This is a genomic window from Cupriavidus taiwanensis (assembly GCF_900249755.1).
In the GTDB taxonomy this organism is placed as follows: Bacteria; Pseudomonadota; Gammaproteobacteria; order Burkholderiales; family Burkholderiaceae; genus Cupriavidus; species Cupriavidus taiwanensis_D.
In genome coordinates, this window is record NZ_LT976853.1 from 340,201 (window position 1) to 393,738 (window position 53,538).

Sequence of the window (53,538 nt, forward strand, 5' to 3'; positions counted from 1 at the left end):
CTTCCTGCTGGCAATGAGCTGGGGCGGCGACGTCTACGACTGGCTCTCGCCTGAACTGGGCGCCCTGCTGCTGGCCGCGGTGGCGGCGGTGCTGCTGCTGACCTGGCAGGAGCGCCGCGCGGCGGACCCGATGCTGCCGCCGCGCCTGTTCGCCAACCGTGCCTATGTGCTGGGCGTGGCCGCGTCGGCGCTGGCCGCGCTCGACATCTTCCTGTGCATCTTTGCGCTGCCGCTGCACTTCCAGCTGGTGCGCGGCGCCGATGCGTCGACCTCCGGCCTGCTGGTGATGCCGTTCCTGCTGGCAACGGTGGCGGGCAACTTCATCGTGGCGTGGCTGGCGCCGCGCGTGGGCCGCATGCGCGGCATCCTGACCGCCGGCTATATCGCCGGCGCGCTGGGGCTGATCGTGCTGGCGCTGGTGACGCCGGCGGTGCCGCTGGCAGTGGTGCTGGCGGCGATGTCGCTGGCCGGCGTGGGCCTGGGCATCACCATGGTGGCGACGCTGATGAGCGTGCAGAACGCGCTGGAGCGCCGCGATACCGGCGCCGGCACCGGCGCGCTGCTGGTGCTGCGCTCGCTCGGCAGCGCATTGGGCGGAGCGCTGGCCGGCACGCTGCTGACGCTGGAATTCCGCCACGCGCTGGCCGCGTCGGGCGTGACCCAGGCGCTGGACCTGGGCGCGCTGCGCCATGGCAGCGAGGCCTTCGCGCAGCTGTCGCCGTCGGTGCGCGCGGTGCTGGCGGGCGGCGTCGAATCCGGCTTCCACCTGATCTTCGCGGCGGGCGCGGCGGCGGCGGTGCTGGCGCTGCTGATCGTGCGCCGCATGCCGGACGTGGAACTGCGCAGCAGCGTCACCGAACACGCCGCGACGCTGGCGATGGACTGACGCGTGCGGCCGCATCCGGCCGGCCGCCATCGGCGTAAACTACGCTACGCGTACCCGATACCGCGAGCCGACCACCGGAGCCCGTCGCCATGAGCCGTCGCCCCCTGCCTTCCCGCCTGTCCGCCACCCTGGCCGCCGCCGTGACCCTGGCTGCGGCCAGCGCCACGCTGATGCCGGCACCGCTGCACGCGGCCGACAAGCCTGCTGCCCCTGCCGCCGCCGGCGCCTGCCCGGCCTCGCTCAACTTCACCTTCCCGCGCCTGCAGGACGATGCGCCGCAGAACCTGTGCCAGTACGCCGGCAAGGTGGTGCTGGTGGTCAACACCGCCAGCTATTGCGGGTTCACGCCGCAGTACGAAGGGCTGGAGGCGCTGTACGCGAAGTACAACGGGCGCGGGCTGGTGGTGCTGGGCTTCCCGTCCAATGACTTCTCGCAGGAGCCGGGCTCGCAGAAAGAGATCGCGGACTTCTGCTACAACACCTACGGCGTCAAGTTCCCGATGCTCGGCAAGTCGCATGTGCGCGGCAGCGATGCCAACCCGATGTACGCGCTGCTGGCCAGGCAGACCGGCACCGCGCCGAAATGGAATTTCTACAAGTACCTGATCGGCCGCGACGGCAAGGTGGTGGCCAGCTACGGCAGCCGCACCGCGCCGGACGACAAGGAGCTGGTGGCGAAGATCGAATCGCTGCTCGCGGCGCCACGCTGAGCAGCGAAGCGCCGCGCGGCTGCGCTCAGTCGCGCACCAGCCCTTCCGCCCGCATTGCCTCCTGCACCGCGGGCCGCGCGGCAACGCGCGACAGGTATTGCTGCAGCGCCGGGTAGTCATGCAGCGGCAGCTTCAGGATGCGGGCCCAGCCGACGATGGTGAAGCAATACGCATCGGCCACCGTGAAGGTGTCGCCGCCCAGGTACTGGCGGGTTTGCAGGTGCTGGTCCAGTTCGGCAAAGCGGCGCTGCAGCTTCGCCTTGCACTCGTCCTGCGTGCTTGGCGCCGTTTCCTTGTGCCACAGCCACGGGCTGAACACCTTGTGCAATTCGGTCGACACCAGCGTGATCCAGCCGGTGGCTTCGAGCCGCTCGCGCGTGCCGATGGCGGGCAGCAGCTTGCGTTCGGGAACGAGGTCGGCGATGTATTGCAGCAGCGACGCCACCTCGGTATGGCGCGAGCCGTCGTCGAGCTGCAGCAGCGGCACGTAGCCGCGCGGGTTGATGGTGTAGTAGTCGTCGGTCCCGTGTTCGGGCACGGCGAGCTTGTGGGTGTGCAGGTCGACCCTGGCCAGCGTGACCGGCAGGCCGGCTTCGCGCAGGGCGATATGGACGGCCATCGAGCAGACGCCGGGAGTGTAGTAGAGCTTCATCGCGATCCTGAGGTGGTTGCCTGGCCGCCACGCCATGCGGCGGCCGTGCAGGCAGTCTAGGATCGGGGCTGTCATGCAGCAATGCGCGTCCTTGCGGACGCGCATTGCAGATCTGCACAGGGGGGCGGACCCCGCTTACTCGACTTCGCGGAACAGGCGGCCCCAGCCGCGCAGCTCGCGCGTATCGACGCCGCACAGGCGCAGCGACTTCCACACTACCGTGGAGATGGTGTCGTACAGCGGGATGCCGGTCTCGGCTTCCAGTGCTTCCGCCAGGTGCGCGGCGCGCAGGTTGGTGCAGAACGTGGTGATGGCCTGCGGCTGGTGCTGCGCCAGCCCGCGCACCATCTCGCGGATGGTGTCTTCCTCGACCTCGGCGAAGCTGTAGTTCACGTGCAGGTCCAGGTGGCTCTCGGCGACGCAATGGAAGCCGCTGCGCTCATAGTTGGCGATGATGCGCTGCTGCACGTCGTCCAGGTACGGCGTGGCCAGGCCGAAGTTGCGCGCGCCGGTCTTTTCCAGGATTTCGTTGAGCGCCAGCACCGAGGTGGTGGCCGGGATGCCGGTGGCTTCGGTGATCTGCTTGCACAGCGCTTCGTCCTTGTCGAAGCCGAGCCAGCCCGAAGAGGTGCCGTTCCACGCGATGACATCGACGCGTGCATCGGCCAGCAGGCTGGCGGCGGCGAGGATCTTGTCCAGGTTGAACTGCCCCAGCGCCTGGTCGCGCAGCGAGATCTCGGTGACGGTGAAGCGCGAGAAATGCGCGCTGACGTTGGGCAGGCCGGCGACCATCGCGCTGGTGATGGGCTCGAGCGCGGTGTTGGAAGACGGCGTCAGCATGCCGAGTCGGATTTGCTTGGTCATTATGCTTGGGTCTCAGGAGTGAGTGCGGGCGCCGGGACGTTGCCGGCGCCTTGCGCGGGTTTCTTTTTGCTTGCGGAACTCGGTGATCCGACGGGTCTTCAGACGGGAATCTTAGTCTCGTAGTCGATCGCGGTGGAAGCCAGCAGCAGGCCGACGCCGGCCGCGGCGAAGAACATCAGCGCCAGGAAGTACGAGCCGGTGAACTGCACGATCATGCCGACGATGATCGGCACCGAGATGCCGCCGATATTGCCGCCCAGGTTCATCACGCCACCCAGGAAGCCGACCTTGTTCCGCGTGCCCAGCATCGACGGCACGCACCAGAACAGGCCGCACCAGCGCAGGAAGAACAGCGTGGACGACAGCAGCACGACCACCACCACCGGGTCGGTGACATAGGCCACCGAGAAGATCGACGCCGTCGCCACCACCGCGGCGATGCCGAACAGCGTGCGCATCACCACATTGGGCCGCCCGCCGGCTTCCTTCCATTTGTCGGCGATCCAGCCGCCGATCAGCTCGCCGACAAAGCCGCTGAAGAAGATGATGAAGCTGGCGCCGCCCATCTGCTTGATGTCGAAGCCGTGCACCTTGTTCAGGTAGTTGGGCATCCAGGTCAGCAGGCCGTAGAACACGGTGTTGAAGCACATCCAGCCGATCGCCATGCACCACACCGAGCGGTACTTGAAGAAGTCGAGCGAGCGGCCCGACAGGTTGGCCGGCTCGGCGCGGTGTTCGCTGGCCAGCGCTTCCTCGATGTAGCGGGCTTCCAGTTCGTTGACGCCGCGGTGCTCGCGCGGGGAATTGCGCACGTAGTACCAGGCCAGCACGCCGGCCAGCACCGTGCCCACGCCGGCGACGATAAAGGCCAGGCGCCACGAGCCCAGCGAGGCGATCAGCCACGTGATGATGATCGCGCCCAGGGCCGCGCCCAGCGGCGCGCCGCCGTCGAGCAGCGTGGCGCCGCGGCCGCGCTCGTTCTGCGTCATCCAGATCGCATTGAGCTTGCCGCCGGCCGGATAGATGGGGGCCTCGGCCGCGCCCAGCCCGAGGCGTGTCAGCAGCAGCGAGGTGGCGTTGGTGGTGAATGCCGCCACGGCCTGGGCGATGCCCCAGAACACGGTGGCGCAGGCAATGACGATGCGCGGCTTGTACTTGTCGGCCAGCATGCCGCCCGGCACCTGCATCAGCGCGTAGGTCCAGAAGAAGGAGCTGAGGATCAGGCCCTGCATGGCAGGGCTGAGGTCGAACTCCTTGGCGATCAGCGGCATCGCCACTGACAGCGAGGCGCGATCGATGTAGTTGATCGCGATGAGAAACAACATCATCAGGAAAATCTTCCAGCGCACCGAGGTCCTGGCCTCGGTGACCACGGTTGCCCGCGTTGTCGTCTGCATGACGGCGTCTCCTTTTTCGTCCTTTGGGTGAGGCAGTTCTAATGGGTGTCGCGCAACAGGCCGGAGTATAGGATACGTAATCTGTAATTACAACGCGTGTAAGTCTTTGATTTTATGATGTTGCGGATGCACAATTTCGGGGTGTGGTAGCCTTGCTGTGGTGCATTTCCCCATTTTGGTGACGTCTGTGACACAAACGCTTTCCCCTTCCGCGCGCCTGCGCACGCTTGGCATGTCGGCCGAAATCGCCGCGCGGCTGCGCACCATGATCGAAGAGGGCGAACTGCCGCCCGGCGCGCGCATCGACGAACGGGCCTTCTGCGAGACCTTCGATGTCTCCAAGACGCCGCTGCGCGAGGCGCTGAAGGTGCTGGTGTCCGAGGGGCTGGTGCTGCACCGGCAGTACATCGGCTACCGGGTCGCGCCGCTGGACCTGGAAGAGCTGCGCGCCACCTTCGAGACCCTGCACGGGCTGGAGGCGCTGGCGGGCGAACTGGCGGCGCAGCGGCTGGGCGCGGCGGCCATGGCCAAGCTGGAGCGGCGCCACCAGGCCATGATCGACGCCCATGCCGCCGGCCGGCGCACCGACTATTTCCGCATCAACCAGGAGATTCACCAGCTCATCATCGATGGCGCGGCCAACCCGGTGCTGGCCGGCATCTATGCCGCACTGATGAGCAAGGTGCACCGCGCGCGCGGTGCCGCCAACGCCGATACCCTGCGCTGGCAGGAGTCGCACGAGGAACACGAGGCCATCATGGCCGCGCTGCGCGAGCCCGGCCGGCCGCGGCTGGCGCAGGTGCTGCGCAGCCATTCCGAGAACACCGCGCGCGAAGTGCTGAGCGTGGTGGCGCAAACGCTGGCCGAAGGCACGGCGCGCACCGGCGCGCTCAAGCAATCGGCCTGAACCCCTTGCAGGCATTCACTACACAACGACGACGATGAAACTGGTTCGAGTAGGCAACCCCGGCGCCGAGCGCCCCGGCATGATCGATGCGGAAGGCCGCGTGCGCGACCTGTCTGCCGTGATCCACGATGTCGACGCGGCGCAGCTGGCGCCGGCCGCGCTGCAAGCGCTGGCGCAGGTCGACCCGCGCACGCTGCCTGTCATCGAAGGCGCGCGTTTTGGCGTGCCCTGGACCGGTATCGGCAAGATCGTCGCGATCGGCCTGAACTATGCCGACCACGCCGCCGAGGCCGGCATGCCGCTGCCGGCCGAGCCGATCGTGTTCCTGAAGGCCAACAGCTCGCTCAATGGCCCCAACGATGCGGTGATGCTGCCGTTCGGCTCGAACAAGACCGACTGGGAAGTGGAGCTCGGCGTGGTCATCGGCACCACCGCGCGCAACGTCTCGCGCGAGCAGGCGCTGGAGCACGTGGCCGGCTACTGCGTGGTCAACGATGTCTCTGAGCGCGAATTCCAGATCGAGCGCGGCGGCACCTGGGACAAGGGCAAGGGCTGCGACACCTTCTGCCCGGCCGGGCCGTGGCTGGTGACGCGCGACGAAGTGCCGGATGCGCAGGCGCTGGGGCTGTGGCTGGAGGTCAACGGCGAGCGCGTGCAGCAGGGCAGCACCGCCACCATGGTGTTCGACGTGGCCACGCTGGTCAGCTATGTCAGCCGCTTCATGACGCTGCTGCCGGGCGACCTGATCGCAACCGGCACGCCGCCGGGCGTGGGCATGGGCTGCAAGCCGCCGCGCTTCCTGAAGGCCGGCGACACCATGCGCCTGGGCGTGAAAGGACTGGGCGAGCAGATGCAGCGCGTGGTGGCGTACGGCGAGCGCTGATTAAGACCGCCAGAAGGGTTCCCCATCGATACGCTTTCATACAAAGCGTTGGGTTTCCACACAAAGCGTACGATTAGGGCAACAGTTCTGGCGCAGAAAGCAGCCGGATTACATGGTTTTACAGGAAATACCGGGCCTGGCGTGTCGTTCGGGTTTTCTGCGTGAAATACTGGTTATACAGGTTTCGCCAGAGAGCAAAACACCATGTCAGAGCACGCCCCCGAAATCGAGTCTTATCTCGGCACCACGCTCCAGTCCCCCGCGTCATCGCTGAAGCACCGATACTGCGCGCTGGCCGATACGCTGGACAGCCGCGCCGAACTCGAAGCCATCCGGCGCAATATCCACCAGCATCCTGAACTGGCCTTCGACGAGGTCCGCACTTCGGGCCTGGTCGCCACCCTGCTGGAAACGTGGGGCTACGCGGTCACGCGCGGCGTGGGCGGGACCGGCGTGGTGGGCACGCTGCGCAACGGCGAGAGCGGGCACAGCGTGGGCATCCGCGCCGACATGGATGCGTTGCCGATCCACGAGCGCACCGCGCTGCCGTACGCCAGCGTCAATGCCGGCCGCATGCACGCCTGCGGCCACGACGGCCACACCGCGATCCTGCTCGGCGCGGCCCGGCAGCTGGCGCGCACGCGCCATTTCAACGGCACCGTGCACCTGATCTTCCAGCCGGCCGAAGAGATCGGCGCCGGCGGCGGCGCCGAGCGCATGCTGGCCGACGGCCTGTTCGAGCGCTTTCCGTGCGATGCGATCTTCGGGCTGCATAACCATCCGGGCGTGGAGCAGGGCACTTTCCTGTTCCGCCCGGGCCCGTTCATGGCGGCGTGCGACACCGTCACCATCACCATCCGCGGCAAGGGCGGCCACGCCGCGCGCCCGCACCAGTCCGTCGACCCGATCCTGGTGGCGGGCAGCCTGGTGATGGCGCTGCAGTCGGTGGTGTCGCGCTATGTCGACCCGAACGAAACCGCGGTGGTGACGATCGGCACGCTGCATGCCGGCCACGCCCCCAACGTGATTCCGGACCACGCGCGCATGGAGCTCAGCGTGCGCTCGTTCAGCCCCGACGTGCGCGCCTCGCTGGAGCAGCGCATCCGCCAGCTCGCCACCTCGCACGCCGAAGGCTACGGCGCGGTGGCCGAGATCGATTACGTGCGCGGCTACCCGGTGCTCGTCAACAGCGAGCGCGAGACCGAGTTCGCGCGCCAGGTGGCCGAGGAACTGGTCGGCGGCGGCAAGGTGGTGGACAACGCCGCGCGCATCGCCGGCAGCGAGGACTTTGCCTACTTCCTGCAGCAGCGCCCGGGCTGCTTCGTGCGGCTGGGCAACGGCGCCAACCAGCCGCTGCTGCACAACGCCGGCTATGACTTCAACGACGACAACCTGACCGTCGGCGCGGCCTACTGGACGCGGCTGGTCGAGCGCTACCTGGGCAACTGAGCGCGGCTTCCGCGCGCCGGCGCTTAACGGAAGAACGCGCTCGGCGGCACGCCGAACTGCCGCCGGAACATGGTCGCGAACGCGCTCGGGCTGTCGTAGCCCAGGTCCAGTGCCACATCCACCACCTTGCTGCCGGCCGCCAGTTTTTCCAGCGCGGCCAGCAGGCGCGCCTGCTGGCGCCATTGGCCGAAGGTCATGCCGGTCTCGCGCGCAAAGCGGCGCTGGATGGTCTTGGGGTCCAGCGCCAGCCGCGCGCCCCAGTCGGCGAGTGTCAGCGCGGTGTCGGGCGCGGCGGCGATGGCGTCGCAGATCTGCCGCAGGCTGGCATCGGCCGGGCGCGGCAGGTGCAGCGGCAGCGACGGCACCAGCATCACCTCGTCGAGCAGCAGCCGCATCAGCCGCGCGTCGCGCGTGTCGGGCGCGTAGGGCAGGGCGATCTCCACCGCGGCCAGGATCAGCTCGCGCAGCAGCGGCGTGATGCCCAGCACGGTGCAGCGCTGCGGCAGGTCGGGCGCGGCATCGGGGCGGATATAGGCGGTGCGCATCTGCACCCGGCCCACCATGCGGATCCAGTGCGTGGTGCCGCCCGGCATCCACATGCCGCGCGTGGGCGGCACGATCCACTGGCCTTCCGCGGTGGCCACGACCATCACGCCGTGCACGGCGTGGATCAGCTGCGCATGCGGATGCTGGTGCGGCTGGGTCACGTGGCCGGGCAGGTAATCGGCCGCCATCGCGGTGACCGGCAGCGGGCTGCGGTCGAAGCGGAAGTAGGGCGGCGGGTCGGCGTAGGTGTCGCCCAGCGCCAGCGTTTCGGGCGTGGGATCGGGCAGCGGCTGCCGCGTACGGCGGTCGGCGGGGGCCGCAGCAGAAAGAGGGCGGGGGGCGCGCGCCATGTCCTTTTCTCCAAGGTTGCGGACCTATTCTCGCAGGACAGGCGCTGGCGCGCCAGCTAGCATCGTGGCTCAGATCCTTGCTGGCCGGCGCCCCCGCTGGCCGCTTTCCGCTTGTCGAGAGCCGCCAATGAGCACAACCATCGACTCCGCGCCCGCTGGCGCAGCCCCCGCGACCCCGTCGCCATCCTCGTCTTCGTCGCAGAGCCCGCAGGCGGAACGCACCGGTTTCCGCGTGCTGTCGGCAATCAGCTTCGCCCACTTCCTCAACGACATGATCCAGTCGTTGATCCTGGCGATCTATCCGATGCTCAAGGGCGGCTTCAACCTGAGCTTCACCCAGATCGGGCTGCTGACCATGACCTACCAGGTCACCGCGTCGTTGCTGCAGCCGGTGGTGGGGCTCTACACCGACAAGCATCCCAAGCCGCATTCGCTGGCGGTGGCGATGGCCTTTACGCTGGCCGGCCTGCTGCTGCTGTCGGTGGCGCCCAGCTATGGCGTGCTGCTGGCGGCCGCGGCGCTGGTCGGCACCGGCTCGTCGATCTTCCATCCGGAGTCTTCACGCGTGGCGCGCATGGCGTCGGGCGGCCAGCACGGGCTGGCGCAGTCGATCTTCCAGGTGGGCGGCAACGGCGGCAGCGCCATGGGCCCGCTGCTGGCCGCGCTGATCGTGCACCAGCAGGCCAGCCTGGCGTGGTTCTCGCTGGCGGCGCTGGTGGGCATCGTGGTGCTGTGGCGCATCGGCGGCTGGTACGCGCGCCAGCTGGCGCAGGGCGCGCGCAAGCGCAAGGCCGCCGGCGCGGTGGCCAGCCCGGTGGCGACGCGCGTGGTGGTGCGGGCCATGGTGGTGCTGATGGTGCTGGTGTTCTCCAAGTACTTCTACATGGCCAGCCTGACCTCGTACTACACCTTCTACCTGATGGAGCGCTTCGCGCTGGCGCGCCAGGATGCGCAGCTGCACCTGTTCCTGTTCCTGTTCGCGGTCGCGGCCGGCACCATCCTGGGCGGCCCGATCGGCGACCGCATCGGCCGCAAGCGCGTGATCTGGGCGTCGATCCTGGGCGTGGCGCCGTTCACGCTGCTGCTGCCGCACGTGGACCTGTTCTGGACCACGGTGCTGACCTTCATCATCGGCTTTATCCTGGCCTCGGCGTTCTCGGCGATCCTGGTGTTCGCGCAGGAACTGATCCCCGGCAAGGTCGGCATGGTCTCCGGCCTGTTCTTCGGCTTTGCCTTCGGCATGGGAGGCATCGGCGCCGCGGTGCTGGGCGGCATGGCCGATACGCACGGCATCCGCGCGGTGTACGAATACTGTGCCTACCTGCCGCTGCTGGGGCTGCTGACGGTGTTCCTGCCCGACGTGCGCGAGCGTCCGCAGCGCGCCTGAGAAAGTGCGGGTGCCTAGTCGCCCGCCTTGCCGTCGCCGCCACTGTCCGGTGGCGGCTCGAACATGCGCAGCCAGCGGCGCAGCAATGCGGCCAGCTGCGCGCGCTCGGTTGCGGTCAGCCCTTCAAGCAAGCGGTGCTCGTTGGCGACGTGCAGCTTCACCGCGTCATCGACGCGCGCGCGGCCGGCGTCGGTCAGCGCCACCAGCAGCCCGCGCCGGTCCTCCGGATTGGGCTCGCGCCGCACCAGCCCGGCCCGCTCGAGATGGTCGAGCCGGTTGGTCATGGTGCCCGAGGTGATCATCAGCGAACCGATCAGCGCGCCCGGCGACAACGCATAGGGCGGCCCGGCCCGGCGCAGCGTCGCCAGCACATCGAACTCCCACGGCTGCAGGCCGGTGGCGCCCAGCGCGGCTTCGATGGCGCGGCTGGTATGGCGGTTGAGCCGGCCCAGCCGACCGAGGATGCCCATCGGCGAGGCATCGAGGTCAGGGCGTTCGCGCGCCCACTGGGCAAGGATGCCGTCGACATGGTCGGGCGCGTCTTCAGGTTTGCGGCGGGCGGTCATCAGGGCAGGGGGACAGAGGCAAGATAGACCGAAGTATCTTGACATCAACCAATCGCCTTCGTAAAGTGATTTATCTTGACATCAAGAATATCGACATGAAGGCGAACGGCAATTCGACACCCGCGGCGGCCGGCCCCAGCCTCAGGGACATCCTGCTGACCGGGCTGGCCCCCGCGATCTGGGGCAGCACCTACCTGGTGACGAGCCAGTGGCTGCCGCCGGGGCAGCCCTTGCTTTCCGGCGTGATCCGCGCGCTGCCGGCCGGGCTGGCGATGCTGGCCTTCGGCAGGCAGTTGCCGCAGGGCGGCTGGTGGTGGCGCGCGGCGGTGCTGGGCGTGCTCAATATCGGCTTCTTCCAGGCGATGCTGTTCATCGCCGCCTATCGGCTGCCCGGCGGCGTGGCCGCAACGGTCGGCGCGATCCAGCCGCTGATCGTGGTGGTGCTGGCGTGGGCCTGGCTGGGCGCGCGTCCGCGCCCGGCTGCCTGGATGGCGGGCGCCGGCGGGCTGCTGGGCGTGGCGCTGCTGGTGCTCGGGCCGGCCGCCCGGCTCGATGCCGTCGGCGTGGCGGCGGCCGCCGCGGGGGCCGTGTCGATGGCCGTGGGCACGGTGCTGACGCGCCACTGGCGTCCGCCGGTTTCGCCGCTGGTGCTGACGGCATGGCAATTGTGCGCGGGCGGGCTGTTCCTGCTGCCGTTCGCGCTGGTGCTGGAACCGCTGCCGGCGCACTTCACGCTGGCCAACTGGCTTGGCTACGCGTGGCTCAGCATTGTTGGCGCCGGCTTCAGCTACGCGCTGTGGTTCCGCGGCGTGGCGCGGATGCCGTCCGCGGCGGTGGCGGCACTGGGTTTGCTCAGCCCGGTCAGCGCCACGGTGCTTGGTTTCCTGGTGCTGGGACAGGCACTGACGGCGGTCCAGGCCGCCGGTGCGCTGCTGGTGCTGGCCAGCGTGTGGCTTGGCCAGCGCGCGGCGGCGCCAGCCACGGTGGCGCGCGCGCAGGCTGCCTGATGTCATCCGCGAAAGGTGCTGCTGCCGGGCGGAGTTTTGCTGCATCATGGCGGGCACTCAGTCAGACGTGCCCGTTCCCGCCGACGATGCCACCAGCCCCAGCTCCTTCCGCGGCCACTTCGGCCTCTCCCGCCTCTCCCGCCACGCCGCCCTGCGAGCGCTGCCTGGCGCTGGCCGATGACCCGCGCCGGCGCGAGCCGCCGGCGTGCCTGGCGCTGCGCGGCACGGCACCGGTGGTGACGCAGAGTGCCGCCGGGGTGCCGTACAGCATGCTGTCCTTTAGCTGCCGCGACTGCGGCACGGGCTGGCGGCTCTATGACCGCGCCAACGAGCTCTTTGTCTCGTGGGTGCCGGAGCGGCCGCTGGAGCGCTGAGCGCGCCGCATGATCGGCTAAGATAGCGGCTGTTCCGCGCCAGGCCGGCCCGTTGCCGCCGCGTGGCCGCTCCTGTCGAATTTCTCCCGCTTTCCCATCATGGCCTTCCCCTTCCGCTCGTCGCCGCTGGCCGCAGCGTGCGTCTTCAGTGCTGCCGCACTGGCCCCCGCCGCTGCCGCCGCGGCCGACACCTATCCCAGCCGCCCGATCCGCCTGATCGTCGCCTATCCCACCGGCGGCATCAGCGACACCGTGGCGCGCGCGCTCGGCGAGCGCCTGTCGGCGCAGATGGGTACCTCGGTGGTGGTGGAGAACAAGGCCGGCGCCGGCGGCAGCATCGGCATCGATGCGGTGGCCAAGGCCGCGGCGGACGGCTACACGCTCGGCTTCGCCGCGACCAGCCCGCTTACGCTGAATCCGCATGTCGGCCGCGTCAACTACGATCCGCAGAAGGACGTGGCGCCGGTAATGAGCGTGATGTACTCGCCGGTGCTGGTGGTCGCGACGTCCGCCTTCAGCGGCAAGAGCTTTGCCGACGTGGTCGGCCAGGCCAGCGCCAAGCCGGGTTCGGTACGCTGGGCCACGTCGGGCCTGGGCACGGTCGGCCATGTGGTGCTGGAACAGGTCAAGCAGAAGTCGAAGGCCGACATCGTGCTGATTCCGTACAAGGGCGCGGGCCAGCAGATGAACGATGCGCTCGGCGGCCAGTTCGAGGTGATGAGCACCAACGCCAGCCCGGTGCTGAGCCAGCATATGCAGGCCGGCCGCCTGCGCGCGCTGGCGGTAGGCGCGCCGAAGCGCCTGGAGAGCCTGCCGGCGGTGCCGACGCTGGCCGAGCTGGGCTATCCCAAGGCCAACCTGACCTCTACCTTCGGCATCTTCGCGCCGGGCAAGACGCCCGCGGCTATCATCAACCGCCTGAACGCCGAGCTGAACAAGGCGCTGGCGGAGCCGGAAGTCCATGAGCGCCTGCTCAAGGGCGGCGAAGTGCCGACCGGCGGCACGCCGGCGCAGTTTGCCAAGGCCATCCGCGAAGAGTCTGCCGAGAACGCCCGCATCGTCAGGGAAGCCGGCATCAAGGCTGAATGACGGGCCTGGCTGAAGCAGTGGTCCAGCTGCGCTAGGCCGCATCGAGCCGGCTGCCCAGCCCATACACCGACGACAGCCGCACCCCGTTGTGCGGCCACAGCGCCAGCTTGGTGCGCACGCGCGACAGGTGGCTGTCCACCGTGCGCGAGGCCGCGTCCACGTGATAGCGCCACACCTGCTCGACCATGGTTTGGCGCAGCACCAGCGAGCCCAGGTTGCGGAACAACAGCACCGCCAGGTCGAATTCCTTCGGGGCCAGCAGCACCGGCTTGCCCTGCACCCACACCTGCCGCTCGGCGGTGGCAAAGCGGAACGGCCCGTGTTCCAGGTCGCAGTCAGCACTGGCTGGCTGCGCGCGGCGCAGCAGCGCCAGCACGCGCGCGGCCAGTTCCGCGGTGCGCAGCGGCTTGGGCACGTAGCTGTCCGCGCCCTGCGCCAGGCAGGCCGCGACAAAGCCCTCTTCGTTCGACGTGCCGGTCAGCATCACCGGCATGTCATTGCCCAGCGTGCGGCGCACCCACGCCAGCACTTCCAGTGCCGGGATGCCCGGCGTATCGCAATCCAGCATCAGCAGGTCGAACGACCTGGCGCGCAGCGCGCCGATCAGCGCGCGCCCGCTGAGGTAGCGCGTGCACTGGTGGCCGTTCAGGCGCAGGGTCTGTTCGATGCTGACGGCGAGGGTGGGGTCCGCCTGCAGCGCGGCGATCTTCACGGGGTGTGGCTCCTGTGCGCGGGCGCACTGCAATGCGCCGGTGGATTGGACACAGCTCGGTCACTACGGGCGACATTGGGCCCGCGGCGAAGCCCATGGTAGGAGCGGCCTGCTGAGGCGAGAAGTAAAAGATTGTTGAAAGGCGAGATTGAGCCCTTTCCTATTCGTGCGGCCCGCAACACCGGCTTAAATGTCTCGCAAATGGCCAGTTCCGTCGGAGGCAATATGGGAAAGAAAACGGCATCGCGCATTGCATCGCTTGAGGACGCGCCCGCGGATGCGGCGCTGATCCGCCAGGTCGTCGCCGGCGCGGGATTCGAATGCGTGGGCTTCAGCGAAAGCCGGCGCCTGCTGCTGGCGCTGCGCGACGCCGGCTTCGACCTGCTGCTGCTGGACTGGCAGATGCCTGACCTGTCCGGGCGCGAGGTGCTGGCCTGGGTGCGCACCCACCTGGACCGGCGCATCCCGGTCATGTTCCTGACCTGCCGCGATGCCGAGCACGACATCGTCAGCGCGCTCGCCGCGGGCGCCGACGACTACATGGTCAAGCCGATCCGCCCGGCGGAGCTGGCCGCGCGCATCGAATGCCTGCTGCGGCGCGCGTATCCCGCGCAGGCGTCGCCGCACGCGCCGCTGCGGCTGGGCGACTATGCGTTCGACTGCGCGCTGCGCAAGGTCACCTGCAACGGCCAGCCGATCGGCCTGACGCCTAAGGAGTTCGACCTCGCGGTGCTGCTGTTCCGCCACGAGGGCCGCATCGTCACGCGCGACCATATCACCGCCGCGGTCTGGGGCCGCGAGATCTCGCCCATGTCGCGCACCATCGATACCCACGTGTCGCGCGTGCGCAGCAAGCTCGGGCTGCAGGCCGAACACGGCATGCGGCTGACCCCGGTCTATACGCATGGCTACCGGCTGGAGCGCATGGCACACGCCGAGCGGGCCGCGGCATGACGGCGCGCCCGCTGCGCCAGGCGCTGGTTGCCGCAACGTTGTGCCTGGGCGCGTACTGGCTGGCGCGGCGCACCCGCGGCGCCGCAGCCGTGCCGGCGCGGCCAGGCCAGGGCAATGCCGACGTGCGCGACCCGGCCGCCGTGCTCGACATGCTGCTGCATGTGCTGGGCCACGACCTGCGCCAACCCAATGCCTCGCTGCTGGCGTGGCTGGCGCTGCGCGAGACCCGGTCGCAGGCCGATGCCGCACTGCTGGCGCAGGTGGGCGGCCATGCGCGCCGCTCGCTCGCCCATATCGACGACCTGAACCGGCTGCTGCGCGAAACCCGGCATGCCTACCGGATGCGGCGGATCGCCATGGAAACCTTGCTCGATGAAGCGCTGGACCGCGTCTGGACCGAAGCCGGCGAGGCCGGCATCCGGCTGGAGCGCCCGGCCGGACGCCTGCCGCGCATCGGCGGGGACGCGGCGATGCTCGCCGGCACGCTGCAATGGCTGCTGGCCAGCGCCATCGGCGCCGCGGCGCGTGGCACGGCCCTGCGTACCACATGCCGCGGCCATGCCGGTGGCATGGCGCTGTCGATCGTGTTCCAGCCCCCCGACGACGCAAGCGCCGCGCAACTGGCCCGGCCCGGGCCCGCACTGCTGTGCGCGCAGCGCGTGGTGGCGCGCCATGGCGGGCTGCTGGTGCCGCTGCAGCCGCTGCAAGGCGCCGCGGCGCAGGCCGGCTGGTACCTGTGGCTGCGGCGCCGGCCGCGCCCATGAAAAAAGGCACCCGAAGGTGCCTTTTTGCCAGGAACTGCTGATCAGGTATCGATCAGAAGATGTGGCGGATACCGATGGCAGCGCCGGTCTGGTTGTTGCGGCCCGGCATTTCGGTGATGGTGCCGCCCGAAACCTTGTTGAAGTCAACCGTGCCGTAGACCTGGGTGCGCTTGGACAGCGAGTACTCGGCCAGCAGCACGCCGGTGTAGCGACGGCCGTTGTTGTCGTTCACGCCGTTGACGTTTTCGACATAGTCGCCGTAGAACACGCCGGTTAGCGCCAGCGCAGGGGTGGCCTGGTAGGTCACGCCGATGTAGCCGATGGTGTCCTTGCGCGGGTTGGCCGCTGCGTTGCCACCTGCCGGGATCGGGTTCATCGTCGTGGCGCCGGTCGAGGTGTCGAAGTTCAGCGAAGCGTCGACACTGCCGGTGCGGTCCTTGCCACCGATATAACCCACGAAGACCTTTGCCGGGCCGATCGAGTATTTACCCGCAGCGCCCCACATCTGCTGCTTCTCGCCGGTGGTGTTGCGCACTTCCTGGTACACGCCGCCGATGCCGAACGGACCAAAGGTGTAAGCGGCACGCGCGCCCCAGTACTGGTTCTGGCTCATGCTGCCCGGCTGCTCGCCGAAGCCGTAGCTGGCGCCGACGTCCAGGCCGCCGAACTTGCCGCCGTAGCTGACGACGTTGTCGTTACGGAAGTTGGTCAGGAAGAACGGCCAGGCGTTGTTGGTGTAGTTGCCGATGGTCAGCGGATCGTAGTCGCCGAAGAAATTAAAGCCTTCGGTGTACTGGCGGCCCAGCTTGATCGTGCCGAAGTCGCCGCTCAGGCCCACGTAGGCCTGACGACCAAACAGGCGGCCATTCTGGTTGGCGCGACCGGTGTCCGGATCAAAGCCGTTTTCCAGCTGGAAGATCGCCTTCAGGTTGTTGCCCAGGGCTTCGCTGCCCTTGATGCCCCAGCGGCTGTTGGTGACGGCGCCGTTGGTCAGTTCCCACGAGTTGTCATTGTTGGCGTTCGCGTTCGTCTGGAAGCGGATGCTCTGGTCGACGATACCGTACAGGGTGACGGAGGTTTGTGCGAAAGCCGAACCTGCCAACAGGCTGCCGGCTGCGAGGACGATGGCCGATTTCTTCATGGTGCTCCTTTTCTGTCTTGTACTGTGCCCTGCGCCGGATCACGGCGGGGATCAGGTCTACGTTTCGTGTAAACGCCGCGAAAATTTAACAAAACGTAAGGAACAAGGACACAAAACTCCGTGGAGCCGCGCTTTCAAGCAGGAAATTGGTGCAATTCCGTTGTCTGGCCGCTACAGAATTCTGCGTTTGGGGGCAGCGGCAGCGATTCGGCACCGCCTCGAAGCCGGGCTGGCGCGGCGGCGACGCGTTGGCGCGTCAGGGCGGGAAGGCGAAAGAAGGGAGCGGGGCGGGGCGCCCCGAAGGCGCATGGACCCGGCGCTGCCGGGTCCGGTCCTCAGTGCTGCGGGATTTCGATCTTGACCTCGAGCACCTCGAGGTTGTCCTGGCGTTCCAGGCTGACACGCAGGTCCTGGTCGCCGATCTTGACGTATTTGGAGATCACCGCGACCAGCTCGCGCTGCAGCGCGGGCAGGTAGTCGGCGGGGGCGGAATGGCCGGTGCGCTCGTGCGCCAGGATGATCTGCAGCCGCTCCTTGGCGACTGACGCGGACTTCTTCTTCTCTCCCAGCAGGAAGGAAAGGATCGACATGGGGTGAGCCCTCCTTGACCGTTACTTGTTGCCGAAGATGCGCGAGAACAGCCCCGGCTTCTGATAGTCGGTGAAACGCATCGGCTTGTCCTTGCCGAGAAAGCGGTCCACCACGTCGCCATAGGCGTCGGCCACGTCGCTGCCTTCCAGGTGGATGGCGGGCGTGCCCTGGTTCGAGGCGTGCAGCACGGCTTCCGATTCCGGCACCACGCCGATCAGCTTGATGCGCAGGATTTCCTGGATGTCGGTCAGCGACAGCATTTCGCCGCCATGCACGCGCTTGGGGTTGTAGCGGGTGATCAGCAGGTGTTCCTTGATCGGCTCGCCGCCCTCGGTGGCGCGCTTGGTCTTGGATGCCAGGATGCCGAGGATGCGGTCCGAATCGCGCACCGACGACACTTCCGGGTTGGTCACGATCAGCGCCTCGTCGGCGAAGTACATGGCCATCAGCGCGCCCGACTCGATGCCGGCGGGCGAGTCGCAGATGATGAATTCGAAATCCATCTCGATCAGGCCGTTGATGACCTTCTCGACGCCCTCGCGCGTGAGCGCATCCTTGTCGCGCGTCTGCGACGCCGGCAGGATGAACAGGTTCTCGCACTTCTTGTCCTTGATCAGCGCCTGGCGCAGGTTGGCTTCGCCCTGCACCACGTTGATCAGGTCATACACCACGCGGCGTTCGCAACCCATGATCAGGTCGAGGTTGCGCAGGCCGACGTCGAAGTCGATCACGGCAGTCTTGTGGCCGCGCAGGGCCAGGCCGGCGGCAAAGCTGGCGCTGGTGGTGGTCTTGCCGACGCCTCCCTTGCCGGAGGTCACAACGATGATTTTTGCCATGGCTCTTTGGTCCAGTAATAAGTTGAAGCTTGCGCTCTCTGCGATTTCGGTCCCGACAGGTGCCGCGGTTACTTGAGCCGCAGCGCTTCGAGGATCAGTTTTTCATCGGCCAGGCGCACCTGGGCGGTCTTGCCGTGCACATCGGCCGGAAGCGTCTGCTCCGCGGTCCGGTAGATGCCGGCGATGGAAATCAGTTCGGGCTCCATGCACGTGCTGAAGATGCGCGCCGCGGTGTTGCCCTTGACGCCCGCCAGCGCGCGGCCGCGCAGCGGGGCATAGATATGGATGTTGCCTTCGGCGATGACCTCGGCGCCGTAGCTGACCACGTCCATGATCACCACGTCGCCATGCGCGTAGACCTGCTGGCCGGAGCGCAGCGGCTTGTCGATCAGCAGGGTCTGGGTCTGGCGCACGGCGGCGGCCACGGCGGCGTCGGTCGCGGCCTGCGCCGCGGCGCGGGCGGCTTCCTCGCGCGCCGCGTGTTCGGCGGCAGCCTGTTCCGCAGCGGCGGCGGCCCTGGCCTCGGCGGCGCGCTCGGTGGCGCCGCTGCGGCGGGCCTGGCTGTCGAGCAGCGGCAGGCCGAAGCGCTCGGCCCACTCGCGCTGGCCGGCTCGGGCCACCACGCCGATGGCGCGCGCCTTGAGCGTCGCCAGCGTGTCGATCACGGTGCCGAGCGCAACTTCGCTGTCATCGTCGAGCGCGCGCAGGTCCAGCGCGATCACGTCATTGGAGAAGAAGTCGGGGGTGGCTTCGAAGCGGGTCAGGAGGTCATCCCGCAGCGCAGCCATGTCGGCGGTCTGGAGGGCGAGAAGGAGGGCGTCGACGTTGCCACTGCGCAGCTCGAAGCGTGGCGATTTCTTCTGGGACATAGCCGGGTGACCGTGGAAATGCCACATTCTAACGTTGTATCTGTGGCGAACTGTAACAATTGGATCGATATGTACCGCAGGTGGCGCGGGGGCTGCATGTGCGCGCGGGTTGCGCGGCGCAAGTGTGGCCGGCGCGGCTTGCGCGGCCTCGGCAACCGCGCGCCCGGGCCTTCGCGCAAAGCCTTGTTACGATTGCGCCATCTGATCAGCGGAGTTTCCATGGGCGCCATCGTCAATTGCGTGGCTTACCGGCAGGGCAAGCGGCTCGGCACGGTAAGCATGGAAGAAATCCGGACGGTGCTGGCCGTGCCCGGCACCTTCGTCTGGCTGGGCCTGCACGAGCCCGAGCTGGCGCTGCTGCGCCAGGCGCAGCAGGCTTTCGGCCTGCATGACCTTGCGGTCGAAGACGCGACCAACGCGCACCAGCGGCCCAAGCTCGAGGCCTACGGCGATTCCGTGTTCGTGGTGCTCAACACCGCGCAGCTGGTCGAGGACGAAGTCGTGGTCGGCGAGACCCACCTGTTCGTCGGCCCCAACTACGTGGTCTCGGTGCGCCACGGCGCCAGCAGCACCTATGCGCCGGTGCGCGAGCGCTGCGAAAACGACCCGCACGGCCTGGCCAATGGCCCGGGCTATGTGCTGTACGCGCTGATGGACTTTGTCGTCGACCACTACCTGCCCATCGTCACGCGCCTGGAGGACACCTTCGAGGCGCTGGAGCAAAACATCTTCCGCGACGAATTCGACCGCGCCGCGATCGAGCGCCTGTACCAGATCAAGCGCCAGGTGCTGCGCCTGCGCAATGCGGTCAGCCCGGTCGAAGACATGTGCGGCCAGCTGATCCGGCTGCACGAGGAGGTGGTGCCGAAGGAGTTGCGCGCCTATTTCCGCGATATCGAAGACCACGCCAGCCGGCTGGTGCGCACGCTCGACGTGGTGCGCGAAATGCTGACCACGGCGGTGCAGGTCAACCTGGCGCTGGTGACCGTCGGGCAGAACGAGGTGGTCAAGCGGCTGGCCGGCTGGGGCGCGATCCTGGCGATCCCGACGGTGGTGTTCAGCCTGTATGGCATGAACTTCGATTTCATGCCGGAGCTGAAAGTCCACTACGCCTATCCGGCCGTGATCGGCGTGACCGCGCTGGCCTGTGGCGCGCTGTGGCGGCGGCTGCACCGCGCAGGCTGGATCTGAATCCGCTGGGTTTATTGGTGCGATGAATGACGCGGATCGTATCGATGGGTGGTTGATTATTCGCACCAATAATCCTGTCGCTATCGGGCGCCCGCGCGGACTCCTACACTGGAGCCAGGAAGGCGCCGCGCCCGGAGTCCGCCATGTCGAAAGCCCGTTCCCCGCAAGCTGCCGTGCTGGCCGGCATCCTGTACGCATGGTTGTGCCTGCCTCCTGCCGCCGCCGCGCCGCAACCCCCCACGCCCGCACAGGCGCAGACGCGCGACGCCGTCACTGCTTACGAAGCGGGGCGCTTCGCCGAGGCCTTGCAGGGTTTTGCCGGCGCCGCGCGCCAGGGCAACCGCCTTGCGCAATTCAACTACGCGATGATGCTGCTGCGCGGCGAGGGCACCGCCGCGCGGCCGCAAGAGGCGCTGGCGTGGCTGCGCAAGGCGGCCGACAACGGCATGACCCATGCGCAATACACCTGGGGCGACCTGTACGAGCGCGGCGAGCTGGTGCCGAAATCGCTGGAAGAGGCGAACCGCTGGTACGAGCGCGCGGCGCAGGGCGGCCACGTGCAGGCGCAGATGGAACTGGCGACCAACTACTTCACCGGGCGCGGCATGCCGCGTGACTACGCCCAGGCGTTTGCGTGGTACCGGCGCGCGGCGAGCGCTGGCGATGGCGGCGCGCAGTACATCGTCGGCAGCTTCTATGAGCGCGGCGAACCCGGCGTGGTCGACCAGGATATCGAGCAGGCCAAGATCTGGTACGCGCGCTCCGCGGCGCACGGCGATCCGGGGGCGCTGGCGAAGCTGAGGTCGTTGCTGGAGGAGACGGTGAAGGGGAGGGCGGGGATGTAGAAGCAACCCACGCATGGGGAGGCGATCGGTGTTGGGTGCACCCAGGCCGCCCGAGCTGGCCCGGGCAAGGTGTTCTCCCTCTCCCCTCATGGGGAGAGCGCCGGGGTGAGGGGTGGGCTAGCCAGGTACCACGTCAAGCAAGGCCAGCGGTGTTAACCCACGGGCGTCAGCTGTTGATGCTCATGCCCTCACCCCCGGCCCCTCTCCCGCGAGCGGGAGAGGGGAGCAAACCAGCGGGATAGATAAGGACTGCGGCTTACCCCAGCTTCTTCCTCAGCAACTCATTCACCTGCGCCGGATTCGCCTTGCCCCTGGTCGCCTTCATCGCCTGGCCGACCAGCGCGTTGAACGCCTTTTCCTTGCCCGAGCGGAATTCCTCGACCGACTTGGCGTTGGCGGCCAGCACGTCGTCGATAATCTTTTCCAGCTCGCCGCTGTCGGACATCTGCTTCAGTCCCTTGGCCGCGATGATGGCGTCGGCGTCGCCGCCGTGCTCGCCCGCCCACATCGCCGGGAACACGTCCTTCTTGGCGGTGTTGTTCGACACCGTGCCGTCGGCGATGCGCGAGAGCAGCTTCGCCAGTTGCGCCGGCTTGACCGGTGCCGCGTCGATGGCGATGCCTTCGCGGTTCAGTTGCGAGGCGACGTCGCCCATCAGCCAGTTGGCGGCGGGCTTGGCGCTGGCGGCGCCGGCATCGGCGAGCACGGCCTCGTAGTAGGCGGCGAAGGCCTTGGTCGCGGTCAGCGTGGTCGCGTCATACGCCGACAGGCCGTATTGCGAGACGAAGCGCGCCTGCATCGCGGCCGGCAGCTCGGGCAGCGCATTGCGCACGCGCTCGATCCAGGCCGGTTCGATTTCCAGCGGCATCAGGTCCGGGTCGGGGAAGTAGCGGTAGTCGTGCGCGTCTTCCTTGGTGCGCATGGCGCGGGTCTCGCCGGTGTCCGGATCGAACAGCACGGTGGCCTGCTGGATCTTGCGGCCGTCTTCGATCTCGGCGATCTGCCACTGCACTTCGTATTCGATGGCCTGCTGCAGGAAGCGGAACGAGTTCAGGTTCTTGATCTCGCGGCGCGTGCCGAATTCCTTCTGGCCGAGCGGGCGCACCGACACGTTGGCGTCGCAGCGGAAGCTGCCTTCCTGCATGTTGCCGTCGCAGATGCCCAGCCACACCACCAGCGAGTGCAGCGCCTTGGCGTAGGCCACGGCTTCGGCGGCGCTGCGCATGTCGGGCTCGGTGACGATTTCCAGCAGCGGCGTGCCGGCACGGTTCAGGTCGATGCCGGTCATGCCGGCAAAGTCCTCGTGCAGCGACTTGCCAGCGTCTTCTTCCAGGTGTGCGCGGGTCAGGTTGACGGTTTTCTCGTAGAACTCGCCCTTCTTGCCCTCGACCTGGATCGTGATGGTGCCGCCCTGGACCACGGGGATCTCGTACTGGCTGATCTGGTAGCCCTTGGGCAGGTCGGGGTAGAAGTAGTTCTTGCGCGCGAAGACGCTGCGCGGCGCGATGGTGGCGCCGATCGCCAGGCCGAACTGGATCGCGCGCTCGACCGCGCCCTGGTTGAGCACCGGCAGCACGCCGGGCAGCGCCAGGTCCACCGGCGATGCCTGCGTGTTGGCCTCGGCGCCGAAGGCGGTGGAGGTGCCGGAAAAAATCTTGGAGGCCGTCGACAGCTGCGCGTGCGTTTCGAGGCCGATCACCACTTCCCATTGCATGGCGGTATTCCTGTTCGGTTCTTTCGGTGTTGTCTGTTGCGAGGGAGCGGCTGCGCCGCCCCGGTGTTGTGTCTGTCCTGGCGTGGCCGTCAGGGGTCGGGGCTGGCCAGCCAGGAGTCGAGCTGGGCCAGCGCGGCCACGCGCGCCACCGCATCGCCGCCGACGGTGACGCCCTGGCTCTTGCGCATCGCGGCGGCGGGCACGTCGGTGCGCCGGTGCAGTTCGCTGGTGCCGTCGAAGCCGTGATAGGCGCCCGGAAAGATCTCCAGCCGGAAGCGCGCGCCCGGCTGGCGCGCCTGCACCGCGCTCTGCAGCATGGCGCAGCGGGTCGCCGGGGTCCAGTCGTCGGCGCCGCCGATCATCAGCAGCAGCGGCGAGCGCAGGCGGAAGCTGTGCTGCTGCACCGCGCGCTTGCAGCCCGGGTAGAACGCCACCGCGCGCTCGACCAGCGGCGTGCCGGCCGGCCACGGGCGGCTTGCGTCGATGGTGGCCAGCACCGCCTGTGCGCCGTTCGACCAGCCCAGCAGCACGATGCGCGCGGCATCGACCGCGGGTTGCTGCGCCACCCAGCGCAGCGCGGCGAGCGCGTCGGCGCGGCGGGTGCGGTCGTCGATGGCGCGGTTGTCGAGGGGCTCGGCGCAGATGCCGTGGGGCTTGCCGCGCGCGCTGAAGCTGTCGGGCATCAGCACGGCGTAGCCGCGCTCGGTGAGCCAGTGCGCGTATTCGCGGTAGCGTTGCTGCAGCCCTGCGGCAACGTCGGCGGTGTCAGCGCCCGTTGGCGCCAGGCTGCCGTCGCGCGGGGCGCGCTGCGCCAGCAGGCCGCCGCAGCCGTGCAGCGCCACCACCACCGGCAGCGCGCGCGGCGTGGCGCCTTCGCGCGGCAGGAACCAGTAGGCGGTCAGCGCCGGCGTGCCCGCATCGCCGCGCAGCTGGACCCGCTGCGCGGGCACGGGAGCGACCGCCGCCCTGGCGGCTGCCGATGAGGCGGGCGCCGCGCGGCTCACCGCGTTCGGCGCCAGCACGCCCGCCGGCGTCAGCGGTGCCGTCGCGTCCAGCGGGGGTGCCTGCAGGTCCGGCGTATGCGCCGCGGCGCCGGCCAGCCACGCGCCCAGGCCCAGCGCCACCGCGGCGCGCAGCCAGGCGGCCGCCGGGCGGGCGGCGCGCGGCGCGGGTTGCGGGGTGGCGTGGGCGTGGAGCATGGCCGGTTTCAGTGGCGGCAGTGGCTTCAGCGCGTGCGGGCGCAGGCGCCGGTGCCGGGCTCGAACATCACCGGCCAGGCTTCCTCGTAGATGCCCGGGGTGCAGCGCTGCTGGCAGTTGGCGTGCGCCAGCGTGACGCGGCGCGGATCCTGCCAGACCATCAGCTTGCAGCCGCTGCCGTCGTTGGCGCGCAGTTCGATATGCGGCTTCTTCTGGACCTGGCGGAACTCGGCCAGGTTGAAGCTGCACGAGCCGCGCTTGCCCACCCACAGCTTCCACGACAGCTGCTGCACGCTGTTGTCCGCGATGCGCAGCTGCGCGTCTTCGCGGAAGCCGTCTTCCTCGGTGCGGCGGCAGTCGCCGGCCAGGTCGATGTCGCGGCTGGCGATCGGCGTGGGCTTGCCGAGGATCGGCAGCCGGATGCAGCCGGCCACCAGCGCGGCGAGTGCTGCAGCGGCGAGCAGGCGGAGCAGGGAGCGGGTCATGGTCAGGCCTTGGCGGGGCGGCGCAGGTGCCAGTCGGTCGCCTGCTGGAACGCATGCGCGGCCTGCAGCAGGCGCGCTTCGTCGAAGTAATTGCCGATCAGCTGCAGGCCGACGGGCATGTTGCCCTCGCCGAAGCCGCACGGCACGCTCATGCCGGGCAGGCCGGCCAGGCTGGTGGACAGCGTGAAGATGTCGGCCAGGTACATCTGCACCGGGTCCGAGGTCTTCTCGCCCAGCTTCCACGCCACCGTCGGCGCCACCGGGCCCATGATCACGTCGCACTGGGCGAAGGCGCGCTGGAAGTCGTCGGCAATGATGCGGCGGATCTTCTGCGCCTGCAGGTAGTAGGCGTCGTAGTAGCCGTGCGACAGCACGTAGGTGCCGACCATGATGCGGCGCTTGACCTCCGCGCCGAAGCCTTCGGCGCGGGTCTTCTTGTACATGTCGAGCAGGTCGCGGTACTCGGCGGCACGGTGGCCGTAGCGCACGCCGTCGAAGCGCGACAGGTTGGACGAGGCCTCGGCCGGCGCGATCACGTAGTACACCGGGATCGACAGCTCGGTCTTGGGCAGCGACACCTCGACCAGCGTGGCGCCCAGCTTCTCGTATTCGCCCAGCGCGGCGCGCACGGCCTGCTCGACGTCGGAAGACAGGCCCTTGCCGAAGTACTCCTTCGGCAGGCCGATGCGCAGGCCCGCCAGCGGGCGCTCGGCGGTGGCGCCGGCGCGCGGCTGGCCCAGCAGGCGGGTGTAGTCCTCGTCGACGCCGCCCTGCGCGGGCGGGATGCTGGTCGAGTCCTTCGGGTCGAAGCCGGCCATGGCGTTGAGCAGCAGCGCGCAGTCCTCGGCGCTGTGGGCCATCGGGCCGCCCTGGTCCAGCGACGAGGCGAACGCGATCATGCCGTAGCGCGACACGCGGCCGTAGGTCGGCTTGATGCCGGTGATGCCAGAGAACGATGCCGGCTGGCGGATCGAGCCGCCGGTGTCGGTGCCGGTGGCGGCGGGCGCGAGGCCGGCTGCAACGGCCGCGGCCGAGCCGCCCGACGAGCCGCCGGGCACGCGGCTGGCGTCCCAGGGGTTGCGCACCGGGCCGAAGTGCGAGTTCTCGTTGGACGAGCCCATCGCGAACTCGTCCATATTGGTCTTGCCCAGCGTGACCATGCCGGCGGCGGCCATGCGCTCGACCACGGTGGCGTCGAACGGGCTTTCATAGCTGGCCAGCATCTTCGAGCCGGCGGTGGCGCGCCAGCCGCGCGTGACGAACACATCCTTGTGCGCGACCGGCACGCCGGTCAGCGGCGCGGCCTCGCCGCGCGCGCGGCGCTCATCGGCGGCGCGCGCCTGCGCCAGGGTGCGCTCGGGATCGACGTGGATAAAGGCGTTGAGCGCGGCGGCCTGCTCGATGCGGGCCAGGTACTCGCGCGCGAGTTCCTCGGCGGAGACGGTGCGCGCGGCCAGGGCGTCGGCAAGCTGGCGCAGGGAGGTCACGGAATCAGCGGAAAAGGGCATGACAGTCGGTTGGCATCAGGGGTGGCGTACTGGCGGGCGGACCGCGGCGCGCCTGGCGGCGGCACGGGCCGGGCAACGGTCATTCGATGACCTTGGGCACCAGGTACAGGCCGTTTTCGGTGGCCGGCGCGGGGCGCTGGTAGTCGGCGCGGCGGTCGGCCTCGGTGACCACGTCTTCGCGCAGGCGCTGGACCATGTCGCGCACGGCCGACAGCGGGTGCGCCAGCGGCTCGATGCCGGTGGTGTCGACCGCCTGCATCTGCTCGACCAGCGAGAAAAAGTTGTTCAGCTGCGCAAGCGTCTGTTCGGCCTCGGCATCGCTGGTTTCGATGCGGGCGAGGTGGGCAATGCGCTTGACGTCGGATAGGTCGAGGGCCATGGCGTGGTGGGTCGAAGCTCGGAGGCTCAGGTATTCGGGATACGAAGGGCGGCGCGGGCTGCGCCGGGCTGGCTTGCGGGGCCGCTGCGTCGCTTGGCCCGGGGCCTGACCACGGGTGCCGCAGGGCGCCCCGCAGTCGTCAGAATTGCAGGTATTTTCAGGCTGTAAACGCCCGAAGCAGCCAGAATTATAAGGTATCATTGCGAGTTACCGACCTTTGGCAACGCCTACGCCACATGGCCTGCGGCCGGCGCCTGCGCGCCCGGTGTCCGAAGGCGCCCGAAGGGCAAACCTGGGTCCTCTGATTAGGCCTTGCCGCCGGTCCCGCATGTTGCGTCGACAGCCAACATGATGCGCCGGCGCCTGCACATTTCCGCGAACTTTTCGGCGGGGTCTAATCAAAGGTTCCCGTAGGGCCGGCGCGCACGGTGCGCCGGCGGTGCCGATCCCATTCCCATCCAGCCGGGCAGCCGCCGGCCCGGGCGGCGGGCGGACCGGGAAGCCGAGAACCAATCCGTATTCAACACAACGTACTTCGTGGCCGGGCCGCTCGCGGCGCCGGCCGCTTCGCCTACCCGCGAACACCATCACAGACAGGATTCCTGATGTTCGGATTTCTCCGCAGCTACTTCTCCAACGACCTGGCGATCGACCTCGGCACCGCCAACACGCTGATCTACATGCGCGACAAGGGCATCGTGCTGGACGAGCCCTCGGTGGTTGCGATCCGCCAGGAAGGCGGCCCCAACGCCAAGAAGACGATCACGGCGGTGGGCAAGGAAGCCAAGCAGATGCTGGGCAAGGTGCCGGGCAATATCGAGGCGATCCGGCCGATGAAGGACGGCGTGATCGCCGACTTCACCGTGACCGAGCAGATGCTCAAGCAGTTCATCAAGATGGTGCATGACAGCAAGCTGCTGCGCCCGAGCCCGCGCATCATCATCTGCGTGCCGTGCGGCTCGACCCAGGTCGAGCGCCGCGCCATCCGCGAATCGGCGCTGGGCGCCGGCGCCAGCCAGGTCTACCTGATCGAGGAGCCGATGTCGGCCGCGATCGGCGCCGGCCTGCCGGTGTCGGAGCCGTCGGGCTCGATGGTGGTGGATATCGGCGGCGGCACCACCGAGGTGGGCATCATCTCGCTGGGCGGCATGGTCTACAAGGGTTCGGTGCGAGTCGGCGGCGACAAGTTCGACGAGGCCATCGTCAACTACATCCGCCGCAACTACGGCATGCTGATCGGCGAGCAGACCGCCGAAGCCATCAAGAAGGAAATCGGCTCGGCCTTCCCGGGCTCCGAGGTCCGCGAGATGGAAGTCAAGGGCCGCAACCTGTCCGAAGGCATTCCGCGCGCGTTCACGGTCTCGTCCAATGAAATCCTGGAAGCGCTGACCGACCCGCTCAACCAGATCGTGTCGGCGGTGAAGATCGCGCTGGAACAGACCCCGCCCGAACTCGGCGCCGACATCGCCGAGCGCGGCATGATGCTGACCGGCGGCGGCGCGCTGCTGCGCGACCTGGACCGCCTGCTGGCCGAGGAAACCGGCCTGCCGGTGCTGGTCGCCGAAGACCCGCTGACCTGCGTGGTGCGCGGCTCCGGCATGGCGCTGGAACGCATGGACAAGCTCGGCAGCATCTTCTCCTACGAGTAAGCAGGACGCTCACGTGGCGATGCGCGGCCTGCCGGATCGACCGATCATGGCGGCGTCGCGGCGCCGCATCCGCCGGGGCCCGGCCCTGGCTGCTCCCGCCGCCCGGCCGTGCCGTGCCTGTCCCCGCCAGGGGCCGGGGCGCGGCAAGGCGGGCGGCGGGGCGTTTCCGCGTGGCCTCCGGCCTTTGTTCGGGTAAATGGATTACTCCCCTCCGCCGCTCTTCAAGCAAGGCACCTCGGCCGTCGCCAGGCTGGTCCTGTACGTGGGCATCGCGCTGGCGCTGCTGGTGGTCGACGCCCGCTTCGACGCGCTGCGCGTGGGCCGGCAGGTTGCCGCCACCGTGCTGATGCCGGTCGAGCGCCTGGTGCTGGCGCCGCGCGACGCGCTGCGCACCCTGTTCGACTACGCGCAGTCGTCGGCGACGCTCGCCACCGAGAACCGCGAGCTGCGCCAGAACGCCGTGCAGCAGGCGCAGGCGTCGGTGCGCCAGGCGCAGCTCGAGGCCGAGAACAGCCAGCTGCGCAAGCTGCTCGGGCTGGCGCAGCAGTCGGCCACGCCGGTGACCGCCGCCGAAATTCTGTATGACGCGCGCGACCCGTACAGCCAGCGCATCGTCATCGACAAGGGCAGCCAGCACGGCCTGCGCGCCGGCTATCCGGTCATCGACGAGCGCGGCGTGGTCGGGCAGGTTACGCGCGTGTCGCCGTTCCAGTCCGAGGTGACGCTGCTGACCGACAAGGATCAGGCGATTCCGGTGCAGGTGGTGCGCAACGGCCTGCGCAGCGTGGCCTTCGGCGGCGCGCGCGCGGGCCAGCTGGACCTGCGCTTCATGGCCGCCGCCGCCGACCTGCAGCAGGGCGACCTGCTGGTGACCTCGGGCCTGGACGGCACCTATCCGCCGGGCCTGCCGGTGGCGAAGATCGTGCACATCGAGCGCAAGGCCGATACCGCGTTCTCGCGCGTCTATTGCGAGCCGGTGGCCGGCGTGCGCGCGCACCGCCAGCTGCTGGTGGTGCGCTACGACGCCGCCATCCCGGCGCGCGAAGCGGTCGAGGCGCGCCCCGAAGCACCGGTCAAGGGCGCCAGATCGGCCGCGGCACGCGCCGCCGCCGACAGCGCCGCGGCCGGCAAGGCGGCGCCCGCCAAGGAGGCACCACGGTGACCAATCCCCAATACCTGCTGCGGCCGGTCAACCCGGCCTTTATCGCCTTCAGCTTCGTGCTGGCGTTCCTGTTCAACCTGATGCCGTGGGGCACCACGCTGTGGATCCCGGACATGGTGGCGCTGGTGCTGGTGTTCTGGAACATCCACCAGCCGCGCAAGGTGGGCATGGGCGTGGCGTTTCTTCTCGGCCTGCTGATGGACGTGCACGATGCCCGGCTGCTGGGCGAGCACGCGCTGGCGTACACGCTGCTGGCCTACTTCGCCATCACCATCCACCGCCGCGTGCTGTGGTTCACGGTCTATACCCAGGCGCTGCACGTGCTGCCGCTGCTGTTTATCGCGCACGCGGTGCCGGTGCTGATCCGGCTGGCCATGGGCGCGCCGCTGCCGGGCTGGCCGCTGCTGCTGGCGCCGGCGATCGAGGCGCTGCTGTGGCCGCTCGCCACCAGCCTGCTGCTGGCGCCGCAGCGCCGCTCGAGCGATGTCGACGAGACCCGGCCGATCTGACGCCGCATGCACCCGACCGCACCTGAACGCTCATTCCTGGCCAACGCAGTACCATGACCGAAATCCGCAACGTCGAACTGGAAATCGGCCGCTTCCGCATCCGCGTGGCGGCCGCGGCGCTGTTTACGGTGGTCTGCTTCGGCCTGCTGTTCTCGCGCTTCCTGTGGCTGCAGTGGTACAAGCACGACCAGTACTCGGCCAAGGCCGAGGACAACCGCATTTCGGTGGCGCCGATCGAACCCAACCGCGGCATCATCATGGACCGCAACGGGATCGTGCTGGCGCGCAATTATTCGGCGTATACGCTGGAGATCACGCCGTCCAAGCTGACCGATACGCTGGACAACACCATCGAGAGCCTGTCCGGCCTGGTCGATATCCAGCCGCGCGACCGGCGCCGCTTCAAGCGGCTGATGGAGGAATCGCGCAGCTTTGAAAGCCTGCCGATCCGCAGCCAGCTGACCGACGAAGAGGTGGCGCGCTTTTCCGCGCAGCGCTTCCGCTTTCCCGGCGTCGACGTGCGCGCGCGGCTGTTCCGCCAGTACCCGCTGGGCGAGTCGGCCTCGCACGTGGTCGGCTACCTGGGCCGGATCTCGCAGCGCGACCAGGAGCGCATCGAGGCCATGGACGTGGCCAACGACGCGGACGGCGCTAAATATGACCCGCGCAAGGACGCGGACAACTACAAGGGCACCAACTACATCGGCAAGATCGGCCTGGAGCAGAGCTACGAGAGCGAGCTGCACGGGCTGACCGGCTTCGAGGAAGTCGAAGTGAGCGCGGGCGGGCGCCCGATCCGCACGCTGTCGACCTCGCCGGCAACGCCCGGCAACAACCTGATCCTGTCGCTCGACATCCGCCTGCAGCAGCTGGCCGAGGCGCTCTATGGCAACCGCCGCGGCGCGCTGGTGGCGATCGAGCCGTCCACCGGCGACATCCTGGCCTTCGTCTCCAAGCCGACCTTCGACCCCAACCTGTTCGTCGAGGGCATCGACACCAACACCTGGAACGAGCTCAACGGCTCGCCCGACAAGCCGCTGCTGAACCGGCCGTTGCGCGGCACCTATCCGCCCGGCTCGACCTACAAGCCGTTCATGGCGCTGGCCGCGCTGACCACCGGCAAGCGCACCGCGGCGTGGGGCATGTCCGACCCGGGCTACTTCACGCTGGGCAACCACACCTTCCGCGACGACAAGCCGGGCGGCCACGGCTGGGTCGACATGCACAGCTCGATCGTGCATTCGTGCGACACCTACTACTACGCGCTGGCGCGCGACATGGGCGTCAACGGCATCCATGACTTCATGAAGCCGCTGGGCTTCGGCCAGATCACCGGCATCGACATCGAGGGCGAAAGCCGTGGCATCCTGCCGTCGACCGAGTGGAAGCGCAAGGCCTACCGCAAGCCCGAGCAGCAAAAGTGGTACGAGGGCGAGACCATCTCGCTGGGCATCGGCCAGGGCTACAACAGCTTCACCATCCTGCAGCTGGCGCAGGCCACCTCGGTGATCGTCAACGACGGCAAGGTGATGAAGCCGCACCTGGTCAAGGCGGTCGAAGACGCGGTCACGCGCAAGCGCACGCTGACCGTGCCCAAGGAGAGCTACACCATCCCGTTCAAGCAGGCCGACATCAACGTGATCAAGCGCGCCATGGTCGCGGTGACGCACTCCGGCACGGCCGCGCGCGTGTTTGCCGGCGCCGCCTACGAGTCCGCCGGCAAGACCGGCACGGCGCAGACCTACAGCCTGTCCAAGGGCGAGAAGTACAACCACCACGCGCTGGCCGAGCACAAGCGCGACCACTCGCTGTACACCGCGTTCGCGCCGGCCGACAACCCCAGGATCGCGATCGCGCTGATCGTCGAGAACGCCGGCTTCGGCGCCGCGGTGGCGGCGCCGATCGCGCGCAAGGTGATGGACTACTACCTGACCGGCAAGTGGCCCGCCGAACTGGAGGCGATCGCCCCGCCCGCCGGCGAGCGCATGGCGGGCCGCGCGCCGGTGGATACGCCGAGCGTGTTCACCACCGGCCAGACCGCCAGCATTGCCAGCGCCACGGTGATGTCCAGCGGCGGCGCGCCGGCCAGCGGCGCCGCCGCCAGCGCGGTGGCCGCGGCGTCGGCCGCGCACGTGCCGACGCCGGAGGCGATCGCCGCGACGCTGGACCCGGACGCCATCGCCCCGGCCTCGGCGGTGCAGTCGCTGGACCAGCGCATGCTGCAGGCGCTGGGCCACAGCAAGCCGCAGACCCCCGCGCCGGCCTCCGCGACGGTCGTGCCGGCCAAGGCGCCCGCGCCCAAACCACGCGTCAAGCCCGTGGCTGCCAAGGCAGCCAGCGGTGCCGACGCCAATCGCTGAAGGAGACGCGCATGGATCGACGCCGCGTCCTGTCCCTGGTCAAGACCGCGCTGACCGGCTTTGACAAGCCGCTCTCGCTGATCGTGTTCCTGCTGTTCGCCACCGGCATCGTGGCGCTGTACTCGGCCGCCATCGACATGCCCGGCCGGGTCGAGGACCAGCTGCGCAACATCCTGCTGTCGTACGTGGTGATGTTCGTGATTGCCTACCTGCCGACGCAGACGCTGATGCGGGTGGCGGTACCCATCTATACCGTGGGGGTGGCGCTGCTGATCGCGGTGGCCATGTTCGGCCTGATCCGCAAGGGCGCGCGCCGCTGGCTCTATGTCGGCATGGTGATCCAGCCGTCCGAGATCATGAAGATCTCGATGCCGCTGATGCTGGCGTGGTATTTCCAGAAGCGCGAGGGCGTGATCCGGTGGTTCGACTTCGTCGTCGCGCTGGGCCTGCTGCTGATCCCGGTGGGCCTGATCGCCAAGCAGCCCGACCTGGGCACGGCGCTGCTGGTGATGGCCGCGGGCCTTTACGTGATCTACTTCGCCGGGCTGTCGTGGAAGCTGATCCTGCCGCTGATGGGGATCCTGGTGGTCGCCATCACGCTGCTGATCACGTTCCAGAACGACATGTGCGCGCCGGGCGTGAACTGGCCGGTGCTGCACGACTACCAGCAGCACCGCGTCTGCACGCTGCTGGACCCGACCAGCGATCCGCTCGGCAAGGGCTTCCACACGATCCAGTCGATCATCGCGATCGGCTCGGGCGGGGTCGAGGGCAAGGGCTGGCTCAAGGGCACGCAGACCCACCTGGAGTTCATCCCCGAAAAGCACACCGACTTTATCTTCGCGGTGTACTCGGAAGAATTCGGGCTGATCGGCAACGCGGTGCTGCTGCTGCTGTACCTGCTGCTGATCTTCCGCGGGCTCTTTATCGCGGCCAATGCGCCAACCCTGTTCTCGCGGCTGCTGGCGGGGTCGATCACGCTGATCTTCTTCACCTATGCCTTCGTCAACATGGGCATGGTCAGCGGCATCCTGCCGGTGGTGGGCGTGCCGCTGCCGCTGCTGAGCTACGGCGGCACCGCGCTGGTGACGCTGGGCGCGGGCATCGGCATCCTGATGAGCATTTCGCGGCAGAAGCGGTTGATTCAGACGTAGGGTTTTTCTGTACCGCCGGTTTGCTCCCCACTCCCGCGTGCGGGAGAGGGGCCGGGGGTGAGGGGCAGGAGGGCTAAAGGCTGAGGCCTGTGGGTTAACACCGTTGGCCTTGCTTTACGTGGTTCCTGGCTAGCCCACCCCTCACCCCGACCCTCTCCCCATGAGGGGAGAGGGGGAACACCTTGCTTAGGCTAGACCGGGCGGCTTGGGAGCATCCAAAACCGTGCGTTCCTGCGCAGGCAAGTGGGTTTGCTAAACTGCCACCCACTTTACCTCCACCGGTCCACGCCCCATGAACGCCCAAGACGTTGCCGCCTACCTGCAGAGCCATCCTGAATTCTTCGAAGAGCATGCCGAGCTGCTGGCCGCGGTGCAGCTGACCAGCCCGCACAGCCATCGTGCCGTGTCGCTGCAGGAGCGCCAGATGGAAATCCTGCGCGAGAAGAACAAGGGCCTGGAGCTGCGCCTCGCGGACCTGGTCCGCCATGGCCACGAGAACGACCGCACCCAGCAGCGCCTGCACGACTGGCAGCTGCGCCTGCTGGCCGAGGCCGATTCGCACGCGCTGCCGTATGCGGTGCAGGACGGCCTGCAGCAGGTGTTCGACGTGCCGGCGGTGGCGCTCAGGCTGTGGGATGTCGCCGAGCAGTACGCGCACATCGAAGTGGCGCAGGGCGCCAGCGAAGACCTGCGCATCTTTGCCGAAGGCCTGCGCGCGCCGTACTGCGGCAGCAACAGCGGCTTCGAGGCGGCCGGCCTGCTGGAGCGCGACGATATCACCTCGCTGGCGCTGGTGACGCTGCGCGTGCCGGTGCGCGCGCCCGAGCCCGGCGCCGAGGTGCGTGGCGCCGCCTTTGGCCTGCTGGTGCTGGGCTCGCCCGATCCGCGCCGCTTCCACGAAGGCATGGGCACGGCCTACCTGTCGCAGATCGGCGAAGTCGCGGGCGCCGCGCTGAACCGGCTGCGCGACTGAAGCCGCCCGGCCCGACGCCATGACTGCACGCCGGCCGCCGCGCGATGCGGTCACGCCTGCTTCCCCCCGCGCCGAAGCGCCCCCGCCAGACCCGCTGGTCACGCGCTACCTGGACTGGCTGCGCGGCAGCCGCAAGCTGGCCGACCACACGCTGTCGGGCTACGCGCGTGAACTGCGCGTGCTGCAGGCGCACGCGGCGCAGCATGCGCCGGGCGTCGCGCTGCTGGCGCTGCAGACCCACCATATCCGCAATTTCGCCGCGCGGCTGCATGCCGCCGGGCTGGTCGGCACCAGCATCGCGCGCGCGCTGTCGGCGTGGCGCGGCTTCTACCTGTGGGCGGCGCGCCATGGCCATGGTGTCAGCGTGAATCCGGTCGACGGCGTGCGCGCGCCGCGCTCGGGGCACGCGCTGCCCAAGGCGCTGTCGGTCGAGCACGCGGTGGCGCTGGTGGCGCACCCGGCCGGCACCGACGCCGAGGCGCTGCGCGACCAGGCCGTCTACGAACTGTTTTACTCGAGCGGGCTGCGGCTGTCCGAGCTGGTGCAGCTGGACCTGCGCTATGCCGATGCCGGCGGCTACCGCTCCAGCGGCTGGCTCGACCTGGACGGCGCCGAAGTCACCGTGACCGGCAAGGGCTCGCGCCGGCGCTCGGTGCCGGTCGGCAGCAAGGCCGTCGCCGCGCTGCAGGCGTGGCTTGCGGTGCGCGACACCTTGCTGCGCCCGGGTGCCGCGCCCGAGGACGCGCATGCGCTGTTCCTGGGTCCGCGCGGGCGGCGGCTGTCGATGCGCACGGTGCAGCTGCGGCTCAAGCAGCAGGCGCTGCGCGCCGGCGTGCCGGCCGATGTGCATCCGCACATGCTGCGGCATTCCTTCGCCACGCACCTGCTGCAGTCTTCGGGCGACCTGCGCGCGGTGCAGGAGATGCTGGGCCATGCCAGCATCTCGACCACGCAGGTCTACACCGCGCTGGACTTCCAGCACCTGGCCAAGGTCTACGACAAGGCCCACCCGCGCGCCGGCCGGGCGCGCGCGAAACCCGCGGCCGATGCCGCCGGCCGCGCGGATAGCGGCGAAACGCCGGAAGACTGACTCACTCCCACTGCGCCAGCACTTCGCGGAAACGCTCGATCTCGGGCAGCAGCCAGCCGCGGAACGCCTGCACCTTGGGCAGGTTCAGCGAACCCGGCGCGCACACGAAGTACAGCAGCCACGGGCACGGGATGCTGACATCGAACAGCCGCACCACGCGCCCGGACAGCAGGTCGTTGCAGGCCAGCGATGAACGGATCAGGGCGATGCCCTGGCCTTCCGAGGCGGCCTGCAGCAGCAGCGACGAATCTTCCAGCAGCAGGCCCTTGCGCGGCTCGGGCCAGTCGAGCCCGGCGGCATCGAACCACGGCTTCCACGGATCGCCCTCGCCGCGCAGCAGCGGCAGGCCCGCCATGTCCTGCGGCCGTTCGGGCAGCCGTCCGCCGTTGAAGGCGGGGCTGCAGACCGGGAAGAACACGTCGTCGAGCAGCCGCTCCACGTACAGGCCGGGATAGTCGCCGCTGCCCATGCGCAGCGCGATATCGACCTCTTCGTGGGCAAAGTTGACCAGCGTGTTCGACGACAGCAGCTCGACATCCAGCTCCGGGTGGCGCTCGATAAAGCTGCCGATGCGCGGCGTCAGCCAGCGCGCGGCAAACGACGGCATGGTGCTGATGGTCAGGCGCTTGTCGCGGTTGCCGGCCTGCAGCGCGCGCGTGGCATCGGCGATCTGCAGCAGCGCGTCGCGCACGCGCTCGGCGTAGAGGCGGCCCGCCGGGGTCAGCGCCACGCGCTTGCCGTGGCGCTCGAACAGCGGCATCCCCAGTTCTTCTTCCAGCGCGCGGATCTGGTGGCTGACCGCGCCGTGCGTGACGAACAGCTCCGTCGCCGCGCGCGAAAAGCTCTCGTGGCGCGCCGCTGCCTCGAAGGCGCGCAGCGCGGTCAGCGCAGGCAGGCGCGGCAACTCGCGGTGCCAGCCGCGCGGCATGTCCTTCTCCCAGGCGCTTTTCCAGGCCATGGCCACCTCCAGACGGTTGGGGTTATGTGAGATTGGCTAACAAGAACAAAGAAAATATATCGTTTTGATAGTGGCCGGGCAATCACTAATATTCGATCACCGGCCCCCGCAGTTGCAGTCTTCTTTACGGCGATCTTCACAGGATTTAACTGGCTTGGCCGATTTGCCGGGCCAGTCCGGCTACCTCGCCGCGAATCCGTACTGTGTCAGGCGTATCCCCGCCGAGGCTGGCCGAACGGAGAACCACCATGAAAACCGTGCTCACAACGACCGAGTTCACCCTGAATCCTGGCGAAGTCACCACGCTGTCGGTGCACGCCGCGCAGCGTCTGCACATTGCCGAAGCCCGCGGCACCGATGTGTGGCTGACCCGCGAGAACGATTCGGAGGACTACTGGCTGCGTTGTGGCGGCAGCCTGCTGCTGCGCGCCGGCGACGAGGTGGTGCTCAGCGTCGATCCGCGCGCGCTGCATCCGGTGCGACTGGCGCTGATTGCCGAGGCCCGCCGCCCGGCGCTGGCGCTGGCCGACCTGCCGCACCTGGTGTACCGCAGCCTGCGCCGGCTGGTTCGAGGCACCGAGTGGACGCCTAACCAGGACCGGGTCACCGCTTCCTGAAACCGGGACGGGCGGGACACCGAGCGCGCCGCACCGGCACCGGGGCCATCTGCGCCTGGTCTGGTCGCGTGACGCAGCGGACGGTTCCGCACCGCCCACCCCCTGAACGGGGCAGGCAGGGCCGGCGCAAGCCGGCCCTTTTCGTTACACTCTCGCCATGCATCCGATTCAAGTCATCGAACGCGGCCGCGAGGACTATCAGCCGTGTTTCGACGCGATGCGCGCCTTCACCGCCGCACGCACCCCCGAGACGCCCGACCAGATCTGGCTGGTCGAGCATGCGCCGGTCTACACGCTGGGCCAGGCGGGCGACCCCGCGCACCTGCTGGCCCCGGACGAGCGGATTCCGGTGGTGCAGATCGACCGTGGCGGGCAAATCACTTATCACGGACCGGGCCAGGTGGTGGCCTACCTGCTGCTGGATCTGCGCCGCCGCCGGCTGATGGTGCGCGAGCTGGTGCACGGCATCGAGCAGGCCGTGCTGGACACGCTCGCGGCGTATAATCTCGCAGCCGAACGCAAGCCCGGCGCCCCCGGCATCTACCTGTCCGGCGGGCCGCACCAGGGCGCCAAGATTGCCGCGCTCGGCCTCAAGATCCGCAACGGCTGCAGCTATCACGGCGTCAGCCTCAACGTGCAGATGGACCTGTCGCCGTTCCTGCGCATCAATCCCTGCGGCTATGCCGGACTGGAAACGGTCGACATGGCCACCGCGGGAGCCACCTGCCCGGTGGCGGATGCCGATGGCGCGCCGGTGCCCGTGACCGCGGCAACACAACCCGAGATCGCACAGCGCCTGGCGGCTGCATTGTGCGAGGTGCTGGCAGCGCACGAGGCTCGCGTGCTGGCGGCTGAACAACCTGCCGCCCCGGCCCTGGCCTCCTAGTCAAAAGCGAAATGCACGCCGAGCGCGTGCGGAGAAATGTATGAGCGACGCACTGATCGCCCCGATCACCTCCTCCGGCGAAGCCCCGCAGTCCCCCGCGGAGCAATACGATCCGACCCGCAAGCAGAAATCGGCCGACAAGACCGCGCGCATCCCCATCAAGATCGTGCCGGCCGAGAAGCTCAAGAAGCCGGACTGGATCCGCGTGAAGGCCGCCACCGGCAATTCGCGTTTCTATGAGATCAAGGACATCCTGCGCGCCAACAACCTGGTGACGGTGTGCGAGGAAGCCAGCTGCCCCAATATCGGCGAATGCTTCGGCAAGGGCACGGCCACCTTCATGATCATGGGCGACAAGTGCACGCGCCGCTGCCCGTTCTGCGACGTCGGCCACGGCCGCCCCGATCCGCTCGATGTCAACGAGCCGGGCAACCTGGCCCGCACCATCGCCCAGCTCAAGCTGAACTACGTGGTCATCACCAGCGTCGACCGCGACGACCTGCGCGACGGCGGCGCCCAGCACTATGTCGACTGCATCTCGCAGACGCGCGAGCTGTCGCCCGCCACCCGCATCGAAGTGCTGGTGCCCGACTTCCGCGGCCGCCTGGACAAGGCGCTGGACATCCTGCAGGCGTGCCCGCCCGACGTGATGAACCACAACATGGAAACCGTGCCGCGCCTGTACAAGCAGGCCCGCCCCGGCGCCGACTACGCGCACTCGCTCAAGCTGCTGCAGGAATTCAAGCGCCGCAACCCCAACGTCCCGACCAAGTCCGGCCTGATGGTCGGCCTGGGCGAGACCGACGAGGAAATCCTGGAAGTCATGCGCGACATGCGCGCGCACGATATCGACATGCTGACCATCGGCCAGTACCTGGCGCCGTCCAACCACCACCTGCCGGTGCTGCGCTACGTGCATCCCGACACCTTCAAGATGTTCGAGGACGAGGCCTACAAGATGGGCTTCACCCACGCCGCCGTGGGGGCGATGGTGCGCAGTTCCTACCATGCCGACCAGCAGGCGCATCAGGCGGGGTTTGCCTGAGCGGTTGTCAGCGAATGGAATAAGAAACGGCCGGGATTCCCCCGGCCGTTTTTGTTTTTGGCACCCCTCGGCAAGCCCGTAGCCAACCTAGGGTCAACCCCGACTGTCCCGTCTAGCACAATCTCGATATGATGAATTCATCGATAAATTATCGATGAAATGCAATCACATCACATTCCGGCTTGTCTGCCTACACTGGGTATCAAGTGCGCTAACGGGAATCTCATGAACTGCACCGTCCACCGACTTGCCGAGCAGGCGCTGCTGTACAGCGTCGCGCCGCCCGCATCGCTGGCAGTCCAGCGCCGGATCTGGGCCATGGCCGCGCGCGCGGCGGACTGGCGCGGCGTGGTGGACGTGGTGCCGGGCATGAACAACCTGACCGTGATCTTCGACGGCAGCGCCGATGTCGATGCGCTCGAGCGCAACCTGAAGCTGGCGTGGGCCTCGGGCGAGGCGCGCAATGCCACCGGCAAGCTGGTCGAGATCCCGGTGCGCTACGGCGGCGAGCATGGCCCGGACCTGGGCGACGTCGCCGCGCATACCGGGCTGACGCCGCAGGAAGTGGTGCGCCGCCATGCGGCGGGCGAGTACGTGGTCTACTTCCTTGGCTTCCAGCCCGGCTTCGCCTATATGGGCGGGCTGGCGCCGGAGCTGGCCACGCCGCGCCGGCGCGAGCCGCGGGTGGCGGTGCCGGCCGGGTCGGTCGGCATCGGCGGCGAGCAGACCGGGATCTATCCGGCGGTGCTGCCGGGCGGCTGGCAGCTGATCGGGCGCACCGACGCCGAACTCTTCGTGGCGGACCGTGATCCGCCGTCCCTGTTCGCGCCCGGCGATACCGTGCGCTTTGTCGCCGAGGAAATCATCGCGTGATCGAGATCCTTCGTCCCGGCGCGCTCGCCTCGGTGCAGGACCTGGGCCGTACCGGCTTCCGCCGTTTTGGCGTGGGGCGCTGCGGCGCCATGGACATGCTGGCGGTGGAGGTCGGCAACCGCCTGCTTGGCAATGCCCCTGACTGCGCCGCCATTGAATTCACGCTGGGCCGCGCCGCGGTGCGCTTCCATGCCGATATGCGCGTGGCGCTGGCCGGCGCCGAATGCGGCGCCAACCTGGACGGCGTGCCGGTGTGGTCGTGGCATGCGTTCGACGCGCACCAGGGCGAGACCCTGACGCTGCCGTCGACGCGCGGCGGCACGCGCGTGTACCTGTGCGTGGCGGGCGGCATTGCGGTCGAGCCGGTGATGGGCTCGCGCAGCACAGACCTGAAGTCCGGTTTCGGCGGGCTGGGCGGACGCGCGCTGCAGGAAGGCGACCGCCTGCCGGCGGGGCGCCCGGGGCTGGAAGCCGAGACCGACTGGATCGGCGTGCAGGCGCCGGCGTGGGCGCTGCCCGCCCCGGTCGAGGGCAAGGCCACCGCGATCCGCATGCTGCCCGGCACGGAATACGAGGATTTCGACGCGGCCTCGCAGGCCGCGCTGTGGCAGGCCGACTGGACCGTCACGCCCAACAGCAACCGCATGGGCCTGCGCCTCGCCGGCCCGGCGCTGGCGCGGCGCCCCGAGCGCAGCGCCGACCTGCTCTCGCACGGCGTGATGCCGGGCGTGATGCAGGTGCCGCCGGCGGGCCAGCCGATCGCGCTGATGGCCGACGCGCAGACCACCGGCGGCTATCCGAAGATCGGCGTGGTGATCGGCGCGGACCTGTGGCGGCTTGCGCAGGTGCCGCTGGGCGCGCCGGTGCGCTTCGTGCAGGTCACGCTGGCGCAGGCGCAGGCGGCGCAGGAAGAGCTGGCACGCTACCTGCGCCAGATCGAGCAGGCGCTGCGGTGGCAGGGCGACGGCATGCCGATTGCCGCGCGCCGGCGCACGCGCACGCGCACGCGCGCGGCAGCATAAGAAAGGCGCCAGGGCGCCGCACAGGAGAATGGCAATGCAGATCGATTTGAACGCGGATCTTGGTGAAGGCTGTGGCAATGACGAGGCGCTGCTGGCGCTGATCAGCTCGGCCAATATCGCCTGCGGCTGGCATGCGGGCGACGCCGCCACCATGGTGCAGACGGTGCAGTGGGCGCTGGCGCGCGGCGTGGCGATCGGCGCGCACCCGAGCTACCCGGACCGCGAGAACTTCGGCCGCACCGAGATGCAGCGCGACCCGGAACACGTCTACGCCGACGTGCTGTACCAGATCGGCGCGCTCGATGCGATCGTGCGCGCGCAGGGCGGCAAGCTGCATCACGTCAAGCCGCATGGCGCACTGTACAACCAGGCCGTGCGCGATCCGGCGCTGGCGCGCGCGATCGTGCGCGCGGTGCGCGACTTCGACCCGGACCTGGTGTTCTTCGGCCTGGCCGGCAGCCAGATGATCGATATCGCCAAAGAGGCCGGCCTGCGCGTCAAGCAGGAGGTCTTTGCCGACCGCGGCTACAACCCCGACGGCACGCTGGTCAGGCGCGGCACGCCGGGCGCGCTGCACGAGGACGAGGAAGTCGCCCTGAACCAGACCCTGACCATGGTGCGCGAGCAGCGCGTGCGCGCCATCGACGGCACCTGGGTACCGATCCAGGCCGAAACCGTGTGTCTGCACGGCGACGGCGCCCACGCGCTGGCCTTTGCGCGCCGCATCCGGGAACGGCTGGGCGCGGAAGGCATCGCGATCCGCGCCGGCGGCTGAGCGCGTTTATCCGCTTTCACGCCGGCATTGTCCACACGCGGCCTGCCTCGTCACGCGTCACGACGGCTGCTGTCCGCGCGCCTTCGTTATCTTCGTTTGGTGTTTTCATGGAACAGGCAGTCAATCTCTGGCCCCTTGTCGGGGTAGGCGTCATCATCGTCGGCTTCGTGCTGCGCTTCAATCCCATGCTGGTGGTGGTGCTCGCCGCGCTGGCCACCGGCCTGGCCGCGCCGATGCCGCTGATGCAGATCTTCGCGGCGATCGGCACCGCCTTCGTCAAGGCGCGCAACCTGCCGCTGATCATCCTGCTGCCGCTGGCGGTGATCGGCCTGCTGGAGCGGCACGGGCTGCGCGAGCATGCGCAGGCGTGGATCGCGCGCATTGCCTCGGCCACGGTCGGGCGCCTGCTGATCGTCTACCTGGGCGTGCGCGAGCTGACCGCGGCAATCGGCCTGACCAGCCTGGGCGGCCATCCGCAAATGGTGCGCCCGCTGCTGGCACCGATGGCCGAGGGCGCGGCCGAGAACCGCTTCGGCCATCTGCCCGAGCCGGTGCGCCAGCGCGTGCTGGCCTTCTGCGCCGCCACCGACAATGTCGGCCTGTTCTTCGGCGAGGACATCTTCGTCGCGTTCGGCGCGATCGCGCTGATGCATACCTTCCTGCTGTCGTCGAACATCGAGGTCGAGCCGCTGCATATCGCCGTGTGGGGCATCCCCACCGCGATCTGCGCCTTCCTGATCCATGCCGTGCGCCTCAGGCGCCTGGACGGCTGGCTCGAGCGCGAGCTGGGCGGCAACGCCGCCGGCACCGCGGTGGCTGCCCGGAGCGCAGAGTAAGGAGCGCGCCATGATCATCTCGATTGAATACCTCTACTGGCTCGCCGGCCTGGTGCTGGCCATCACCGCGCTGATGACCTTCACCGACCGCGCGCATCCGCGCCGCCTCAGCACCGGCCTGTTCTGGCTGCTGTATGCGATCGTGTTCCTGGTCGGCGACCGGCTGCCGCCGGCCGCGGTCGGCATCGGCGCGGTGGTGATGGCGCTGATCGCCGGCTTCGGCGGCGTCGGCCACGGCAAGCACGACAGCCTGCCGGAGACGGAACGCCGCGCCAGCGCCAGCCGCCTCGGCAACAAGCTGTTCATCCCGGCGCTGCTGATCCCGCTGGTCACCGTGATCGGCACCATGCTGTTCAAGGACGTGCGCATCGCCGGCGTGCCGCTGCTCGATCCGAAGAACGTGACCTTCGTCTCGCTCGGCATCGGCTGCCTGGTCTCGCTGGCAGTGGTGTGCTGGCTCACGCGCGACACCGTGGCGCAGGGCCTGCGCGAATCGCGCCGGCTGACCGAGTCGCTGGGCTGGGCGCTGGTGCTGCCGCAGATGCTGGCGATGCTGGGGCTGGTGTTTGCCGACGCCGGCGTCGGCAAGGCCGTGGCGCACCTGACCACCGCCTACATCAACATGGACTACAAGCTGGTGGCGGTGGCGGTCTACTGCGTCGGCATGGCGCTGTTCACGGTGATCATGGGCAACGGCTTTGCGGCCTTCCCGGTGATGACCGGCGGCGTCGGCGTGCCGATCCTGGTCGGCATGTTCGGCGGCAATCCGGCGGTGATGGCGGCGATCGGCATGTTCTCGGGCTATTGCGGGACGCTGATGACGCCGATGGCGGCCAACTTCAATATCGTGCCGGCGGCGCTGCTGGAGCTCGACGACAAGAACGCCGTGATCCGCGCGCAGGTGCCGACCGCGCTGGCGATCCTGGCGGCGAATATCGTGCTGCTGTACTGGCTGATGTAACTACAGGAGCCCACCATGCCTGTCGTGCTGCTGACCGGCTTCGAGCCGTTCGAGGATGAACCGGTCAACCCGTCGTGGGAAGCCGTGCGCGCGCTCGACGGCGAACGCGTCGGCGGCGCGGTGATCGTCGCGCGCCAGCTGCCGTGCGTGTTCGGCGCGGCGATCGATGCGATCGGCGCACTGCTCGACACGCTGCGGCCGACGCTGGTGATCGCCGTCGGCCAGGCCGGCGGGCGCGCCGAGATGTCGGTGGAGCGCGTGGCGATCAATGTCGACGATGCGCGCATCGCCGACAACGCCGGCGCCCAGCCGATCGACACCGCCATCGCCCCGGACGGCCCGGCCGCGTACTTCGCCACGCTGCCGATCAAGGCGATGGTGCGCGACATGCGCGCGGCCGGCGTGCCGGCGTCGGTATCGCAGACGGCCGGCACTTTCGTCTGCAACCATGTGTTCTACGGGCTGATGCACCGGCTGGCACGGCAACCGGACGGCGCGGTGCGCGGCGGCTTTATCCACATTCCGTACCTGCCCGAGCAGGCGGCGCGCCATCCCGGCCAGCCGAGCCTGGCGCATGAAACGCTGGTGAAGGGCCTGCGCACGGCGGTGGCCACGGCGCTGTCGACCCGCGCCGACGTGCGCGAGCAGGGCGGCCAGCTGCACTGAGGCCCGCCGCCGCGCCTGTCCCGCCTTACTCCTGCAAGTTGGCCGCGGCCGCCTCGCGACGCGCCGCGGCTTTCTTCATCGCATGGCGGCGCAGGCTGACCTGCTCGAAGCGCCAGATCACATAGCAGAACGCCAGGAACGGCCACAGCCAGCCGAGCCACTGCGCCAGGCTGTTGAAGTGGATGAAGCGGCCCATGCGCCAGCCTTGCTCCGAGATCCACGCATAAGGGTTGGACGGCAGCACGTTGGTCAGCGCCACCAGAAGGATCAGCGCCGCCATCGCCAGCACCGCGCGCAGCCAGCGCGGCAGGTACAGCAGCAGCGCCAGCACCAGCGAGCTGGTCAGCAGCGCGAAGCGCCCGCCTTCGGACAGCCAGACGAAGGCGCTTTCGGTGGGGAACTGCAGCTCGGCCGCGGTGGCCTTGAGCAGCAGCGCCGCCGCCAGCAGCCCGGCGAGGATGCGCAGCATCGGCGCGCTGCGGCGCATCGCGATCGAGGCGAACAGGCCGGTGCCGATCCAGCTGCTGGCGGTCACCAGCGATTCCAGCAACTGCTGGCTCTGCATGTCCTCAGGGCGCAGGCCGATATGGTCCTGCCAGGCCTCCAGCTGCGGGAACACCATCTGCAGCACCTGCATCGGCCACGATTCCGGGTCGGTCAGCCATTCGCGCACGATGCCGCCCATGCCGAACAAATGCTCCTGCGGAAACACCTGCGCGAACGGCCACAACAGCAGCAGGATGATGGCAAAGCTGGCATGCGGCTCGAACCAGGCATGGCGCAGCCGCGTGAGGCGCCCGTCGTCGATCAGCGCGCGCGTGAACGGCGCCACCACGGCGCCGCCGAGCAGCGCGCCGAGCGCATTGGTGATCAGGTCGATGTTGGACGAGATCCGGCTGGGCAGCCAGGTCTGGAACGCCTCCATGCACGCCGACAGCAGCGCGCCGGCCACCAGCGCCACCAGCGTCGCGCGCCCGCCCGACACGCGCGGATGCAGCGACAGCACCACCAGCGCGCCGAACGGGAAATACCCCAGCACGTTGGTGAGCAGGTCGAAGTCGGTGATGTAGCGCGGCTTGGGCGCGCTGAGAAAGGCGAAGGGCGAGATGCCGTTGTCGATCCAGCCGGAGAACGGGTACAGGCTGGCATACACCACCAGCAGCGTGAAGCAGAGCAGCCCCACGCGCGCCAGCGGCGAGTGCTGCGGCGCGGCGGCGGGTGGTGCTGGCGGAGCCGCCGGCGGCGGCGCGGAGAGCGGCGGGGGAGCCGGCTCCATGGCAAATCTCCTGTGGCTTTACTTTAGCTGCAGCGTGCCGATCCAGTCGAGCAGCGCGGCAATCACGGCATCGCTGGCTTCGGCCAGCGCCTTGACGCCGCCGGCGCCGTCGGCGCTGGGCGCAGGGCGGCGCGCCTCGAAGGTCTGCTGGCCGAGCATGCCGTGCCGGTACACCGTGGCGCGCAGCCGCACCACGCCCTGGCTGGCGGTGGCGCTGTCGAACACCTGGTCGAACTCGAGCAGTTCCACCTTCAGCGCCGGAATGCTGCCGTCGCCGGACCAGCCCAGCGTGCCGCGCGCGGCCACGGCCTCGCGCAGGCGCTCGTCGAACAGGCGCGTGGGAGACATCACCCAGCGCTGCGTGGCGTAGGCCTGCAGGCGCTGCGCCTGGGCGTACTGCAGCCGGTAGAACAGGGCATTGCCTTCCAGCCAGTTGGGCCCGTCGGTCTGTGCCACGCGCAGTTTGGGCAGCGGCGCGGGCGCAGGGTTCCCGGTGGCGGAGGCCGCCGGGGCCGCCACGGCCGGGCCGAGGTCATAGGTGATGATGGGCTCGCCGCGCGTCAGCGCGCAGCCAGACAGCGCCAGCCCGGCGGCGGCGAGCAGCAGGGCCGCGCGCAGGCGGGCGGGTGCGGAGCGCAGGAAGCGTGGCATCTCGGTCGCAGGGGTCACGGCGGATTCTCGCGGTTGGCGTTTGGCGTTATCGACGGGGGCGGTGGGGCCGGCGGGGCTGGGGCGGTGCCGCATCACGGCCGCGCTACGGCGCTGCGCTGAAGCCCGGCTCGCCGGGGCCCGGCGCGGGCGCGGGCGCGCCGAACAGCACGCTGCTCGGGCTCTCGTTGAACTGGCCGGCGGCGCGCTCGAAGCTGCGCGCGGTCTGGCGCGCGTCGCGGGCCAGGCCGTTGAGCTGCGGCAGGGTCTCTTCGCTGAAGGTGCCCGCCGCCGACTGCACCGACGCGGCCGCGCCCTGCAGGTCGCGCCCGACGCTGTCGACGGTGCGCATCACGGTGCCGTTGGGATTGGCCAGTTCCTGCGTCAGGCGCCGCGTCGATTCGAGCGTTGCGTTCAGGTTCTCGGCTACCTTGGGCAGCCGCTGCGCCGCCGGCGCGAGCGAATCGGACAGGCGCGAATAGTCTTCGGCGGTCTTGCGCACCGAGCGGATCGCCGCCATCAGCTCGTCGCGGTTGGCGCCCTGGAACATGTCGTTGAGCGAGCCCATCAGGGTCTCGGCCTGGGTCAGCAGCGAATCGCCGCGCTTTTCCAGTTCCTCGAAGAAGCCGGGCCGCATGGCGATGCGCGCCACCGCCCGGGGCGAGGTCGGCAGCGGCGGCGAGGCGCTGGCGCCGTCGTGCGCGGCGGAGTCGTCGAGCTGCACGTAGGCAATCCCGGTCACGCCCTGGAAGCCCAGCGTGGCGTAGGTGGTGCGCGTGATCGGCGTTTCGCGGTTGACGTTGACGCGCACGATGATCTGCCCCGGCACCTGTGGATCGAACTTGATCGACTCGACCTTGCCCACCGCCAGCCCGCGGTACTTGACGTCGGCCTGCGGGCCCAGGCCGTTGACGGTGGAGCGGGTGATCAGGTCATACGGCACGCGCACGGCGTGGTCGGTGCTGAACCAGAAGATCGCGAACAGCACCAGCACGGCCAGGCCGATGGTGAACACGCCGGCAAGGAAGGCGTGGGACTTGTTTTCCATCATGCTTCTCCAGGGGGCGGCGCCGCGGGCTGCCCGGGCTGGGGCAGCGCCTGCAGGGCGCGCTGGGCGCGCTCGCCCAGGAAATACTCGCGGATGAAGGGGTGCTCCACCTTCACCACTTGCGGGATCGGCGCGGCGGCGATCACCTTGTGGTCGGCCAGCACCGCGACGCGGTCGGACAGCGCCACCAGCGTGTCGAGGTCGTGCGTGATCATCACCACGGTCAGGCCCAGTTCGCGGCGCAGCTCGCGGATCAGCGCGACGTAGTCGTCGGACGCCATCGGGTCCAGGCCGGCCGTGGGTTCGTCCAGGAACAGCAGCTCGGGCTCCAGCGACAGCGCGCGCGCCAGCGCCACGCGCTTGATCATGCCGCCGGACAGGTCCGACGGCATCTTGTCGGCATCGCGCGCGGACAGCCCGACCAGCTGCAGCTTGAGCAGCGCGGCCTGGCAGATCAGGTTGTCGGGCAGCGCGCGCAGCTCGCGCAGCGGCAGCGCGATATTGTCGATCACCGACAGCGCCGAGAACAGCGCGCCGCGCTGGAACTGCAGGCCCCAGCGGCTGCGCAGCGCCTGCAGCTGCGCCGGCCGCAGCCGGGTCGGGTCTTCGCCGAACACCTTGATGGTGCCCGAGGTGGGGCGCTCCAGCCCGACGATCTGGCGCAGCAGCACGGTCTTGCCGCTGCCCGAGCCGCCGACGATCGACAGCACCTCGTCGCGGTAGACGTCCAGGTTGACATGGTCGTGCACCACCGCCTTGCCGAAGCGCTTGACCAGGTCGCGCACCTCGATCACCGGGGTGCGGTCGGGCGCGCCTGGCGGGGTCGCGTTCGCTTGCGCCGCGCTCACAGGCCCACGTCCTTGAACAGGATGGCGAAGACCGCGTCGGCCAGGATCACGATGGTGATCGCGGTCACCACCGACGCGGTGGTGCCTTCGCCCAGGCTCTGGGTGTTGGGCTTGATGCGCAGCCCGAAGTGGCAGGCGGTCAGCGCGATCAGGATGCCGAACACCACGCCCTTGCCCAGCCCCAGCCACAGGTTGGCCACCGGCACCGCGTCGGGCAGCTCGCGCAGGAAGAACGCGGCGCTGATGCCCAGCTGCATGCGCGCGGCCAGCATGCCGCCGGCCAGCGCCATCACGTCGGTCCACGCCACCAGCAGCGGCATGGCGATGGCCAGCGCGATCACGCGCGGCATGATCAGCCGGAAGCCGTGCGAGATGCCCATCACGCGCATCGCGTCCAGCTCTTCGGTCACGCGCATCACGCCGATCTGCGCGGTGATGGCCGAGCCCGAGCGGCCCGCGATCAGGATCGCGGCCAGCACCGGACCCAGCTCGCGGATCACGGCCATGCCCAGGATATTGACGATGAAGGTGCTGGCGCCGAAGGTGCGCAGCTGGTTGGCCGACAGGTACGACAGCACGATGCCGATCAGGAAGCCCACCAGCGCCGTGATCCCCAGCGCCTTGTAGCCGACGTTGTAGATGTTGGCCGAGATCTCGCGCCACGGCCCGCGCTGCGGCATGCGCGCAAAGCGCAGCAGGTCGAACGCGAGCTGGCCCAGCATGGTGATGCCGTTGCCCAGCTGCGCGCCGAACGACATCACGTTGGCGCCGAGCAGCGTGACCGGGTTGAAGCGGTCCACCATGTGCTTTTTCCAGCCCTCGTCCTGTACCGCGGCAATGCGCGCGAACACGCGGCGCTGGCCCTCGCTGGCCTCGAGCCGTTGCGGCAGCGCGCCGTTCCAGGCCTGCCACAGCAGTTGAGCACCGATATGGTCGAGCCGCCCGATGCCGGCCAGCGACCATTGCGCGTGGTTCGGCGCCTGCGCCAGTTCGTGCAGCTGCGCGCGCAGCTGGCGCGCCTGGTGGCACCCGGCCAGCGCGAGCGCGGTCCAGTCGCCACGCAGCTGTACGCTGACGGTTCCGTCCCCGCGCGTGATCTGGAAATCTGGCGTCGTCTGGCGTTCCAAGGGCAAGCGATGTGATGGCCGAGTCTCGATTCTAAGCCACGCGCCCCGCCGGCGCGACCGCGCCGTGCCCGGTCGCATGCCCGGGCGCGCGGCACGGCTACAATGCGGCATCAGCCGCAGGCGCCGGGTTCCGGCCCGTGCCGACCGCAATCCCGCCCATCCCTGTCCAATTGCCGCGCATGTCCGCCGTTCCCCCGAATCCACCCGATCCCGCCGCCGCTCCCCGCTGGCGCATCGATGCCGGCGCGCTGCGCGCCATGCTGTCGCCCGCGCTGCGCGAATGGAGCATCGAACTGGTCGAGGAAACCGGCTCGACCAATGCCGACCTGACCGCGCGCTGCCGCCAGGCGCCGTGGTCCGATGCCGGCACGCTGCGCCTGGCCTATCGCCAGACCGCCGGGCGCGGACGCCAGGGCCGGCCGTGGCAGGGGCAGGCCGGCATGACCTTCTCGGTTGCGCTGCCGCTGGCGCTGGCGCCGGCGCAGCTGAGCGGGCTGAGCCTGGCGGTGGGGCTGGCGCTGGCCGAGGCGCTGGGCGACGTCGCGCCGGCGCTGGGCGCGCGGGTGGGCCTGAAATGGCCCAACGACCTGCAGATCGATGGCCGCAAGCTGGCCGGCATCCTGATCGAGTCGGTGCCGGCCGGGCCCCAGCGGGTCTGGGCAGTGATCGGCATCGGGCTAAACCTGGTGCGCGATGCGCAGATGGAGGCCGCGCTGGGCCGCCAACTGGCGGGCGTGGCCGAGGCCATGCCGGGCTTCGATGCCGGGCGCGATGCGCCGCGCCTGCTGGCCGCGGTGCTGGAGCGGCTGGCGGCGATGCGCGCGGACTTCCTCGCGCACGGCTTCGGGCCGATGGCGCGGCGCTGGTCCGCCGCCGATGCCTATCGCGACCAGCCGGTGCGGCTGCTGCACGATGGCCAGGTGATCGCCGAAGGCATGGCGCGCGGCGTCGACGAAGCCGGCCACCTGCTGCTGGAAACGCCCGCCGGGCTGGAGCGCATCGCCAGCGGCGAGCTGTCGCTGCGGCCCGCCCCGGGCGACGGGGAGGCGGCATGAACGCGCCGCGGCTGCTGGTCGATATCGGCAATACCCGGCTCAAGTGGGCGTGGTGCGACGCCGGTGCGGCGCTGCCCGCCATCGGCGCGCTGCCTGTGCCGTGGCAACACGCCGGCGCGGTGGCGCATGCCGAGGACGGCGCGCTGCGGGCCCTGGCTGCCGAGCTGCGCGCGCTGCGCGCCGGCGGGCCGATGCCTTCGGTGTGGATCAGCAACGTGGCCGGGCCGGTGCTTGCTTCCGCCCTCGATGCCGCGCTGGCCGATGCCTTCGGCGGCTGCGCGCCGGTGCAATGGGTGCGCAGCGCCGCCGCGCACGGCGATCTCGCCAACGGCTATCGCGAACCCACGCAGCTGGGCGTCGACCGCTGGGTCGGCGCCGTCGGCGCGCACCGCTGGCTGCCGCGCGACACGCTGCTGGTGGTCACTGCCGGCACCGCGACCACGCTGGATATCGTCACCGTGGCGGCGGATGGCGCGGCGCGCTTCGAAGGCGGGCTGATCCTGCCGGGGCTGGCGCTGATGCTGGGCACGCTGGCCCGCAATACCGCGCAGCTGCCGGCGCTTGAGGTCGGCGAGGCCGGCAGCGTCGCCGGCGCGCAGCGGCGCTGGGCCGACAACACCCACGACGCCATTGCCGCCGGCTGCCTGGCCGCGCAGGCCGGCGCCATCGAGCGCACCTGGCGCGCGCTGGGCGAGCGCAGCGACGCTTCGCGCCCGCCGCGCTGCCTGCTGTCCGGCGGCGCGCGCGGCGCGCTGGCCGGGGCGCTCGCGGTGCCGTTCGAGATGCACGATAATCTGGTGCTGCTCGGCCTGCATGCGATGGCGCTGGCCGACGCGTAACGACACCACATCCATCCAGCCCCATGACCACCCCCGGCCTGCCCCGCTCGCTGTGCATCGCGTTGCTGTTGCTGCTGTTCGCCAACGCCGTGCTGCTGGCCGCGGTGCTGGGCGCGTTCGGCGCGCAGCCGCTGTCCGGATGGTTCGAATCGTCGCGCGAGCCGCACCGGCTGGAGCAGCAGGTGCGCGGCGAACGGATGCGGCTGCAACCCCTGCCGGCCACGCCGGCGTCGGCGCCCGCCGCATAGCGCGGGCGCGGCGGCTCAGCCCTGGCGCACCTTGGTCAGCAGCTTGGTGGTCGAGCGGTCGTGCAGGAAGGGGATGGCATAGGCCTGGCCGCCCCAGCTGCGCACCAGCCGGGTTTCTTCCAGCGTATCGATGTCGTAGTCGCCGCCCTTGACGTAGATGTCGGGGCGCACCTGGCGGATCAGCTCGACCGGGGTCTGCTCGCGGAACATCGCCACCAGGTCGACCGACGCCAGCGCGGCCAGCAGCGCCATGCGATCCGATTCGTGGTTGAGCGGGCGGTCGTCGCCCTTGCCCAGCATCTTCACCGACGCATCGCTGTTGACCCCGACCACCAGGCTGGCGCCGAGCGCGCGCGCCTGCGCCAGGTAGGTGGCATGGCCGCGGTGCAGGATGTCGAAGACGCCGTTGGTAAACACCAGCGGGCGCGGCAGCGTGGCGATGCGCGCGGCCAGCGCGGCGGGATCGTCGGCGGGAGTCAGCTTGGATTCGAAGGCGGGTACGGACATGGATCAGGGCATGGGATGGGTGGAGGCCGGCCCCACGAGCGGAGCCGGCGCGCTTGGCCGAATGGTACCTGTTCTTGCGGCGCGCACCGGGCCGCCCGTGATTGCCGCCGCGGCATGACGGTGCCAACGACGGCACCAATGACAGTGCGGCAGGGATGTAGTAACCGGCTACTACCTGCGTGATGGCTGTCACGCTTATCATCGCCGGCACCGTATTTCCGGGAACAGGAAAACGGCGTCGTACCCTGCCCGCCGCAGCGGGCCGCATTTGTCGGGAATGCGTGAAGGTAAGAAAGAAGGCAAAAAAATGCCCCGCTTCGGCGGGGCATTTTTTTGTCCGGGGCCGGACCGCTCAGGCTTGCGCCGGGCTGGCGCCGCCGGCGCCTTGCAGGCTGGCGTTCAGTTCCTTGCGGTAGCGGTTCAGGTCCTGCACGGTTTCAAAGGTGCGTTCGAACAGCAGCGACATGTTGTGCAGGATCCGTTCGATGACCTTTTTCTCCCAGCCTTCGTCGAAGCGGATCTGCTCGTCCAGCCAGTGCTCGAGCCAGTCCGGGTCCGGCAGGCGCGACTGCACCGTGTCGTTGGGGAACAGCGCCTTGTTGACGTGCAGGTTGGTCGGGTGCAGCGGCTTCTCGGTGCGGCGCGCCGAGGCCATCAGCACGCCGATCTTGGCGAAGGCGGCGCGCGCGCTGTCGCCGAACTGCGCCAGGTACTTCTTCATGTAGCGCAGGTAGGCGCCGCCGTGGCGGGCTTCGTCCTGCGACAGGGTGCGGTAGATATGCTTGATCACCGGTTCGGTGTGCCATTCGGCGGCACGGCGGTACCAGTGGTTCAGGCGGATCTCGCCGCAGAAATGCAGCATCAGCGTTTCCAGCGGCGGCGCCGGGTCGAACTCGAAGCGCACCGCGTGCAGTTCTTCCTCGGTCGGCACCAGGTCCGGGCGGAAGCGGCGCAGGTACTCCATCAGCACCAGCGAATGCTTCTGTTCCTCGAAGAACCAGATGCTCATGAACGCCGAAAAGTCAGAGTCGTGGCGGTTGTCGCGCAGGAACATCTCGGTCGCGGGCAGGGCGGACCATTCCGTGATCGCATTCATGCGAATGGTCTTGGCCTGGTCGTCCGTCAGCATGCTGGCGTCGAAGGACTCCCAGGGGATGTCCTTGTCCATGTGCCAGCGGACGGCTTCCAACGATTTGAACAGTTCGGGGTAGAGCATGGTAAGCCTTTGAAATTACGGGCAGATTCTACCAGATGCGAATTATTCTCTTCTCCTTTTTTAGGCCGGATCGGGGCAAATGCAACGCTTTGGGCGGGGTTTGCCGGCGCGCTGTGCATTTTCCGGGCGATCAGCGCCGGGGCGGCGCGGCAAAGTGCCGGCTGCGGCTCCACGCGGCCATGATGTGATGGTGGCGGCTCAGGGCGAGACCGCCTGCTCGGCCGCGTGGTCTCCCGCGGGGGGCGCCGCGGGCGCCGTGCCCGGGACGATGCCGTAGAGGAACGCCGCCAGCTCGTCGGCCTGGGCCGCGGCGTCGCGCTCGCCCAGCGCGATCAGCGCCTGCGTGAAGGCCGGCTCGAACAGCAGGTAGCTGGCGAACGCGGCGCCGCGCGCCTCGGTGCCGCCCAGCGGGGCCAGCAGCGCACGCACGGTGCGCGGCAACTGCTTCTGGTGCTCGGCGGCAATGGCCTCGATCGGCTCGCTGGGCGCGACCGTCATCACCTGCACCGGGCGCCAGCCCTCGCGGTCGCCCGCGACCTCGGGCATGCGCGCGAGCAGCCGGTTGATATGCAGCAGCCGCTCCAGGTCGGTGTTCAGGCCGTCGAGGAAGATGCTGGCCAGCGCCTGGCCGCCCACCTGCGCCAGCGACGGATAGCCGCCCCCCGGCATGGTGTCGAACCAGCCCGAGCGCTGCCGCGAGGCCGCGCCGATCGCCAGGATCCGCGACGCGCCCAGGTGGATCGCCGGCGACAGCGGCGACATCTGCCGCATGGTGCCGTCGCCGAACCACTCGTGGTGGCCGTCCAGCTCCAGCGGCATGGCGGGGAACAGGAACGGGATCGATGACGACGCCAGCAGGTGGTCCACCGTGATCTGCGCCGGCACCGCGATGCGCTGGCTGCGGTGCCACGGATGGATGCGGTGGTGCGACTGGT

The 53,538-nt window shown here is 69.2% G+C and carries 56 protein-coding genes (2 of these 56 cut by a window edge); 32 read left to right on the forward strand and 24 right to left on the reverse strand.

The window, feature by feature from the left end; genetic code table 11:
* On the forward strand, positions 1 to 886 hold the 3' portion of the coding sequence (locus CBM2594_RS01485; protein ID WP_116355286.1) for an MDR family MFS transporter. 605 nt of this gene lie to the left of the window's left edge; the window shows 886 of its 1,491 coding nt (coding positions 606–1,491); its start codon lies off the left edge, out of view; it ends in the stop codon at positions 884 to 886.
* Positions 887 to 975: 89 nt separating this feature from the next.
* Entirely contained in the window at positions 976 to 1,596 is a 621-nt protein-coding gene (locus CBM2594_RS01490; protein ID WP_116355287.1) for a glutathione peroxidase, read from the forward strand.
* Between the two features lie 25 nt (positions 1,597 to 1,621).
* On the opposite strand, the gene gstA is transcribed toward CBM2594_RS01490, so the two are convergent.
* From gstA to CBM2594_RS01505, 3 genes are all read right to left on the reverse strand, one after another.
* A complete protein-coding gene (gene gstA / locus CBM2594_RS01495; RefSeq protein ID WP_116355288.1) occupies positions 1,622 to 2,248 on the reverse strand; it encodes a glutathione transferase GstA in 627 nt (208 codons plus the stop codon).
* A 135-nt stretch (positions 2,249 to 2,383) separates the two neighbouring features.
* Positions 2,384 to 3,112 (reverse strand): maleate cis-trans isomerase family protein, encoded by a 729-nt coding sequence (locus CBM2594_RS01500; protein WP_116355289.1) that lies wholly within the window; start codon positions 3,110 to 3,112, stop codon positions 2,384 to 2,386.
* Between the two features lie 98 nt (positions 3,113 to 3,210).
* Positions 3,211 to 4,509, reverse strand: a complete 1,299-nt coding sequence (locus CBM2594_RS01505) for an MFS transporter (RefSeq protein ID WP_116355290.1) — start codon at positions 4,507 to 4,509, stop codon at positions 3,211 to 3,213.
* Positions 4,510 to 4,741: 232 nt separating this feature from the next.
* Here CBM2594_RS01505 and CBM2594_RS01510 point away from each other — a divergent pair, with 232 nt between their 5' ends.
* From CBM2594_RS01510 to CBM2594_RS01520, 3 genes are all read left to right on the forward strand, one after another.
* Positions 4,742 to 5,416: a GntR family transcriptional regulator gene (locus CBM2594_RS01510; protein ID WP_232346618.1), complete on the forward strand. Its 675-nt coding sequence runs from the start codon at positions 4,742 to 4,744 to the stop codon at positions 5,414 to 5,416.
* A gap of 34 nt (positions 5,417 to 5,450) precedes the next feature.
* Positions 5,451 to 6,299, forward strand: coding sequence for a fumarylacetoacetate hydrolase family protein (locus CBM2594_RS01515; RefSeq protein ID WP_116355292.1), 849 nt, complete (start codon positions 5,451 to 5,453; stop codon positions 6,297 to 6,299).
* Between the two features lie 204 nt (positions 6,300 to 6,503).
* A complete protein-coding gene (locus tag CBM2594_RS01520; RefSeq protein WP_116355293.1) occupies positions 6,504 to 7,748 on the forward strand; it encodes a M20 aminoacylase family protein in 1,245 nt (414 codons plus the stop codon).
* 23 nt (positions 7,749 to 7,771) lie between these two features.
* Here CBM2594_RS01520 and CBM2594_RS01525 read toward each other — a convergent pair whose 3' ends face one another.
* On the reverse strand, positions 7,772 to 8,644 hold the full coding sequence (locus CBM2594_RS01525; protein WP_174079612.1) for an AraC family transcriptional regulator: 873 nt from the start codon (positions 8,642 to 8,644) through the stop codon (positions 7,772 to 7,774).
* Positions 8,645 to 8,771: 127 nt separating this feature from the next.
* Here CBM2594_RS01525 and CBM2594_RS01530 point away from each other — a divergent pair, with 127 nt between their 5' ends.
* Entirely contained in the window at positions 8,772 to 10,031 is a 1,260-nt protein-coding gene (locus CBM2594_RS01530; protein WP_198048084.1) for an MFS transporter, read from the forward strand.
* A gap of 14 nt (positions 10,032 to 10,045) precedes the next feature.
* On the opposite strand, the gene CBM2594_RS01535 is transcribed toward CBM2594_RS01530, so the two are convergent.
* Positions 10,046 to 10,597: a MarR family winged helix-turn-helix transcriptional regulator gene (locus CBM2594_RS01535; protein WP_116355295.1), complete on the reverse strand. Its 552-nt coding sequence runs from the start codon at positions 10,595 to 10,597 to the stop codon at positions 10,046 to 10,048.
* 95 nt (positions 10,598 to 10,692) lie between these two features.
* On the opposite strand from CBM2594_RS01535, the gene CBM2594_RS01540 reads away from it, so the two are divergent.
* From CBM2594_RS01540 to CBM2594_RS01550, 3 genes are all read left to right on the forward strand, one after another.
* A complete protein-coding gene (locus CBM2594_RS01540) occupies positions 10,693 to 11,604 on the forward strand; it encodes an EamA family transporter (RefSeq protein WP_116357648.1) in 912 nt (303 codons plus the stop codon).
* 86 nt (positions 11,605 to 11,690) lie between these two features.
* A complete protein-coding gene (locus tag CBM2594_RS01545) occupies positions 11,691 to 11,978 on the forward strand; it encodes a hypothetical protein (RefSeq protein WP_116355296.1) in 288 nt (95 codons plus the stop codon).
* Positions 11,979 to 12,077: 99 nt separating this feature from the next.
* Positions 12,078 to 13,067 (forward strand): Bug family tripartite tricarboxylate transporter substrate binding protein, encoded by a 990-nt coding sequence (locus CBM2594_RS01550; RefSeq protein ID WP_116355297.1) that lies wholly within the window; start codon positions 12,078 to 12,080, stop codon positions 13,065 to 13,067.
* Between the two features lie 31 nt (positions 13,068 to 13,098).
* On the opposite strand, the gene CBM2594_RS01555 is transcribed toward CBM2594_RS01550, so the two are convergent.
* Complete coding sequence (locus tag CBM2594_RS01555; protein ID WP_116355298.1) at positions 13,099 to 13,779, reverse strand: response regulator transcription factor; 681 nt, start codon at positions 13,777 to 13,779, stop codon at positions 13,099 to 13,101.
* A gap of 225 nt (positions 13,780 to 14,004) precedes the next feature.
* On the opposite strand from CBM2594_RS01555, the gene CBM2594_RS01560 reads away from it, so the two are divergent.
* Both CBM2594_RS01560 and CBM2594_RS01565 read left to right on the forward strand, forming a co-directional pair.
* Positions 14,005 to 14,733, forward strand: a complete 729-nt coding sequence (locus tag CBM2594_RS01560; RefSeq protein WP_116355299.1) for a response regulator transcription factor — start codon at positions 14,005 to 14,007, stop codon at positions 14,731 to 14,733.
* Positions 14,730 to 15,497, forward strand: coding sequence for a HAMP domain-containing histidine kinase (locus CBM2594_RS01565; protein ID WP_116355300.1), 768 nt, complete (start codon positions 14,730 to 14,732; stop codon positions 15,495 to 15,497). Before CBM2594_RS01560 ends, CBM2594_RS01565 begins: the two co-directional genes overlap by 4 nt.
* Before the next feature lie 52 nt (positions 15,498 to 15,549).
* Here the strand turns inward: CBM2594_RS01565 and CBM2594_RS01570 are convergent, their stop codons facing one another.
* The 4 genes from CBM2594_RS01570 to minC all read right to left on the reverse strand — a co-directional run bounded on the left by CBM2594_RS01570 (position 15,550) and on the right by minC (position 18,934).
* A complete protein-coding gene (locus CBM2594_RS01570; RefSeq protein WP_116355301.1) occupies positions 15,550 to 16,638 on the reverse strand; it encodes a porin in 1,089 nt (362 codons plus the stop codon).
* Between the two features lie 335 nt (positions 16,639 to 16,973).
* Positions 16,974 to 17,228, reverse strand: coding sequence for a cell division topological specificity factor MinE (gene minE / locus CBM2594_RS01575; RefSeq protein ID WP_012351386.1), 255 nt, complete (start codon positions 17,226 to 17,228; stop codon positions 16,974 to 16,976).
* A gap of 21 nt (positions 17,229 to 17,249) precedes the next feature.
* Entirely contained in the window at positions 17,250 to 18,065 is an 816-nt protein-coding gene (gene minD / locus CBM2594_RS01580; RefSeq protein WP_116355302.1) for a septum site-determining protein MinD, read from the reverse strand.
* A gap of 68 nt (positions 18,066 to 18,133) precedes the next feature.
* The gene (gene minC, locus CBM2594_RS01585) at positions 18,134 to 18,934 is read right to left on the reverse strand and encodes a septum site-determining protein MinC (RefSeq protein WP_116355303.1); all 801 of its coding nucleotides are present in this window, start codon (positions 18,932 to 18,934) and stop codon (positions 18,134 to 18,136) included.
* Positions 18,935 to 19,153: 219 nt separating this feature from the next.
* On the opposite strand from minC, the gene CBM2594_RS01590 reads away from it, so the two are divergent.
* Positions 19,154 to 20,125 (forward strand): magnesium and cobalt transport protein CorA, encoded by a 972-nt coding sequence (locus CBM2594_RS01590; protein ID WP_116355304.1) that lies wholly within the window; start codon positions 19,154 to 19,156, stop codon positions 20,123 to 20,125.
* Between the two features lie 143 nt (positions 20,126 to 20,268).
* Entirely contained in the window at positions 20,269 to 20,970 is a 702-nt protein-coding gene (locus tag CBM2594_RS01595; RefSeq protein ID WP_116355305.1) for a tetratricopeptide repeat protein, read from the forward strand.
* Positions 20,971 to 21,226: 256 nt separating this feature from the next.
* On the opposite strand, the gene gatB is transcribed toward CBM2594_RS01595, so the two are convergent.
* The 5 genes from gatB to gatC all read right to left on the reverse strand — a co-directional run bounded on the left by gatB (position 21,227) and on the right by gatC (position 26,255).
* Positions 21,227 to 22,684, reverse strand: a complete 1,458-nt coding sequence (gene gatB / locus CBM2594_RS01600) for an Asp-tRNA(Asn)/Glu-tRNA(Gln) amidotransferase subunit GatB (RefSeq protein WP_116355306.1) — start codon at positions 22,682 to 22,684, stop codon at positions 21,227 to 21,229.
* 89 nt (positions 22,685 to 22,773) lie between these two features.
* The gene (locus CBM2594_RS01605) at positions 22,774 to 23,883 is read right to left on the reverse strand and encodes a dienelactone hydrolase family protein (protein ID WP_116355307.1); all 1,110 of its coding nucleotides are present in this window, start codon (positions 23,881 to 23,883) and stop codon (positions 22,774 to 22,776) included.
* A gap of 26 nt (positions 23,884 to 23,909) precedes the next feature.
* Complete coding sequence (locus tag CBM2594_RS01610) at positions 23,910 to 24,368, reverse strand: hypothetical protein (RefSeq protein ID WP_116355308.1); 459 nt, start codon at positions 24,366 to 24,368, stop codon at positions 23,910 to 23,912.
* Positions 24,369 to 24,370: 2 nt separating this feature from the next.
* Entirely contained in the window at positions 24,371 to 25,876 is a 1,506-nt protein-coding gene (gene gatA, locus CBM2594_RS01615; protein WP_116355309.1) for an Asp-tRNA(Asn)/Glu-tRNA(Gln) amidotransferase subunit GatA, read from the reverse strand.
* 79 nt (positions 25,877 to 25,955) lie between these two features.
* Positions 25,956 to 26,255 carry an Asp-tRNA(Asn)/Glu-tRNA(Gln) amidotransferase subunit GatC gene (gene gatC, locus CBM2594_RS01620; RefSeq protein WP_116355310.1) on the reverse strand — a complete coding sequence of 100 codons (300 nt, stop codon included), beginning with the start codon at positions 26,253 to 26,255 and terminating at the stop codon, positions 25,956 to 25,958.
* A gap of 605 nt (positions 26,256 to 26,860) precedes the next feature.
* Between gatC and CBM2594_RS01625 the strand changes: the two genes are divergently transcribed.
* The 7 genes from CBM2594_RS01625 (at position 26,861) to CBM2594_RS01655 (ending at position 35,152) form a co-directional block, all read left to right on the forward strand.
* Positions 26,861 to 27,904 carry a rod shape-determining protein gene (locus CBM2594_RS01625; protein ID WP_008648066.1) on the forward strand — a complete coding sequence of 348 codons (1,044 nt, stop codon included), beginning with the start codon at positions 26,861 to 26,863 and terminating at the stop codon, positions 27,902 to 27,904.
* A gap of 196 nt (positions 27,905 to 28,100) precedes the next feature.
* Positions 28,101 to 29,066, forward strand: a complete 966-nt coding sequence (gene mreC / locus CBM2594_RS01630) for a rod shape-determining protein MreC (protein ID WP_116355311.1) — start codon at positions 28,101 to 28,103, stop codon at positions 29,064 to 29,066.
* Positions 29,063 to 29,575 carry a rod shape-determining protein MreD gene (mreD, locus tag CBM2594_RS01635; RefSeq protein ID WP_116355312.1) on the forward strand — a complete coding sequence of 171 codons (513 nt, stop codon included), beginning with the start codon at positions 29,063 to 29,065 and terminating at the stop codon, positions 29,573 to 29,575. The genes mreC and mreD overlap by 4 nt, the downstream gene beginning before the upstream one ends.
* A 53-nt stretch (positions 29,576 to 29,628) precedes the next feature.
* Complete coding sequence (mrdA, locus tag CBM2594_RS01640; protein WP_116355313.1) at positions 29,629 to 31,935, forward strand: penicillin-binding protein 2; 2,307 nt, start codon at positions 29,629 to 29,631, stop codon at positions 31,933 to 31,935.
* An 11-nt stretch (positions 31,936 to 31,946) separates the two neighbouring features.
* A complete protein-coding gene (gene rodA / locus CBM2594_RS01645) occupies positions 31,947 to 33,089 on the forward strand; it encodes a rod shape-determining protein RodA (RefSeq protein WP_116355314.1) in 1,143 nt (380 codons plus the stop codon).
* Between the two features lie 292 nt (positions 33,090 to 33,381).
* Positions 33,382 to 34,062, forward strand: coding sequence for a DUF484 family protein (locus CBM2594_RS01650; protein ID WP_116355315.1), 681 nt, complete (start codon positions 33,382 to 33,384; stop codon positions 34,060 to 34,062).
* Between the two features lie 19 nt (positions 34,063 to 34,081).
* On the forward strand, positions 34,082 to 35,152 hold the full coding sequence (locus CBM2594_RS01655) for a tyrosine recombinase XerC (RefSeq protein ID WP_116355316.1): 1,071 nt from the start codon (positions 34,082 to 34,084) through the stop codon (positions 35,150 to 35,152).
* 1 nt (position 35,153) lies between these two features.
* Here CBM2594_RS01655 and CBM2594_RS01660 read toward each other — a convergent pair whose 3' ends face one another.
* Positions 35,154 to 36,110 (reverse strand): transcriptional regulator GcvA, encoded by a 957-nt coding sequence (locus CBM2594_RS01660; RefSeq protein WP_116355317.1) that lies wholly within the window; start codon positions 36,108 to 36,110, stop codon positions 35,154 to 35,156.
* Positions 36,111 to 36,358: 248 nt separating this feature from the next.
* On the opposite strand from CBM2594_RS01660, the gene CBM2594_RS01665 reads away from it, so the two are divergent.
* The 9 genes from CBM2594_RS01665 (at position 36,359) to pcp (ending at position 43,791) form a co-directional block, all read left to right on the forward strand.
* Positions 36,359 to 36,727 carry a DUF2917 domain-containing protein gene (locus tag CBM2594_RS01665; RefSeq protein WP_116355318.1) on the forward strand — a complete coding sequence of 123 codons (369 nt, stop codon included), beginning with the start codon at positions 36,359 to 36,361 and terminating at the stop codon, positions 36,725 to 36,727.
* 157 nt (positions 36,728 to 36,884) lie between these two features.
* Positions 36,885 to 37,613 carry a lipoyl(octanoyl) transferase LipB gene (gene lipB, locus CBM2594_RS01670; protein WP_116355319.1) on the forward strand — a complete coding sequence of 243 codons (729 nt, stop codon included), beginning with the start codon at positions 36,885 to 36,887 and terminating at the stop codon, positions 37,611 to 37,613.
* A 40-nt stretch (positions 37,614 to 37,653) separates the two neighbouring features.
* Positions 37,654 to 38,658: a lipoyl synthase gene (lipA, locus tag CBM2594_RS01675; RefSeq protein ID WP_116355320.1), complete on the forward strand. Its 1,005-nt coding sequence runs from the start codon at positions 37,654 to 37,656 to the stop codon at positions 38,656 to 38,658.
* Positions 38,659 to 38,883: 225 nt separating this feature from the next.
* A complete protein-coding gene (pxpB, locus tag CBM2594_RS01680; RefSeq protein WP_062796198.1) occupies positions 38,884 to 39,531 on the forward strand; it encodes a 5-oxoprolinase subunit PxpB in 648 nt (215 codons plus the stop codon).
* Complete coding sequence (locus tag CBM2594_RS01685; protein WP_116355321.1) at positions 39,528 to 40,553, forward strand: biotin-dependent carboxyltransferase family protein; 1,026 nt, start codon at positions 39,528 to 39,530, stop codon at positions 40,551 to 40,553. The genes pxpB and CBM2594_RS01685 overlap by 4 nt, the downstream gene beginning before the upstream one ends.
* Before the next feature lie 34 nt (positions 40,554 to 40,587).
* The gene (gene pxpA, locus CBM2594_RS01690) at positions 40,588 to 41,328 is read left to right on the forward strand and encodes a 5-oxoprolinase subunit PxpA (protein WP_116355322.1); all 741 of its coding nucleotides are present in this window, start codon (positions 40,588 to 40,590) and stop codon (positions 41,326 to 41,328) included.
* A 107-nt stretch (positions 41,329 to 41,435) separates the two neighbouring features.
* Positions 41,436 to 42,164 carry a DUF969 domain-containing protein gene (locus CBM2594_RS01695; protein ID WP_116355323.1) on the forward strand — a complete coding sequence of 243 codons (729 nt, stop codon included), beginning with the start codon at positions 41,436 to 41,438 and terminating at the stop codon, positions 42,162 to 42,164.
* 10 nt (positions 42,165 to 42,174) lie between these two features.
* Positions 42,175 to 43,125, forward strand: a complete 951-nt coding sequence (locus CBM2594_RS01700; RefSeq protein ID WP_116355324.1) for a DUF979 domain-containing protein — start codon at positions 42,175 to 42,177, stop codon at positions 43,123 to 43,125.
* A 15-nt stretch (positions 43,126 to 43,140) separates the two neighbouring features.
* A complete protein-coding gene (pcp, locus tag CBM2594_RS01705) occupies positions 43,141 to 43,791 on the forward strand; it encodes a pyroglutamyl-peptidase I (protein ID WP_116355325.1) in 651 nt (216 codons plus the stop codon).
* A 25-nt stretch (positions 43,792 to 43,816) separates the two neighbouring features.
* Here pcp and CBM2594_RS01710 read toward each other — a convergent pair whose 3' ends face one another.
* The 5 genes from CBM2594_RS01710 to CBM2594_RS01730 form a co-directional block, all read right to left on the reverse strand.
* Positions 43,817 to 45,067: a VanZ family protein gene (locus tag CBM2594_RS01710; RefSeq protein WP_116355326.1), complete on the reverse strand. Its 1,251-nt coding sequence runs from the start codon at positions 45,065 to 45,067 to the stop codon at positions 43,817 to 43,819.
* An 18-nt stretch (positions 45,068 to 45,085) separates the two neighbouring features.
* Entirely contained in the window at positions 45,086 to 45,718 is a 633-nt protein-coding gene (locus CBM2594_RS01715) for an ABC-type transport auxiliary lipoprotein family protein (protein WP_116355327.1), read from the reverse strand.
* 103 nt (positions 45,719 to 45,821) lie between these two features.
* Positions 45,822 to 46,766: an MlaD family protein gene (locus CBM2594_RS01720; protein WP_116355328.1), complete on the reverse strand. Its 945-nt coding sequence runs from the start codon at positions 46,764 to 46,766 to the stop codon at positions 45,822 to 45,824.
* A complete protein-coding gene (locus CBM2594_RS01725; protein WP_116355329.1) occupies positions 46,763 to 47,611 on the reverse strand; it encodes an ABC transporter ATP-binding protein in 849 nt (282 codons plus the stop codon). Before CBM2594_RS01725 ends, CBM2594_RS01720 begins: the two co-directional genes overlap by 4 nt.
* On the reverse strand, positions 47,608 to 48,744 hold the full coding sequence (locus tag CBM2594_RS01730; protein ID WP_116355330.1) for an MlaE family lipid ABC transporter permease subunit: 1,137 nt from the start codon (positions 48,742 to 48,744) through the stop codon (positions 47,608 to 47,610). Before CBM2594_RS01730 ends, CBM2594_RS01725 begins: the two co-directional genes overlap by 4 nt.
* Positions 48,745 to 48,917: 173 nt before the next feature.
* On the opposite strand from CBM2594_RS01730, the gene CBM2594_RS01735 reads away from it, so the two are divergent.
* Genes CBM2594_RS01735 through CBM2594_RS01745 form a run of 3 tightly spaced genes read left to right on the forward strand, consistent with a single transcriptional unit; the run spans position 48,918 to position 50,880 of the window.
* Entirely contained in the window at positions 48,918 to 49,793 is an 876-nt protein-coding gene (locus CBM2594_RS01735; protein ID WP_116355331.1) for a biotin--[acetyl-CoA-carboxylase] ligase, read from the forward strand.
* Complete coding sequence (locus CBM2594_RS01740) at positions 49,790 to 50,632, forward strand: type III pantothenate kinase (protein ID WP_116355332.1); 843 nt, start codon at positions 49,790 to 49,792, stop codon at positions 50,630 to 50,632. The genes CBM2594_RS01735 and CBM2594_RS01740 overlap by 4 nt, the downstream gene beginning before the upstream one ends.
* A gap of 23 nt (positions 50,633 to 50,655) precedes the next feature.
* The gene (locus tag CBM2594_RS01745) at positions 50,656 to 50,880 is read left to right on the forward strand and encodes a hypothetical protein (protein ID WP_116355333.1); all 225 of its coding nucleotides are present in this window, start codon (positions 50,656 to 50,658) and stop codon (positions 50,878 to 50,880) included.
* A gap of 15 nt (positions 50,881 to 50,895) precedes the next feature.
* Here the strand turns inward: CBM2594_RS01745 and rfaE2 are convergent, their stop codons facing one another.
* From rfaE2 to CBM2594_RS01760, 3 genes are all read right to left on the reverse strand, one after another.
* A complete protein-coding gene (gene rfaE2, locus CBM2594_RS01750) occupies positions 50,896 to 51,387 on the reverse strand; it encodes a D-glycero-beta-D-manno-heptose 1-phosphate adenylyltransferase (RefSeq protein WP_116355334.1) in 492 nt (163 codons plus the stop codon).
* A 352-nt stretch (positions 51,388 to 51,739) separates the two neighbouring features.
* Positions 51,740 to 52,603, reverse strand: coding sequence for a ferritin-like domain-containing protein (locus CBM2594_RS01755; protein ID WP_116355335.1), 864 nt, complete (start codon positions 52,601 to 52,603; stop codon positions 51,740 to 51,742).
* A gap of 198 nt (positions 52,604 to 52,801) precedes the next feature.
* Positions 52,802 to 53,538 carry the 3' portion of a patatin-like phospholipase family protein gene (locus tag CBM2594_RS01760; protein ID WP_116355336.1) on the reverse strand. The gene runs 541 nt beyond the window's last position, so only the last 737 of its 1,278 coding nucleotides appear in the window; the start codon falls outside the window, past its right edge; the stop codon is at positions 52,802 to 52,804.

What these genes read in the sequence shown, in the direction of transcription:
- CBM2594_RS01535 (WP_116355295.1), bottom strand. Translation starts at nt 10,597, where the DNA reads ATGACCGCCCGCCGCAAACCTGAAGACGCGCCCGACCATGTCGACGGC.
- CBM2594_RS01715 (WP_116355327.1), bottom strand. Translation starts at nt 45,718, where the DNA reads ATGCCACGCTTCCTGCGCTCCGCACCCGCCCGCCTGCGCGCGGCCCTG.
- rfaE2 (WP_116355334.1), bottom strand. Translation starts at nt 51,387, where the DNA reads ATGTCCGTACCCGCCTTCGAATCCAAGCTGACTCCCGCCGACGATCCC.
- CBM2594_RS01655 (WP_116355316.1), top strand. Translation starts at nt 34,082, where the DNA reads ATGACTGCACGCCGGCCGCCGCGCGATGCGGTCACGCCTGCTTCCCCC.
- gatA (WP_116355309.1), bottom strand. Translation starts at nt 25,876, where the DNA reads ATGCCCTTTTCCGCTGATTCCGTGACCTCCCTGCGCCAGCTTGCCGAC.
- CBM2594_RS01755 (WP_116355335.1), bottom strand. Translation starts at nt 52,603, where the DNA reads ATGCTCTACCCCGAACTGTTCAAATCGTTGGAAGCCGTCCGCTGGCAC.
- CBM2594_RS01545 (WP_116355296.1), top strand. Translation starts at nt 11,691, where the DNA reads ATGCCACCAGCCCCAGCTCCTTCCGCGGCCACTTCGGCCTCTCCCGCC.
- gatB (WP_116355306.1), bottom strand. Translation starts at nt 22,684, where the DNA reads ATGCAATGGGAAGTGGTGATCGGCCTCGAAACGCACGCGCAGCTGTCG.
- CBM2594_RS01505 (WP_116355290.1), bottom strand. Translation starts at nt 4,509, where the DNA reads ATGCAGACGACAACGCGGGCAACCGTGGTCACCGAGGCCAGGACCTCG.
- CBM2594_RS01605 (WP_116355307.1), bottom strand. Translation starts at nt 23,883, where the DNA reads ATGCTCCACGCCCACGCCACCCCGCAACCCGCGCCGCGCGCCGCCCGC.
- CBM2594_RS01735 (WP_116355331.1), top strand. Translation starts at nt 48,918, where the DNA reads ATGTCCGCCGTTCCCCCGAATCCACCCGATCCCGCCGCCGCTCCCCGC.
- CBM2594_RS01560 (WP_116355299.1), top strand. Translation starts at nt 14,005, where the DNA reads ATGGGAAAGAAAACGGCATCGCGCATTGCATCGCTTGAGGACGCGCCC.
- CBM2594_RS01525 (WP_174079612.1), bottom strand. Translation starts at nt 8,644, where the DNA reads ATGGCGCGCGCCCCCCGCCCTCTTTCTGCTGCGGCCCCCGCCGACCGC.
- pxpA (WP_116355322.1), top strand. Translation starts at nt 40,588, where the DNA reads ATGCAGATCGATTTGAACGCGGATCTTGGTGAAGGCTGTGGCAATGAC.
- mrdA (WP_116355313.1), top strand. Translation starts at nt 29,629, where the DNA reads ATGACCGAAATCCGCAACGTCGAACTGGAAATCGGCCGCTTCCGCATC.
- rodA (WP_116355314.1), top strand. Translation starts at nt 31,947, where the DNA reads ATGGATCGACGCCGCGTCCTGTCCCTGGTCAAGACCGCGCTGACCGGC.
- CBM2594_RS01700 (WP_116355324.1), top strand. Translation starts at nt 42,175, where the DNA reads ATGATCATCTCGATTGAATACCTCTACTGGCTCGCCGGCCTGGTGCTG.
- CBM2594_RS01490 (WP_116355287.1), top strand. Translation starts at nt 976, where the DNA reads ATGAGCCGTCGCCCCCTGCCTTCCCGCCTGTCCGCCACCCTGGCCGCC.
- CBM2594_RS01720 (WP_116355328.1), bottom strand. Translation starts at nt 46,766, where the DNA reads ATGATGGAAAACAAGTCCCACGCCTTCCTTGCCGGCGTGTTCACCATC.
- CBM2594_RS01745 (WP_116355333.1), top strand. Translation starts at nt 50,656, where the DNA reads ATGACCACCCCCGGCCTGCCCCGCTCGCTGTGCATCGCGTTGCTGTTG.
- minC (WP_116355303.1), bottom strand. Translation starts at nt 18,934, where the DNA reads ATGTCCCAGAAGAAATCGCCACGCTTCGAGCTGCGCAGTGGCAACGTC.
- CBM2594_RS01710 (WP_116355326.1), bottom strand. Translation starts at nt 45,067, where the DNA reads ATGGAGCCGGCTCCCCCGCCGCTCTCCGCGCCGCCGCCGGCGGCTCCG.
- CBM2594_RS01520 (WP_116355293.1), top strand. Translation starts at nt 6,504, where the DNA reads ATGTCAGAGCACGCCCCCGAAATCGAGTCTTATCTCGGCACCACGCTC.
- CBM2594_RS01530 (WP_198048084.1), top strand. Translation starts at nt 8,772, where the DNA reads ATGAGCACAACCATCGACTCCGCGCCCGCTGGCGCAGCCCCCGCGACC.
- CBM2594_RS01500 (WP_116355289.1), bottom strand. Translation starts at nt 3,112, where the DNA reads ATGACCAAGCAAATCCGACTCGGCATGCTGACGCCGTCTTCCAACACC.
- gatC (WP_116355310.1), bottom strand. Translation starts at nt 26,255, where the DNA reads ATGGCCCTCGACCTATCCGACGTCAAGCGCATTGCCCACCTCGCCCGC.
- CBM2594_RS01590 (WP_116355304.1), top strand. Translation starts at nt 19,154, where the DNA reads ATGGGCGCCATCGTCAATTGCGTGGCTTACCGGCAGGGCAAGCGGCTC.
- pxpB (WP_062796198.1), top strand. Translation starts at nt 38,884, where the DNA reads ATGAACTGCACCGTCCACCGACTTGCCGAGCAGGCGCTGCTGTACAGC.
- CBM2594_RS01625 (WP_008648066.1), top strand. Translation starts at nt 26,861, where the DNA reads ATGTTCGGATTTCTCCGCAGCTACTTCTCCAACGACCTGGCGATCGAC.
- CBM2594_RS01695 (WP_116355323.1), top strand. Translation starts at nt 41,436, where the DNA reads ATGGAACAGGCAGTCAATCTCTGGCCCCTTGTCGGGGTAGGCGTCATC.
- gstA (WP_116355288.1), bottom strand. Translation starts at nt 2,248, where the DNA reads ATGAAGCTCTACTACACTCCCGGCGTCTGCTCGATGGCCGTCCATATC.
- CBM2594_RS01550 (WP_116355297.1), top strand. Translation starts at nt 12,078, where the DNA reads ATGGCCTTCCCCTTCCGCTCGTCGCCGCTGGCCGCAGCGTGCGTCTTC.
- CBM2594_RS01540 (WP_116357648.1), top strand. Translation starts at nt 10,693, where the DNA reads ATGAAGGCGAACGGCAATTCGACACCCGCGGCGGCCGGCCCCAGCCTC.
- lipA (WP_116355320.1), top strand. Translation starts at nt 37,654, where the DNA reads ATGAGCGACGCACTGATCGCCCCGATCACCTCCTCCGGCGAAGCCCCG.
- CBM2594_RS01515 (WP_116355292.1), top strand. Translation starts at nt 5,451, where the DNA reads ATGAAACTGGTTCGAGTAGGCAACCCCGGCGCCGAGCGCCCCGGCATG.
- CBM2594_RS01510 (WP_232346618.1), top strand. Translation starts at nt 4,742, where the DNA reads ATGTCGGCCGAAATCGCCGCGCGGCTGCGCACCATGATCGAAGAGGGC.
- CBM2594_RS01570 (WP_116355301.1), bottom strand. Translation starts at nt 16,638, where the DNA reads ATGAAGAAATCGGCCATCGTCCTCGCAGCCGGCAGCCTGTTGGCAGGT.
- mreC (WP_116355311.1), top strand. Translation starts at nt 28,101, where the DNA reads ATGGATTACTCCCCTCCGCCGCTCTTCAAGCAAGGCACCTCGGCCGTC.
- minD (WP_116355302.1), bottom strand. Translation starts at nt 18,065, where the DNA reads ATGGCAAAAATCATCGTTGTGACCTCCGGCAAGGGAGGCGTCGGCAAG.
- CBM2594_RS01595 (WP_116355305.1), top strand. Translation starts at nt 20,269, where the DNA reads ATGTCGAAAGCCCGTTCCCCGCAAGCTGCCGTGCTGGCCGGCATCCTG.
- CBM2594_RS01665 (WP_116355318.1), top strand. Translation starts at nt 36,359, where the DNA reads ATGAAAACCGTGCTCACAACGACCGAGTTCACCCTGAATCCTGGCGAA.
- CBM2594_RS01610 (WP_116355308.1), bottom strand. Translation starts at nt 24,368, where the DNA reads ATGACCCGCTCCCTGCTCCGCCTGCTCGCCGCTGCAGCACTCGCCGCG.
- CBM2594_RS01740 (WP_116355332.1), top strand. Translation starts at nt 49,790, where the DNA reads ATGAACGCGCCGCGGCTGCTGGTCGATATCGGCAATACCCGGCTCAAG.
- CBM2594_RS01660 (WP_116355317.1), bottom strand. Translation starts at nt 36,110, where the DNA reads ATGGCCTGGAAAAGCGCCTGGGAGAAGGACATGCCGCGCGGCTGGCAC.
- CBM2594_RS01650 (WP_116355315.1), top strand. Translation starts at nt 33,382, where the DNA reads ATGAACGCCCAAGACGTTGCCGCCTACCTGCAGAGCCATCCTGAATTC.
- minE (WP_012351386.1), bottom strand. Translation starts at nt 17,228, where the DNA reads ATGTCGATCCTTTCCTTCCTGCTGGGAGAGAAGAAGAAGTCCGCGTCA.
- CBM2594_RS01565 (WP_116355300.1), top strand. Translation starts at nt 14,730, where the DNA reads ATGACGGCGCGCCCGCTGCGCCAGGCGCTGGTTGCCGCAACGTTGTGC.
- pcp (WP_116355325.1), top strand. Translation starts at nt 43,141, where the DNA reads ATGCCTGTCGTGCTGCTGACCGGCTTCGAGCCGTTCGAGGATGAACCG.
- lipB (WP_116355319.1), top strand. Translation starts at nt 36,885, where the DNA reads ATGCATCCGATTCAAGTCATCGAACGCGGCCGCGAGGACTATCAGCCG.